Source organism: Halomonas sp. (assembly GCF_034520545.1).
In the GTDB taxonomy this organism is placed as follows: Bacteria; Pseudomonadota; Gammaproteobacteria; order Pseudomonadales; family Halomonadaceae; genus Halomonas.
The window spans coordinates 56,227-113,653 of sequence record NZ_JAXHNN010000016.1; the positions used below are offsets into that span (position 1 = coordinate 56,227).

The following is a 57,427-nucleotide window of genomic DNA, read 5'->3' on the forward strand; positions in this document are numbered from 1 at the left end:
CGCCAGGATGCGACGGTCGATGGCATCCAGCCGATAGCTTGGCATGAACCTTCACCTCTTCATCTTTCATTGGTATCTTCTGCCAACTGTAGCCGTTTTTCTGGCCGACTTCGCAAGGACCTGCCGGCGTCCCCGGGGCTAGACTGGCAGCGTTCCAGACGGATGTGTCACGACGGCGGGAGGCGAGCCCATGGAGCTGTGGCTGTTCATCGGTGCCCTGGCGGCGATCTACCTGCTGCCCGGCCCCGACATGATCCTGGTGCTGCAGACCGGCAGCCAGCAGGGGCACTCCCGGGCGTTGGCCACCGCGGCCGGCCTTGCCGTGGCGCGCGGCCTCCACGTGGCCCTGGCGGCCCTGGGGCTGGCCACGCTGTTCGCCACCGCGCCCTGGACCTTCGATGCGGTCCGCTATGCGGGGGGCGCCTACCTGGCCTGGATCGGCCTGCAGCTGCTGCGCTCCCCGGGCGCCACGGCCGAGATCGACGCGAGTCGGGTGGGCATCCTCGCCGCCGGTCACCGGCGCGCCTGGCGCCGTGGCCTGCTCACCAACCTGCTCAACCCCAAGTCGCTGCTGTTCTGCTCGGTGCTGCTGCCGCAGTTCGTGGATCCCGGCGAGGGACCCGTGCTGCTGCAGTTCGCCCTGCTGGGCGGCCTGCTGGTGGGCATCGGCCTGCTGTTCGATGCCGGCTACGCCACCCTGGGGGCTGCGCTGCAGCGCTGGTTTGCCGGCAGCCCCCTGAGGGCGCGTCTCCAGCGCTGGACCTTCGGCTCGCTGATGATCGGCTTCGCCCTGCGCCTGGCCGCCTGAGGGGCCGGCGGCCTTGTCCTGCGTCAAGACGCCACCGTTGTGTTCCGGCGACCCATCCCCACCCTGTGCCATAGTGCAACTATGCACATCGACGCATGTATATCGACAAGAGGACAGCCCGATGCAGGAACGTGAGGTCGATATCGCCATCATCGGCGCCGGCAGCGCCGGCCTGAGTGCCTGGCACGCCGCCCGTAAACACAGCGACAGCGTGCTGCTGATCGAGGGCGGGGCCTATGGCACTACCTGTGCCCGGGTCGGCTGCATGCCCTCGAAGCTGCTGATCGCCGCCGCCGAATCCGCCCACCACGCCCGCGATGCCGGCGGCTTCGGTGTAAAAACCGGCCCGGTCGAGGTGGATGGCCGCGCCGTCATGGAGCGCGTCCGGCGCGAACGCGATGGCTTCGTGGGGAGAGTGTTGAAGACGGTGGAGCGCCTGGGCGAGGCCAACCGCCTCGAGGGCCACGCGCGCTTCGACGACCCGCGCACCCTGATCGTCGGCGATCATACCCGGGTGACGGCACGTAACATCGTCATCGCCACCGGCTCGCGGGGCACCTGGCCGGGCTTCTTCGAGACGGCCGGCGACCGGCTGGTGGTCAACGACGATGTCTTCGAGTGGGACGACCTGCCCGAGTCGGTCGCCGTGTTCGGCCCCGGCGTGATCGGCCTGGAACTCGGCCAGGCGCTGCATCGGCTGGGCGTGCGCCTGCGGGTCTTCGGCGTGGGCGGCGCGCTAGGGCCCTTTCAGGACGAGGCCGTGAGGGACTACGCCGACCGCACCTTCAACGAGGCGTTCTACGTCGACCCCGATGCCAAGGTGGAGAGCATCGAGCGCGACGGCGACGCCGTGGTGATCACCTTCCTCGAGCGCGATACCGGCAAGCGCCTCACCGAGCGCTTCGACTACCTGCTCGCGGCCACCGGCCGGCGCCCCAACCTCGACCGGCTCGACCTGGAGAAGGCCGGCCTGGATGTCGACGACAAGGGCGTGCCCCACTACAACCGCTTCACCCTGCAGTGCCGCAATGCCGACGACAGCCCCAGCCACATCTTCATCGCCGGCGATGCCAACCAGGAGCTGCCGCTGCTGCACGTGGCCAATACCGAGGGACGCATCGCCGGCGACAACGCCGGGCGCTACCCGGAGCTTCGCGCCGGCACCCGCAACGTGCCACTGGCCGTGGTCTTCACCGACCCGCAGATGGCCACCATCGGCGCCAGCCGCGCCGACCTGGAAGCCCAGTACGGTGGCTGCGACTGCATCGCCACCGGCGAGGCCTCCTTCGAGGACCAGGGGCGCGCCGTGGTGATGCGCCAGAATCGCGGCCTGATGCGCCTCTACGCCGAGCACGGCTCGGGCCAGTTCCTGGGCGCCGAGCTGTTCGGTCCGCGGGTGGAGCACATGGCGCACCTGCTGGCCTGGATGCTGGAGCAGAAGCTCAGCGTCAGCCGTATTCTCGAGATGCCCTTCTACCACCCGGTGCTCGAGGAGGGCCTGCGCGGCGCCCTGCGCGACCTCAATGCCAACCTGCAGCAGGGCCCGGCCATCACCGAGCGTTGCATGGAGTGCGGGCCCGGAGACTGAGCATGAGGCGTCATCCCATCACGGTCCTTCTCACTTCGGGCCTTCTCGCCTCGGCTCTGCTTGCCGTTGCCCTGCTGTCGGCGTCACCCGCCGCCGCGGCATCCACCGAGGCCCCGGCGCCGCGCCCCACCATCGGCCTCGCGCTGGGCTCGGGCGGCGCCAACGGCCTGGCACACATCGCCATCCTTAAGGTCTTTGATGACCTCGGGATCGTGCCCGACCGTATCGTCGGATCCAGCATCGGCGCGGTCATCGGCGGGCTATATGCCGCAGGACTCTCGGCAGGGGAGATCCGGGACATCTTCGACGACGTGGCGGGCTCGCCACTGGATGCCCTCTCGGGGCTGGCCGAGTCGGAGGTGGAGCTGTCGGCACTGGTGCCGTTCGGGAGCGACGATGCCGGGCTCCTCGACTCGGCCGGCTTCCTGCACTTCCTGGCCAGCCATACCGAGGTTCGCACCTTCGACGCGCTGCGCATCCCGCTCGAGGTGGTAGCCACCGACTACTGGTCGGGAGAGAGCGTGACCCTCGACGAGGGCCCGCTGTTCCCGGCCATCGAGGCCAGCATGGCGGTACCGGGGCTCTTCATGCCCGTCCATCGCGGCGAGCAGCTGCTGATCGATGGCGGCATCTCCAACCCCCTGCCCTTCGACCTGCTGCGTGGTGATGTCGACCTGATCATCGCGGTGGACGTCTCGGGCAGTCGCCAACTTGAAGATGGCCAGGAGATCGGCGTGACCGACATGCTTTTCAACAGTTTCAAGATCATGCAACAGGCAATCATTCGACTGTCGCTGCAGCAACGTCCACCGGACCTCTACTTACGCCCGGAAACCCAAGGGGTGCGCCTGCTGCACTTCAACCGCATCGACGAGATCCTGCACCAGACCGAGCCCACCGCCGAGAGGCTGCGTGATCTTCTCGAGGACACGGTGGCACCGCGGGCCGCCCCCTCTCCCTGACGGCACACGGCCCACCTTCCCCGACAGCTACACTGTGCTCAGTTTGGCCAGGAGCGCATCATGCACCCATCTATTCCTTCCCTGTCACGCCGCCGGCTGCTAGGCGGCCTGCTCGCCTCGGCGGCTGTCGTGGCGCTACCCTCTCTCGGCGCCTCGGCGCGGGCGGCCGAGCCACTGACCCGCGCGTTGCCCGGCACCGGCGAGACATTACCCCGGGTCGGCCTGGGCAGTTGGATCACCTTCAACGTCGGCGATGACCCGTTACTGCTCGAGGAGTGCACCGCGGTCATGGCGGCCTTCTTTGCTGAAGGCGGCCGACTGATCGACTCCTCGCCGATGTATGGCTCGTCACAGGCAACGATCGGCCACGCCCTGAAGCGCCTCGAGGCTGTCGACCGCGTCTATGCCGCCGACAAGGTCTGGACCTCGAACCCCGCAGAAGGACCGGCACAGATCGAGGCCTCCCGCCAGGAGTGGGGCGTTCCGCGCTTCGACATGCTGCAGGTCCACAACCTGCTGGGCTGGGAGGGCCACCTCGAGACACTGATGGCGATGAAGGAGGCCGGCGACGTGCGCCACCTGGGCATCACCACCTCACACGGACGACGCCATGAGGAGGTCGAGCGCATCATGCGCCGCGCCCCCTTGGACAGCGTCCAGCTCACCTACAACATCGTCGATCGCGAGGCCGAGAGTCGCCTGCTGCCCCTCGCCCGGGAGCGCGGCATCGGCGTGATTGCCAACCGCCCCTTCCAACAGAAGCGCCTGATCCGTCGCCTGGAAGGCAAACCGCTGCCGCCCTGGGCCGCCGAGATCGGCGCCACTACCTGGGCGCAGTTCATCCTCAAGTTCATCATCTCCCACCCGGCGATCACCTGCGCCATCCCCGCCACCACCCGCGTCGAGCATGTCCGCGAGAACCTCGCCGCCGCCCGCGAGCCACTGCCCGACGACACCATGCGCCGCCGCATGGCCGACCACGTGCGAGGGCTGTAGAACATGGGCAGCGCATGGTGGAGCTATCGCCCTGAGGACCTGCTGATGTTCTCGCCGCGGGTCTATGCGCGGCTGTTCGAGCTGCACAACCAGGCGCTGTGGCCCGCCCAGCTGCTCGCCCTGGCGCTGGGTGGCATGGCACTGGTCGTCCTGCTCCGCCCCGATCCGCGGGCAACACGCCTGGTCGTCGCCATGCTGGCCGTGGCCTGGGTCTTCGTGGCCTGGGCCTTCCTGTGGCAACGCTATGCCCCTATTCACTTGGGCATCGCCTATATCGTTCCGCTTTTCGGCCTCCAGGCGCTACTGCTGATCGTCCTTGGCAACCTCCGTGGCGGGCTGTGCCTGCCAGGTCACTGGAGCATGCGGCGGTGTATCGGCATAGGGCTGTTCGTTTATGCCCTGGCCCTACATCCGCTCGTTGCCGTGGCGACAGGTCGAGGCCTGGCGGGCGCCGAGGTCATCGGCCTCACCCCCGACCCGCTGGCCATGGCCACCCTGGGCGTGGTGGCCATGGCCGAGCCCGCCCGCCGCGTCTGGCCGTTGCTGGTCATTCCCGCGCTCTGGTGCCTGCTGAGCTGGCTGACCCTCGATACCCTCGGCGAGCGGAGTGCCTGGCTGCCCCTGCTGGCCGTCGTCGCGGCCCTGGTAGCGAGATTCTGGCCGACGCGCACAGCCTTGCGTTGACTCGCCGCTCAAGGGCAAGGCGATAGCCTGGTAAGCTGAATCTACAAGCCCCCGTTTCACTCCTCCGATCAGGATACCCCTCTCATGTCCCGATCCCGTCCGTTTATCGTCAGTCTGCTGTTGCTGGTGTCGCTTGCCCTCCTCCAGGGCTGTGAGCCGTCCGAGCCTCCTGTCCCAAAGGTTGCCCAGGTCGAGCCGCCCAAGCCGGGCGAGACGCTGAAGGTGGCCACCCGCAACGCGGCCACCACCTACTACCTGGACCGGGAAGAGACCCCGGCCGGGCCTGAACACGACCTGGTAGAGAGCTTCGCCGAAGCCAATGGCTGGGAAGTGGAATGGATACTGCAGGACTCCATCGCCGAGGTGCTGCAGGCCCTGGAGGCTGGCGATGTCCACCTGGCCGCCGCCGGGCTGACCCATCTTCCCTCCAGGGACGAGCGCTTCAGCCGCGGCCCCGGCCATACCGACATCGTCGAGCAACTGGTCTGTCATCGCGACATGCGTCCCCTGCCCCGGCAGATCGAGGAGATTGCGGACGTCGAGATCCGGGTCACCGCAGGTTCCAGCTATTCGGAGAGACTCCTGTCACTGGTCAACGACCATACCGGCATTCGTTTCGAGGAGGATCCGCGCACTACCGAGATCCTCCTCGCCAGGGTGGCCGAAAGGACACTGGAGTGCACCGTGGCCGATTCCAATATCGTCCAGGTGGTGCGCCGACATTTTCCCCACCTGGAAGTCGCCATGAACCTGACCAGCGGCGCCAGGCTGGGCTGGTATCTGGCCAAGGGGCATGACGAACTCGCGGCGCGCGCTCATGACTGGATGGAAGGCCCCCAGGGCGAGGAGACCCTCGATACGGTGGAGCACCGCTACTATGACTATATCGACGACTTCGACTTCGTCGACCTGCGAGCCCTCAACGAGCGGATCGACGAACGCCTGCCCGATTATCTCGATCTCTTCCTCCAGGCCGAAGAAGAGACCGGCATGTCCGCCGACCTGCTCGCGGCACTCTCCTACCAGGAGTCGCACTGGGACCCTCGGGCCGTCTCGCCTACCGGGGTACGCGGCATCATGATGCTCACCCAGAACACGGCAAAGTCCCTGGGGGTCGACAACCGCCTGGATCCTGCCTCCGCCATCGACGGTGGCGCGCGGTATCTGGCCGACCGTCATGAACGGCTGCCCGAGGAGATTCCCGAGCCGGATCGCACCTACCTGGCCCTGGCCAGCTACAACATCGGGCGCGGTCACGTGCTAGATGCCCGTGAACTCGCCCGGGAGCTGGGCAAGAACCCCGACTCCTGGGCAGACATGGAAGAGGTGCTCCCGCTCAAGGCCGACAAGCGTTATTACCCTCAGACCCGTTACGGCTATGCACGGGGCTACGAGCCGGTGCACTACGTCCAGCGGATACGTAACTATCAGGACGTGATCGGTGCCGCAGTGGAAGTATTGTCGCCCGACGGAGAATGAGCGCAGCGGCCTCGCCGCCCTCTCCTCCGCAAGGGTCGTCAGATTGTGAGGCCGGCTCCGGCGGCCAGCATAGCGACGCCCGGTTATGGAACGGCTGACCGAGGTGTTGAGCGAGGTCAAGCTTAGCTAACCCGCTGATTTTCAGTCGTCGATAGTGATCGAGGAAGGCTCAGCAGACGTCTCGCAAAAAAATTCTTGCTGCGCTGCAACAAAAGCGCCTATGGTGGTAGTGCAATCCCCCTGAGGAGGGCAACCGCAATGACTACCCCACAAGCGCAGTGCCAACCGTTCGATTCCTACGTGCTGCAGTGCTGGGCACACCAGGCTCAGTTGCAACGAGCCGCCTCCGAGGCCTTCGCCGCCTACCTTGACTGAAGAATCTCACTGACGTGCCGGATGCACTGGCCCGATGGTCGAAAGCCTGTATGATGATTGTGCAACATCTTCAGATACGGAGCAGAAAAGACGATCGATCATTCTTTCAAGCCAGCACGGAGGTTCTCATGAAGGTCTATAAACCGGAATGGCAGTGCACGTTTAGCGTAAACGAGGGCGTGGAAGAATCGGCCAGCTGGAAGGCGCGAATCGCCTGGTACTTACGGGAATTCGCCGACAAGCTGGACGTTGGTGGAAGAACGATCAAGATTGACTGCAACGTCACCCCCGAAGTGAGCCGTGAGGACGTCGACACCTGCCTGGAGAAGGGCTTTGCCCTGACCCAGAGCCTGCTCACCCAGCTCGCCCATCAGGCCGCCTGCGAAGACGTCATGCGTGATGCCAAGGCAGAGCTGTTCGAGGAAGCGCCTCAGCGTTGAGGCCGTGACCGTACCTGCAAGTGCAGTCACCACACCCCATTCGGCCCCGAGCCGAATGGGGTGTTTTCGTTTCTACCGTTTCATAGATCTGCCGCCCAGCTGGTCCGCGCGAGTTCGATGACCCGCGCCACCTCCCCTTCCGGAATCGCCTGGGTATCGCCGAGCTCCAGCGGATCGTAGTGGAATACATAGGCTCGCGAGGCGAATTCAGCGAAAGGCAGGGAGGCCTCTCCATGGCGCTCGCCGTTGCCCTGGGTCGCACAGTGAATCCCCTGGCCCCAATCCTGACCGCTGTCGTTGTTGGGGTTGAAGAAATAGACGCGCATCTCGCCGTCCGAATCCAGCGCCACCCGCAGGATGGTGATCGCATGCCGACCCACCAGGCGTGCGGCACTGTCGGTGACGGCGATCCCCGCCGGCTGCGGGTGTATCACCGGCAGGTTGCCGTTGTAGTAGGGGTGATAGCAGGCGTAGAAGTCACGAAGGAAGCCCGCGTGATCCTCGATCTTGCCCGTCTGCACATCGACCACCACACGAAATTCGTGACCCACCCACCAGCCATAGAATTCGGGATTGATCCAGCGGTGCAGGTCGTCATCACGCTCGCCGCACAAGCGGCCCATCTCCATGTAGATGCGGTCGAGATGCGGCACCAGCAGCAGTGACACAGGGTCCACGTCCAGCGGCGGCTCCTTGGCGAGACCCGCCTCCAGCCCTCGGGACGAGACACTCTCGCCTTCGAACCGCTGGAGGATCTCGTCGTCGCGAGCGGCCCAGGCAACGAGCTGCAGGAGGTAATCGGCGTCATTGTCGGCCCACATGGAAATCCCGATCACCGACTGGCAGGTGGGGTTGTTGCCCTGCCCCACGCCCAGTGGCTGCCCCAGCAGGCTCAGTACCCCCGCTAGCAGGAAGACCCGGGGAGGCTGGGCATCGCCGAAGACGGCGGCCAGCTTGGTCGAAGTCTCGACGGAGAGCTTCAGCGTGATCTGGCGCCACAACCCCGAGGCGACGGGGTGCGAGAAGAGGGCACCGCGTTCGAGCAGCATGGCCAGGCCATAGACCGACTGGCTGGTTTCCGGAAACACCGCCTCGTCGATCAGGGCATGCACCAACTGGCTGTAGCACTGCAGCACATCGATGCCGGTCATGCTCAGCCCCAGGGCGGCGGGGATGAGGTCATCACGCCGACGGCGCAGATGGCGCAGGAAGAGGGGATGGTAGGGCGACACCAGGCCGGTCTCGTGCATCGCCCGAGCGAAATCCGCCGCCTCCTCGGCCAGGGTGGCGTCGTCCATGGTACCCAGGCGCCGGTCATAGACCGCCAGCCCGGGATCCTCGCGACACCCCTTGGTGGGGCCGAACAGGGCAGTTACCAGGCGCGCCGCACTGTGCATGCCGTCGGTATCGATCTCGGGGTCGAACAGGCAGCGGGCGATCTGGCTGATCATCTCCTTGATGCTGTCCGTCTGGACCGGGCGCTGGGCCAGCAGGCGCTGGACCTCGCCCACCAGGCTCTCGAGAATGCTCTCGTAGCCCATTCGATCCAGCAGATACTGGTAGAGGGCTTGGACGATGGCGCCCAGGTCCTCGGGACGTTCGCGGTCGGCTTCGGTCATCTGGCCGGAGAGCAGGTCCAGGTTCAACGCCATCACCTGGGTGAGGAAATTCATCGCCTGCTCGGCGGCGATACCGGGGTGGAAGTAATCGCCCACCGCCACGGCAAGCAGGCGGATCTCGCTCAAGGCCTCGATGACGGTATAGCCCGGATCGCCCTGCCTAAGTGTGCGGACGGCCAGGGCGGGCTGAAGGATGGCGGGTTGTCCCCAATCGCTGTTGACAAAGACCCCCGAAGTCTCGATCGCGACCACCCGGGTATAGAGGGCGTCCAGTCCCCCCGGGGTGGCCATCAGCTTCCTGGCTGCTTCAAGCACCTCGGCCCTGGATGGCCGGGACTCCTGCTGGCGGGCCAGCACGAAACGCGCCAGTGCCGCATCGAACTGCTCGGCCAGAGGACGGATATCCTCGGCGGGGTTATAGATATTCATGACGCCATGGTTCCTTGACTCTCGACTCATCGGTTCGGCCCGTTTCGGCGCCTCTTGCCTGCTAGATACGCTCTTCCATTCGACTGGAGAAGGCGTAGCCAAGCACACGGATAGCTGATGATACCCCGGCCAGGCCTGACAACACGCAACAGATGAAGATGATCGAACATTCCGGCCCTGCGCAGGAGCGCAGGCTGTCATGAAGGTATACAAACCTGAATGGCAGTGCACCTTTTAGCGTAAGCCCGCGACCTCGGTCAGGAATGCCTCGATACCTGCCAGGTAGACCGTCTCGCTCTCCAGGAAGCCGGTATTGTGACTGCCGCCAATCATCAGCAACCTCTTGGGCTCGGGTGCCGCCTCATGGACCGCCTCGCCCTCGGCGAAAGGGATGATATCGTCATCCCGGCTGTGGATGACCAGTACCGGCGCCTCGCTCTGTGCAACGTAGGCGGCGGTGTCGTAATTGAAGCGCGACAGCCAGCGGGCCGGCAGGATGGGATAGAGCCGCTGGGCCAGATCGGGAACAGAGCGGAACGGCGACTCCAGGATCAGCGCCGCGGGGCGTGCCTCGCCCTTGAGCTCGCGCGCCAGATTCGCCGCTACGGCCGCTCCCAGCGAACGACCGAACACCACGATCTCATCAGGCGCGAGGCCAGCCGTCTCGCGCAACCAGCGCCAACCGGACCGGGCATCGAGCGCCGTGCCAGCCTCGGAGGGGCTACCCTCGCTTTTCCCATAGCCTCGGTAGTCGAGGATCAGCACCGAGAGCCCCAGGCGGTGGAACTGTTCGATCGAGTCCAGACGGTGGGAGATGTTGCCGGCATTGCCATGCAGGAACAGCAAGCTGCCCCGTGTCGCCTGAGCCGGCACCCACCAGGCATCCAGGTGCAGGTCATCGCTGGTTCGCAGGGTAACCGGCTCATATTCCAGGCCGCGATCCTGGGGAGTCACAAGATACTCGTCACCGCCTACATGCGGCTGATAGAGCAACTGGCCCTGAAAGGCGCAGGCCACCATCACCAGCAAGGCGTAGGCCAGCAGCAGCCAAAGGAGCAGACGCAACAGGGGATGGAGATCACTCATCGGCATTCTCGAGATCCGAGGTTCATCCACTACCCTGGTCCAACCACGGCCACCGTGAGTATCGAAGGAACATCAACTATTGATTCAAAAAAGGCTCATGCGTTTCATCACGCCGTCGCGCTTGATCAGCCAGTGATAGAGGGCACCGGCAATATGCAGCAGCACCAGCCCCAGGATCGTCCATCCCAGGCGGCCATGCCATAGGAACAACTGCTCCGAGAGCGCCTCGTTCTCGCCGATCAGCCCCGGCAGATTCCAGTGAAGGAACTGCACTGGAAAGCCGCCGCTAGCAGTGGCCGTCCAGCCGAGCATCGGCATGACCAGCAGTGCGAGATAGAGCAGGTGGTGGACGCTTGTGCTCACTATCCGCTGGAACGGATGCAGCGGTGGCTCATGGAGCGGCACCACGAAGAGCAGCCGAGTGATCACCCGCGCTATCATCAGGCAGAGTATCAGCACCCCGAAGGACTTGTGCGCGGTATAGAGCAGGTCGGTCAAGGCGTCACCGAGCCTCTCAACGGCGCTCTCGTAGCCGAGGAAGCCCAGGGTGAGGCCGCTGGCCAGCGAAAACAGCAGCACCAACGCGACCAGCCAGTGCAGCACGCGGTGGGGATAGGCATAACGATCAGGATCATCCATGGCGCTCTCACATCCGGAAATGACGAGTCATTGCTTCATCCTAGATGATCCCGGCGTTGACGGGGTGTCGGTGCTCTCACTGCCGGACCATCGTTAGCGCCTTAGCGCTCTGCTCTTGCTGGCCATCCTTGCCGTACCGGCGACTCGGTGGGCTCTCCGCCCCGTTACCATTGGCCAGTGCGCTGCCCCCTGCGCTGGCAACCTGTCGGATTTACTACGGATCTGTTGCAAAACCCGCGCTTTCAGCCAATTTCATTCGATCTGATTCGTCAACTAGCGCGCTATTCGCCTCATCAGATCGATAACCTTGTCTCGAAATCCGTCTATTCCGCAACGACCGGTCAAGCCCGACAGGCTGCTAGAATGGACGGATTTCGCGTCACCTTAAGGAACGACAGCATGCAATCACGCTACTTCATCATCAACGACTTCCCCCAAGGCACGCCCGAACGCGAGCTGTTCGAGCTGCACGAAGCCGAGCTTTCTAACCTCGCCGAGGGCGAAGTACGAATCCGCAACACCTGGCTGTCGGTGGATCCCTATATGCGCGGCCGGATGAGCGGCGTGAAGACCTACATCGACCCCTTCGTCATCGGCGAGCCGCTGGAAGGCGCCGCGGTGGGCGAGGTGATCGAATCGCGGGACTCCCGCCTGGCCGTAGGCGACAAGGTCCGACATATGGCCGGCTGGCGGGACATCGCCCAGCTGCCGGGCGACCAGGTCGAAGCGCTGCCGAGCATCGAAGTACCGGAGCAGGCCTACCTCGGCGTGCTCGGCATGCCGGGCATGACCGCCTGGACGGGCCTGAACCGGATCGCCGAGATGCGCGACGGCGACAACGTGCTGGTCAGCGCCGCCAGCGGCGCGGTAGGTTCGCTGGCCGTGCAGCTGGCCAAGGCCAAGGGCGGCACCGTGGTGGGCATCGCCGGGGCGTCCGAGAAACTCGAGTGGCTGGAATCCCATGGCATCAAGGCGGTGAGCTACCGCGACAGAGATGCCCAGCAGCTAACCGAAGCGCTCGAGGCAGCCTGCCCGGAGGGCTTCGACGTCTACTACGAGAACGTCGGTAGCGTCTGCCTGGAAGCGGCCCTCAACACCCTGCGTACTGGAGGGCGCATCGCCGTGTGCGGCATGATCGCCCGCTACAACGCTGAGGGGCCGGCACCGGGGCCGAGCAACCTGGCCATGCTGCTGATCAAGCGCCTGCGCATGCAGGGCTTCATCATCTTCGATCACTGGGCCGACTATCCGCGCTTCCTGGAAGAGGTCGGGCCGCAGGTCGCCAAGGGCGAGATCGACTACGCGGAGACCGTCGAGGAAGGCCTCGAGCGCACGCCAGACGCCTTCCTGGCCCTCTTCGAGGGCGCCAATACCGGCAAGATGCTGGTGCGGCTCTGAACGACATCTGGCTGATGGGTCAGCGCTGACCCATCAGCGCTCCGCCGAGTCATCCCGCTCGTCTTTCTCGGATACCCCGGACACCTCGGATACCGACGAAGTGACCGTGCTGATCAGTTGAGGCACGAAGCGTTCCGAGAAGCCCGCCACGAACGACCAGAACAGCAGCTTGGCCAGATCCGGTCCTGTGCTCGGGTAGGTTTCTTGGAAGATGTGCAGCATGAAATCCTCGCCCTCCTCGACATCGTCCTGGGTAGGGAACGAGAAAGCGGGAAAGAGATCCCCCGAGACGATGCCGGAGAGGAACACCAGGTAGAGCACCAGGGCGAACACCCCGCCGAAGATGGGCACCAGCAGGATCTGGAACCAGGAGGCATTCAACAAGGCGAGCTCTTCGTCCGCGACCTTGTTCAAGCGTTGCTGAATGCTGACGAATCCCCCGATGATGCCGCACAGGGGCACCGCCCAGGTCACCAGAAACCGCTGGTCGAAGAAGAAGGTCAGCGCGAAGATCCCTCCCAGCACGGCAACGGCCAACGTTGTCATGACGATCAGGCGCTTGGTGATGGCATGGATATGCCGGATGCGCTGCATGATGAGGCCTCCGAACCGCGCTCCCTCCCTTGACGATAGTCGACATGCCCAGGCTCCACCATGCGGAGGGGTACCCATTCGCTACCCTCACGAACCGCTCGCGGCGGGTGACAGAGTTTCCGTGATGCGAGGGATCCGTGGGCTGGCACCACTTCCTTACAACAGGGTGTGACCGGACCCCTTCTCTCAGCCGCGCGGGTCCAGCACGCCCGCATACCGAACTCCGCTCAGCAGGGCCATCTCGCGCTGCCAGGTGGCCAGGTCCTCGCGGTTGAACTTGTCCAGACGGTCGTGACCACAGGCCCGCGCCATGACCTGCATCAGCGAGACAGAGGCCTCGAGGAAGCTCTGCAGCTGCTGCGCGGATTTGTCGACGTTCAGCCGCTGGCGCAGGTCTTCCCGCTGGGTGGCGACGCCGGCAGGGCAATTGTTGGTGTTGCAGATCCGAGCGGCCACGCAGCCGATCGACTGGATGGCGCTGTTGGCGATGGCGATGCCGTCCGCCCCCAGGGCCATGGCCTTGACGAAATCACTCGGCACACGCAGCCCGCCGGTGACGATCAAGGTGACCCGGCCACTGGCCCCCTGCTCATCCAGATGGCGACGGGCGCGAGCCAGGGCCGGAATGGTGGGCACGCTGATATGATCGCGGAAGAATTCCGGGGCCGCCCCGGTGGCCCCACCACGGCCGTCGAGGATGAAGTAGTCGGCACCGGCATCGAGGGCGAACTGGATATCCCGCTCGATGTGATTGGCGCTGAGCTTGAAACCCACCGGGATGCCGCCGGTCACCTCGCGCACCCGGTCGGCGAAGTGCCGGAAGTCCTGCACCGAGTGCAGGTCCTCGAAGGTGGGAGGCGAGGTTGCGGGTTCACCTTCCGGGATGCCGCGCACCTGGGATATCTTGCCGGTGTTCTTGTTGCCCGGCAGATGGCCGCCGGTGCCGGTCTTGGCGCCCTGTCCGCCCTTGAAGTGGAAGGCCTGGACCTTCTGGAGCAGCTCTTCCCGGTAGCCGAACTGGGCGCTGGCCAACTCGTAGAAGTAGCGGGAATTTTCCTGCTGCTCCTCCGGCAGCATGCCGCCTTCCCCGGAGCAGATCCCGGTACCGGCCAGCTCGGCGCCGCGGGCCAGGGCGATCTTGGCCTCCTCGGAGAGCGCACCGAAACTCATGTCCGAGACGAACAGCGGCATGCTCAGGGTCAGGGGTTTCCTGGCCTCGGGGCCGATGACCAGCTCGGTGGCGACCTCGGCATCCTCCATCAAGGGCTGGGTCGCCAGTTGGGCGGTCATGATCTGCAGATCGTCCCAGTGCGGCAGGGTGTGGCGCGGCACCCCCATGGCGGTGATCGGCCCATGAGGCCCCATGTTCCTCAAGCCTTCGCGGGCCAGCTTATGGATGAAGGCCACCGTGGGTTCCTCCCGGGTAGCTTCGGCCTCCGGGGCCTTGTCGGAGGCATCCTTGGCTTCCGGGCCCTCGTCAGCCGCGTCTTTCGCCTCGGCGGGCGCCTCCTTGCCTACCTGGTCATCGTCGAACATCTGGTGGGTACCGTCGCAGAAGGGCGCATCGGCGGTGTGCTTGCACTGGCAGAGCACGGCCTCACCGTCCTGTTCAGCCACAAAGCTCTTGGGTGTAATGCCAGTGCCGGCGTGGGAGCCATCGCAGAATGGCTGGTCGGCGGAGCGCCCGCACATGCAGAAGGCGTATTCCTCGCCCTTGGTCAGGGTCACCTTGGTGGGCTTGTTGTCGGCGATAACGGGCTGGCTCATGGGGACTCGCTCCTGGTCAGTTTGGCGCCGGCAACCCCGGCGCAACGGTGTGCCATGGGCCTCCTTTCGCCACTTGGCGGCGCGAGACCCTCAACCCTGCTGACACATCTCACGAATTCCATGTTGACACAGCGGGCGCCGTGGCGCCCTCGCGGGCCATCAACCTTACGACTGTAGCCATGATGCGGCGAGGAAGATGACGACCAAAGTCGGGTTACCAAAGTCTGCAATTGAAGACGGCTGATGTAAGGGCCGTTAGATGGTAAAATTACACCTCTGTAACAAAGAGAATCCGCACTGGATTGACCAGAGACGGCGGATACTGCGGCAACCTCCAAGATCCTGCCTCTCATGACCTCCTTCCATAACGTTCCCCAGTCGGCTATCCGCAGCCACATGCCCCTTCTCGATCGGCTCCAGACCCCGGTCTGGATCTTCGATATCGAGCTGGGGCGAATTCACTATGCCAACGCTGCCGCCTTGAGACTCTGGGAGGCCGAAACGCCGCAGGAACTCTACGCCCGAGACTTCTTATCGACGATGAGCCAGGCGACACGGCGGCGCCTGACGGATTATCTCCCGCGCCTGGCAAAGGGGGAGATCATCGATGAACACTGGAGTTTCTACCCCGGCGACCAGGCCATCTCGTTGCACTGTCGCTGCAGCCATTACGCCATGAATGATGGACGCACCGGCATGCTGGTAGAGGGGCTCGAAAGCGAGTTATCCCTGGATACGCCCAGCTTGCGCGCCCTGGAGGCCCTGAGGCACACCCCCATGATGGTCTCGGTGTTCGACGGGCTAGGCCGCCTGCTGGTGCGCAATCCAGCCGCCCTCGAGGCACGTCGAGACCTTCTCACCTTCGAGGCTTGCTTCACGGATCACGACTTCGCCGGGCAGATCCTCCAGCAGCTGAAGAGCGAGCCGAGATGCTCGCTGGATACGATCATGCGGGTCAGCGACAGCGAGCGCTGGCACCATGTCGACCTGTGCCGTGCCACCGACCCCAAGACGGGCCTGCCGATGATCGTGATGGGCGAGTTCGACATCACGCCACGCAAGACGCTGGAGATCGAGCAACTCGTCTCCAAGCGTCAGCTGGAAGTGGTCATCGAGGGCCTCGATGCGGGCCTGCTTCTCGAGGACGAGAATCGCCAGGTCATCATGGTCAACCAGGCCTTCTGCGACCTGTTCGGCCTCGAAGTGCCTCCCGAGCAGCTCGTGGGCATGGACTGCCGGGAGGCCGCCCAGTCCACCAAGGGCCATTTCGCTGAGCCGGAAGGTTTCGTGACGCGAATCGATGAGCTCCTCGCGACAAGGCGCAAGCAGACCCACGACCTACTGGCCATGGCGGATGGCCGCTTCCTGGAGCGCTCCTACACGCCCCTGTTCGTTGCCGAGGAATACCATGGCCACCTCTGGATATACCGCGACATCACCCGACAGAGACGGCAGGAGGCCGACTGGGTCCGCAAGGCCAGCACCGACCCCTTGACCGGGCTGGCCAATCGGCGCTCCTTCGAGGAGTCCGCCAAGAGAGTCGCCAGCGCGGTAAAGGAGGAGGGACTTCAGGCTGCCCTATTGATGATCGATATCGATCGCTTCAAGGCCATCAACGATACCCTGGGTCACGCCGAGGGCGATAAGGGCCTGCGGCTGCTGGCAGACACCCTGCGAGACAACCTGCGCGACAGCGACCTACCCTGTCGCACCGGCGGGGAAGAATTCATGGTGATCATGCCCGGCATGAACCACGAAGAAGCCCAGGCCATCGCCTGGCGCCTGCTTCGACAGATCGCCGAGGCCACCATCGAGGCAGAGGAGCTGCCCTTTCACTTCACGGTGAGCATCGGCGTCACCGGCTTCAATCCGCTCGATGCAAGCATCGAGACCGTCACCCAGCGGGCCGACGCCGCCATGTACCAGGCCAAGCACGAAGGCAGAAACCGCGTGGCGGTGCGCTGATAACGACTTTCAGGCAAGTTCTCAATCATTGATGATAGCGATAGTTCGGATTAATTGGGGGTTGTTCTTGGCGGATGGTAATTTGCTAAACCGTTCCTCCAAGAGGTTCCTTCGCGCCGATGAAAAATCCTGAGCAGGCACGCCTTTTCGCACTTCAGCAACTCAATCTCCTCGACACTTCGCCTAGCGATAGCTTCGATCGCATCACCCGCATGGCCAGCCAGCTGTTCGACCTGCCGGTCGCCGCGGTTTCGCTGACCGACGCCAATCGCCAGTGGTTCAAGTCGAGAGTGGGGGTCGATCACTGTGAGATACCCCGGGAGAAGGCGCCCTGTGCCGCTGTTTCCGAAGGTTCGAAGGTGGTGATCATTCCCGACATGCTGGCCTCGAACTGGTACCGGGACAGCCACCTGGCCAACACGGGCATCCGTTTCTATGCCGGTGCGCCGCTGACGACTCGAGAAGGCCAAACCCTGGGCGCCATGTGTGTCCTGGGGACAGAGCCGCGCGAGGTCACCGAGCAGGAGAAGGAGACACTCGTCGATCTCGCCGCCATGGTCATGTCGCAGATCGAACTGCAGCATGCCTTCGGAAGGGTCGATTCTCTGACCGGTCTGGCGAATCGCGGCCAGTTCGAAGAGGACCTCCAGGACCTGGCCCTCGATGCCCCCGGCGAGCGACGAGTCGCCCTCTATACCGAGATAGTCGAAGCGAGTCAGCTGAGCGACCTGCATCGCAACATGGGACCCGCCTTCCTGGACGAGCTGATCCGGGTATCCGCGCAGTGTCTTCAGGAAGCCACCGGCGGCGAATCGAAGCTCTATCATCTTGGCGGCTGTCAATTCGTCCACCTGGTATCGGTCGAAAACGACGCCGGCTTGGTCGAACATGCCTTGCGCCTGCGTGAGGACCTGATGGCACTCGAGTCGGCCCGTGAGGTGCCAGTGCTGGTGCGACCCGTCGTGGGCATTGCCCCCTTCCGGCTGGGGGAAATGACGGCCTCCGACATCCTGCGTAGTGCCCATGCGGCAAGCCTCGACGCACGTCAAATGAACAAGGGGGCAGGCAGCTATTCCACAGCGCTGGACGAGCGTTTCCAGCGTCGCATCATGCTGCTCTCCGATGTGGAACGGGCCCTCGAGAGCGACAACGAGTTCTATCTGGTCTTCCAGCCCCGCGTATCCGTAGCAACCGGAATCTGTCAGGGGGCCGAGGCCCTGCTGCGCTGGAAGCATCCGGTTCTGGGCGAGGTCTCACCGGCGGAATTCATTCCGCTGATCGAAAACACCCCCATGGCTCGCTCGTTGACGGCCTGGGTGGTCCATCGTGCGATCCAGCAGGCGGCCCTCTGGCACCGGCAGGGCAGAAAACTACGGATATCGATCAATGTGTCGGCGACCAATCTTGAGGAAGCCGATTTCGCCCAACGCGTGCTCGCCGAGCTCCGCCGGGCAAGCTTACCTACCGACGCCATCGAACTGGAGGTAACCGAGAGCGCCTTGTTAGGCAAGGGTCAGGCAGCGGTTTCCCAGCTCAATGCCCTGATCGAAGCGGGTATCCTGATCGCCATCGACGATTTCGGCACCGGCTACAGCAGCCTCTCCTACCTGCACGAGCTTCCGGCGAATATCGTCAAGATTGATCGGGGCTTCATCACCCACCTGGGCGAGGACGCGCGTACCCAGACATTGGTTGCATCGATGATCAGCATGGCCCATGACCTGGGTTACAGCGTCGTTGCCGAGGGCGTGGAAAGCGAAGCCGCCCTCGCCTACCTGGGCCAACTGGGCTGCAACGAAGTGCAGGGCTATCTGCTCGCTAAACCGCTCCTGCCCGACGCCTTCGAAACCTGGATTGGCAGTGTGGGCGTGGCAAAAGTCGGCTGATCATTTCCCTCCCCGTTTGTCGAGCGTTCGATCTGGCCGCAACGCAACGGGGCGTAACGTCCCCGTAGCAAATATCGGCGCCCAGGACGCGCTATATCAGGCGTGGCCCTTTTCACCCGTAACCTTGTCCTCGGTACGCAGCTCGAAGTCGCTGGCGTCATGGCGCTCATGGAGCTGCATCTCAGGCTCGCCGAAGGTGCGGTTGACCATGCGCCCGCGCTGCACAGCGTCACGACCATCGATCTCGCGGGCCCAGCGCTGCACGTTCTTGTACTCCTGCACCTGAAGGAACTCACCGGCGTCGTAGAGCCGTTCCAGGGCCAACTGGCCGTACCACGGCCAGGTGGCGATATCGGCGATGGTGTAGGTATCGCCCGCCAGATAGCGCGTCTCGGCCAGGCGGCGATCGAGCACATCGAGTTGGCGCTTGGCCTCCATGGCGTAGCGGTCGATGGGGTACTCCAGCTTCTCCGGCGCGTAGGCGTAGAAGTGGCCGAAGCCGCCGCCCAGGAAGGGTGCGCTGCCCATCTGCCAGAACAGCCAGTTCAGTGTCTCGGTGCGCCCGGCCGGATCATCCGGCAGGAACTCGTCGAATTTCTCCGCCAGGTAGAGCAGGATCGCGCCCGACTCGAAGACCCGGATCGCCTCGGGTGTGCTGCGATCGACCATCGCCGGAATCTTAGAGTTGGGGTTGATCTCGACGAAGCCACTCCCGAACTGGTCACCTTCGCCGATGCGGATCAGCCAGGCATCGTACTCGGCGCCCTCGTGGCCACGGGCCAGCAGCTCCTCGAACATCACCGTGGCCTTCACGCCGTTGGGCGTACCCATGGAGTAGAGCTGGAAGGGATGCTTGCCAACCGGCAATTCCTTTTCGTGGGTGGGGCCGGCGATCGGGCGGTTGATGCTGGAGAAGGTGCCGCCGCTGGCCTTCTCCCAGGTCCACACTCTCGGCGGAACGTACGCGTTATCCTGGCTCATGAAATCTCCTGAATGGCGGGTGAAGGGATGATCGCCCGCTGCGACGGGCGCAGCGGGCGAAGAACCGATACCTCCGACGATAACCCTTCAAGCCTTCATCCGCGAGTTCGCCGGCTATAACTCCCGTAAACGCGGCCTAGGCTCTCAGACCGGGCCGCAGCAGGCCTTGAACTTGCGCCCGCTGCCACAGGGGCAGGGAACGTTGCGGCCGGGCTTGAGGCGCTGGATGACGGGATCGCCGTCGAGATAGAACCACTGCCCATCCTCGCGCACGAAGCGCGAGTGCTCCTCCAGCACCGCCCAGCGCCGGCCCTCGCGAAAGGTCGCGCGAAAATGCACCCGGCCTCGATCACCTTCCTCCCCGCTCTCGAGCACTTCGAGACGCTTCCAGGTGGTTGCGGGGTCCGCCTCCAGCGTCGCCGGGCGGGTGCTCGGATGCCAGGTGGCCAGCAGATAGTCGGGAAGGTCGAGCACGAAGGCGCTGTAGCGCGAGCGCATCAGCGCCTCGGGGCTCGGCGCCGGCTCGCCGGCGTGATGACGGCCGCAACACTGGGTCAGTGGCAGGCCACTGCCGCAGGGGCAGGCCTTACGGTCGTGTGTCATGGGTAAACCTTCACTTCGGTAACGACGAGCGGCATGGTACATCACGTCACCGTTTGTCCTGTTACCCTCCGGGATGTTGCCAGTTCTGCAGGAGTGCGGCCGAGTTGGGCGAGGCCTTGACGAGGGCCTGACCGCCGTTAGCGTCTCACTCGCTGCGTTCCGTGCCGATCAGGCACCGCGCTTTTCGCAACCAATTCAATGCCATGCTCAGCCAAGCCAGGTATTCCCTTCATCATTGATGGGAAAATAAGGATTATGCGCCACCTCCCGGAGATAGCCGCCGGGATCAGAAAATTAGCCAGAGTAGCCGTCCCACTCCGCTGTGCGGGCCGGCTTGATGATCCGCCCGCCGGCACTCGGCTGAAATGCCGTTCAATCTGATCCTAGAAACTAGGCGTTGATGGTTGCCAGGGGCAAGGCAGACCGGGCCCGCTTCACGGAATCCCCCCTATCTATTTCTCAGCTTTACAGCGAATTACCGATCGGTAACTTTACAAACGACTCGGGCTGAATACGCAATAAAATTACCGTTCGGTAATTAATTCATTGCGGATCGCCAATTCCGCACCTAGGATTACCAAACGGTACTTACTGTGAGGTTTGCAATGCCGACACACGACAGCCCTATTCTGGCCCACTCTGCCGTTCCCATTCGCCACAGCGAAGACCTCGGCAAGCTGGTGCGCCAGCTGCGCGCCGAGCAGGATCTGTTACAGACCGACCTCGCCGGGCTAGCCGGCACCGGAAATCGCTTCATTGTCGATCTGGAGCGGGGCAAGCCGACCCTGCAACTGCAGAAGGTGCTGGACGTTCTGGATCTGATGGGGCTCGAAGTCGTCGTGCGGCGCAAGGGTGGCAGACGCCATGGCGAGTGACGATACCCTGGAGGTCTACCATGGCGATCACTACGTTGGTCGCCTATACGACGCCCACCCGCTGCGCTTCGAGTATGCGCCAGCGTGGGTGGAACACCCCGATGCGGTTAGCCTCTCACCCTTACTCCCCTTCGAGCAGCAGGTTCACGTTGGCGATGAGGTACTGGCCTACTTCGAGAACCTGCTACCGGAAGGCGACCTGCGTCATCACCTGGAGCTTCGCCACCACACCACAACCGTTTTCGGGCTGCTGAAGGCCATCGGCGGTGATACGGCCAGTGGCTTCACCCTGCTGCCACCGGGGGAGTCACTGGCTCCGCCGACCTATCGGTCCATCAGTTGGGAAGCCCTGGCGACACACCTGCGAAACAGGGAGCGGGGCCCCCTGCTCTCCGAGGAAGCCCGCATCTCGCTGGCCGGTGCTCAGGACAAGTTGCTGTTGATGGTGCAGGAGGACGGAAGCCCCGCCATACCGGAAGGCTCGGCGCCTTCCAGCCATATTCTCAAGCCGGACATTCAAGGCCTGAGAGGAGTATGGGCCACCGCCATCAACGAGACCTTCTGCATGCGGCTCGCCGCCGAACTCGGACTCGAGGTCGCCGAAGCCCACTACCAGCCGGATACCCTTGCCTGTCTGGTACGCCGCTATGACCGCGTTGCCGACGAATACGGAAGGCTGCGACGCCTGCACCAGCTCGACTTCTGTCAGCTCGCCGGTACTCCCTCGCAAATCAAGTATGAAAGCGATGGTGGCCCCGGCCTGGCACGCTGTCGCGAACTCTTGCAACTTGCCGGCGCGCCAGCCAAGGACTTACGGCGACTCATCGGCTGGCTCTTCTTTAATCTATTGATCGGCAATCACGACAGCCACGCCAAGAACCTGGCCATCCTCTACACCGACGACGGCCCCCGGTTGGCACCGTTCTACGACCTGATGAGCACGACGCTCTACAGCGGGCTTTCGCGGCACTTCGCGTTTCGCATCGCCGGCGAGAATCGCCCCGGCAGCATCGAGCGTTCACACCTCGAAGCGCTGGCCCGCTGGATGCGGTTCCAGCCAGGCTACTTCCTGCGCCAGGGGGTCGAACTCGCTGAATGCATGCCGGCAGCTATCGACAGCACCCTCGCCTCTCTGGGTACCGAGGCCCACCAGGGCACGGAGCAGACGCTGTTGGAGAGGCTGCAACAACGACTGCTGAGCAACTGCAGAAAGATGCCTGAGCGGTGGACGGCGAGTAGATGAGGGGCTGTCCCTCATCCCCCGCTCGGAACGCTCAGCCAAGCCAGGTGTTTCCCTCGGCATCGATAGGAAAACCGGGGTTATGGGCCACTTCCCAGAGGTGACCATCCGGGTCGGCGAAATAACCGGAATACCCGCCCCACTCCGCCCTGCTGGCGGGCTTCACGATCCGACCGCCGGCGCGCTCCGCCTCGCTTAGCACCGCGTCGACCTCGGTTTCGCTCGACACATTGGGCGCCAGGGTAATGCCGGCGAAGCTGCTTCTCGCCTCCGTCACGCTTGCAGCACCGAAACCGGTCCAGCCCGAACCAGTCCTTCTCAGGCACGCAGCTCCATTGCGACCTTCCTGGATCTAGAAAATTTAGTAAATTTATTTTGAAATTTACTAAATGTCAATCTAGACTAAAATCCGTACCTATCTTATTGATCGGCAGAAAGGATGATAGCGATGGATAGTGAAGCACTCGTAAAACTTGCCTTGGGCAACTTGAAATGTAGCCAGAAAGACCTGGCCTCTCGCCTCGACATATCGCCGGCCCAAATCACGAAATGGAAAAAGGGCGAACACATGTCCCTAACAATGCAGGATAGACTTAAGAAACTTGCAGATATCGATGAATTAGACCCAGCTTTCGTTCTCTGGTCTGGCTCAAAAGAAAACAGCTTGAAATGGAAAAAACTCATCCATTATCTGGCAGAGCTAGCTCACGAGGGAGCGGAGACAGGTTATTACACCCGCCCTCTGGAAGACGAAGAGGAAACTCTTTGCTGGAGCACATTCCACACACTACAACAAATGGGAGTCTCGATACCTAAAATCTTTCCCAAAGAGCTTGATATTGATTACAACAACCTGGAAGACGAAGAACTTCAAGCACTTCTCGAGACCCCTTACTCGTCACTCATTTATGGTATCTACACGTCACTCAACAGCGTTTACGGCTTTTACGCCGCATACATTAATGACTTGATCTATGATGATCATCTTGACTTATTCGACCCAACAGGATGTGAAATAGAAGCATGCTTGCTTTCCCTTGCCGCCTGCAAGATCGAAGTCGACGATGGTATTGCACCAAACTTCAAAAATTTCAGGCATCAGATTTTATCTGACTACGGAAAGTGGATAAATATCGTTAAAGAAAAAGCCTTCCGAGCTGGTGTGCCGCTGAAAGCCGAGCTTCTCGAGATGGTCTACAAATCTACTGATGAGCTAGATCATGAGGCCGAAGCAGAGAGCCTTGGAGTCAATTCTTCGCGGCTTCACCCCGACATATACATGAATGAACTATTGGTAGGAATGAGAGTCATCCATCAGGTCCTGCCAGCCATAATGAAAAAACTTGAAATAGATAAAGAGTTTGAGTTAGATCCATCAGACTTCAGAGTCAGGTAGAAAAAACAATCAAGCAGCACCACCCGCCCAAATAAGTCTGCCCATGAAGGGCAGGCTTATTCAACAGAAACTTATCGTTCAAAGAGCAAGGCAGTTATTGAGATCACCTAGCCTCACTCCCACTCGATCGTCGCTGGCGGCTTGCTGCTCACATCGTAGGTCACGCGGGAGACGCCGGTGATCTCGTTGATGATGCGGTTGGAGACCTTCTCCAGCAGCTCATAGGGCAGGTGGGCCCAGCGGGCGGTCATGAAGTCGATGGTCTCCACCGCGCGCAGGGCGATGACCCACTCGTAGCGGCGGGCGTCGCCGACCACGCCGACCGAGCGCACCGGCAGGAAGACGGCGAAGGCCTGGCTGGTCTTGTGGTACCAGTCCGCCTTGTGCAGCTCCTCGATGAAGATGGCGTCGGCCTCGCGCAGGATGTCGGCGTACTCCTTCTTCACCTCGCCGAGGATGCGCACGCCCAGTCCCGGCCCCGGGAAGGGGTGGCGGTAGACCATGTCGTAGGGCAGGCCAAGCTCGACACCGAGCTTGCGTACCTCGTCCTTGAACAGCTCACGCAGCGGCTCGACGAGCTTGAGCTTCATGGTCTCGGGCAGGCCGCCGACGTTGTGGTGTGACTTGATCACGTGAGCCTTGCCGGTCTTGCTGGCGGCGGACTCGATCACGTCCGGGTAGATGGTGCCCTGAGCGAGGAAGTCCACGCCTTCGATCTTGCTCGCCTCGTCATCGAACACCTCGATGAAGGTGTTGCCGATGATCTTGCGCTTGGCCTCGGGGTCGGCCGCATCCTGGAGCCGAGAGAGGAACAGCTCCTCGGCATCCACGCGGATCACCTTCACGCCCATGTGGCGGGCGAAGGTCTCCATCACCTGCTCGCCCTCGGCCTTGCGCAAGAGGCCGTTGTCGACGAAGACGCAGGTCAGCTGGTCGCCGATCGCCTTGTGCAAGAGCGCCGCTACCACCGAGGAGTCCACGCCGCCGGAGAGGCCGAGCAGCACGTGGCGCTCGCCCACCTGCTCGCGCACCCGCTCGATCTGGTCCTCGATGATCTGGGCCGGTGTCCAGAGGCGCTCGGCGCCACAGATCTCCAGCACGAAATGCTCGAGAATGCGCAGGCCCTGCAGGGTGTGGGTCACCTCGGGGTGGAACTGCACGCCAAAGAAGCGTTTTTCCTCCCAGGCCATGGCGGCGATGGGGCAGCTCGGGGTGGAGGCGGTGACGGTAAACTCGGCCGGCACGCGGGCGACCTTGTCGCCATGGCTCATCCACACATCGAGCAGGTTCCGGCCAGTTTCGTGGTCGATATGGTCCGAGATGTTGCGGAACAGCGCAGTCTCCTCATCGATGCGGATCTGGGCGTAGCCGAACTCGTGAACGTGGGAGCCTTCGACGGCGCCGCCAAGCTGCTCGGCCATGGTCTGCATGCCGTAGCAGATGCCCAGCACCGGCAGACCCAGTTCGAACACGCACTGTGGGGCGCGGGGCGAATCCAGCTCGGTGACGGATTCCGGGCCGCCGGCGAGGATGATGCCGTTGGGCGCGTACTCGCGAATCTCGGCCTCGGTGATGTCGAAGGCGCGAACCTCGGAGTAGACGCCGATCTCGCGCACCCGGCGGGCGATCAGCTGGGTGTACTGGGAGCCGAAGTCGAGGATCAGGATCTTGTGGGCGTGAATGTCGGTCATCTGGCCTTTCCTTTGAGAGGCGAACGGCCCGGAAACACGAAAGCTGGAAGCGGCGCGGCCACTTCCAGCTTCAAGCTTCCGGCGTCAAGCTGGGGTCAACCCGCGCGGTAGTTGGGGGCTTCCTTGGTGATCTGCACGTCGTGCACGTGGGACTCGTTGAAGCCGGCCCCGGTGATCTGCACGAACTGCGGCTTGGTGCGCATCTCCTGGATGTCGCGGCAGCCGGTGTAGCCCATGGAGGCGCGCAGGCCGCCCATCAGCTGGTGGACGATGGCGCTCATCATGCCCTTGTAGGGCACCCGGCCTTCGATGCCTTCCGGCACCAGCTTCTCGGCACCCTCGCTCTTGTCCTGGAAGTAGCGGTCGGCGCTGCCCTGCTTCTGGGACATGGCGCCCATGGAACCCATCCCGCGGTAGGCCTTGTAGGTGCGGCCCTGGTAGAGCTCGATCTCGCCCGGCGCCTCCTCGGTGCCGGCCAGCAGGCCACCGACCATCACGGTGCTGGCACCTGCGGCGATGGCCTTGGCCAGATCGCCGGAGAAGCGCACGCCGCCATCGGCGATCAGCGGGATGTCGTAGGGCACCAGCGCCGCGGCCACGTTGGAAACGGCGGTGATCTGCGGCACGCCCACGCCGGCAACAATGCGGGTGGTGCAGATGGAGCCGGGGCCGATGCCCACCTTGACGGCGTCGGCACCGGCCTCGGCCAGCGCCTTGGCCGCTTCCGCCGTGGCGATGTTGCCGCCGATCACCTGGATCTGCGGGAAGTGCTCCTTCACCCAGCGCACCCGGTCGATCACGCCCTGGGAGTGGCCGTGGGCGGTATCGACCACCACCGCGTCGACGCCGGCCTCGGCCAGGGCGGCGATGCGGTCGGGGGTCTCGGGGCCGGTGCCCACGGCGGCGCCGACCAGCAGGCGACCGTCGGCATCCTTGGCGGCATAGGGGAAGGTGCGGGCCTTCTCGATGTCCTGGAAGGTGACCAGGCCACGCAGGCGGAAGGCATCATCCACCACCAGCATCTTCTCGATGCGGTGCTCCTGCATCTTGCCCTTGATGACGGAGAGATCGGTGCCCACCGGCACGGTGACGAGCTTCTCGCCGGGGGTCATGATGTCGGCCACGCTGTCGCCGTGGTTGGGCTGGAAGCGCATGTCGCGCTGGGTCACCAGGCCCACCAGCGTCTCGCCCTCTACCACCGGGAAGCCGGAGAAGCCGTGCTCCTCGGCCATCGCCAGCAGGTCCGCCAGCTTGGCCTTGGGCCCCACGGTGACGGGATCCTTGACGATCACGCTCTCGTGCTTCTTGACCTTGCGCACCTCGGCCGCCTGGTGGGCAATGGTCATGCTCTTGTGGATGATGCCGATGCCGCCTTCCTGGGCCATGGCGATGGCCAGTCGCGCCTCGGTGACGGTGTCCATGGCCGCGGAGAGCAGCGGGATGTTCAGGAAGAGGTCGCGGGTCACGCGGGTCCTGAGGCTGACGTCGTTGGGCAGGACATCGGAATACCCTGGCAGGAGTAATACGTCATCAAACGTCAGGGCTTCTTGGGCCATACGTAGCATATGCGGCAACACCCAGTGAACTGGTGGAAGGGAGTAAAATTAATCCCCCATTATAGCGACCCTGCCCGGGGGCCGGCAATGCGAGTCACAGGCATCGGGTTCCCGCAGCCCCCGGGCGCTGCCACCGGGACCGCGGCACATGCTAGGATATTGGCCTCCACTCCCAGCGATGACCGCACCATGCTCCGCCCCGAGGACGCCCCGCTTTCCGTCAGCGAGCTCAACCGCCACGCCCGCCAGGCGCTGGAGCAGGATGTCGGCGAGGTGTGGGTGGAGGGCGAGCTCTCCGGGGTGTCGCGGCCGGGCTCGGGGCACATCTACTTCACCCTCAAGGACGACCGGGCCCAGCTGCGCTGCGCGCTGTTCCGCACCCGGGCGCGCTTCATGGCCGCCCCCATGCGCGACGGCGACCGGGTCAAGGTGCGCGGCCAGGTGTCGCTGTTCGAGCCCCGCGGCGACTACCAGCTGATCGTCGAGGCGGTGCAGGCGGCGGGCGAAGGCGAGCTGCTGGCGGCCTTCGAGCGGCTGAAGGCCCGGCTAGCCGACGAGGGTGTGTTCGCCAATGCGCGCGCCCTGCCCTATCCGCCGCGCCACCTGCTGGTGCTCTCGTCCCCCACCGGGGCGGCAATCCGCGATGTGCTGGCGGTGCTCGCGGCGCGCTGGCCGCTGGTGCAGGTAACGCTGATCCCGGTGCCGGTGCAGGGTCGCGAGGCCGCCCCGGCGCTGATCTCGGCCCTGGGCCTGCTCAACCGCCAGCAGGCGCTGGACCCGGCCCACGACGCCATCCTGATCACCCGTGGCGGTGGCAGCCTGGAGGATCTCTGGGCCTTCAACAACGAGCATCTGGCCCGGGCGATCTTCCACTCGCCCCTGCCGGTAATTTCGGCGGTGGGCCACGAGGTGGATGTCACCCTGGCCGACTTCGCCGCCGACCTGCGCGCCCCAACGCCTTCCGCCGCCGCCGAGCAACTGGTGCCCGACCGCCGCGAGCGGCTCCACCGCCTCGAGCGGTTGGCCGAGCGGCTCTCCAGGGCCCTGCGCGCGCGCCTGGAGACCGAGGCCCAGCGGCTGGACCACCTACGAGCCCGGTTGCGCCATCCCGGCGAAGTGTTGGCCGCGCGCCGCCGGCAGCTGACCGAGCTGGAAGGACGCCTGCGGCGGGCCATGGGGGCCAGGCTCGCCGGCGAACGTCGTCATGAGCAACACCTGCGCCAGCGCCTCGCCCTGCGCTCGCCGGGCTGGCTGGTGGAACAGGCCGATCAACGGCTCACGCGAGCACGCGGACGGCTCCACCAGGCCATGCCGCGAGAGCTAGCCCACCATCACGAGCGGCTGGGGGGGCTGGTGCGCGAGCTTCAGGCCGTGAGCCCGCTGGCGGTGCTGGGGCGAGGCTATGCCATTCTCGAGGACGAACAGGGTCAGGTCGTCCGGCGGGCAAGCGACGTTGCGCCCGGCCAGGCGCTCGAGGCGCGCCTGGGCGAAGGGCGGCTCGTCCTGCGGGTACGCGACAGCAATGGCGAGTGAGACCGACATGGGTGCGACAGTCCGCCCCTTGGCGACCTTCGCCGCTGGTTGATATGGTGTAGACGTATAACGTTAGGCTATGAAGAAATAAGAACGCGCTACCGGGCCGTTGTCCAGAGCGCCGCCAGGCCCGACAATGTCGGTACGCTCAAGAAAGAAAGCTTTCACTGCCTGCATGTCATAACGCGTGCCGGCAGCTTCAACCACACGAACGATAGGGAGTTGCACCATGTCACTACGCATCAATGATGTCGTACCCGATTTCGAGGCCGAAACCAGCCAGGGTCCGATCCGCTTCCACGAGTGGATCGGCGACAGCTGGGCCATCCTCTTCTCGCACCCCAAGGACTTCACCCCGGTCTGCACCACCGAGTTCGGCGCCGTCGCCAAGCTCAGCGAGGAGTGGAAAAAGCGCGACACCAAGGTGATCGGCGTTTCGGTGGACGGTGTCGAGGACCACAAGAAGTGGATCAATGACATCTCCAGCTTCGCCAGCTGCGAAGTCGGCTTCCCGATCATCGCCGACGAGGACCTCAAGGTTGCCAAGCAGTTCGACATGCTGCCGGCCGATGCCTACCTGCCGGACGGCCGCACTCCGGCCGATAGCGCCACCGTGCGTTCGGTGTTCATCATCGGTCCGGACAAGCAGCTCAAGCTCTCCATGACCTACCCGATGAACGTGGGCCGTAACTTCGCCGAGGTGCTGCGCGCCCTGGACGCCCTGCAGACCGCCAATGGCAAGGGCGTGGCCACGCCGGCCGACTGGAACGTCGGTGAGGACGTGATCATCCCGCCGACGGTCTCCAACGAGGACGCCAAGGCGAAGTTCGGCGAATACGAGACCATCTTCCCCTACCTGCGCCGGACCAAGCTGCCCAAGTAAGCTGGCGGCTCAGCTCACGCCACCTAGACCCCCTGCTCCGGCAGGGGGTCTTGCCTGGTACCTCGCAATCGTGCCCCCGGTGAGGAGGGCTTAGTGGTGCTCAGCCTGGCGGGCGGCCGGCTTGAAGGCGCCGGGCTCGAGTTCATGGCGGGCCAGCAGCTTGTAGAAGTCGGTGCGGTTGCGCCCGGCGATGCGCGCCGCCTGGGTGACGTTGCCCTCGGTGATCTTGAGCACCTTGACCAGGTAGCGGCGCTCGAAGCCGGCCCGGGCGTCGTTGAAGGTCGGCAGGGCGCTATCCTCGGCAGTCAGCGCCTGGGCCACCAGCCCTTCGGGAATCATCGGCGAGGTGGTCAGGGCTACACACTGCTCCACCACGTTGACCAGCTGTCGCACGTTGCCGGGCCAGGCCGAGGTGGCCAGCAGGTTGAGCGCCTCCGGCGAGAAGCCCTTGACGAAGGGCTTGTGCCGGGCAGCAGCCTGGGCCACCAGGTGCTTGGCCAGCAGCGGTACGTCCTCGGCGCGCTCCCTGAGCGCCGGCAGCCGAAGGTTCACCACGTTGAGGCGGTAGTAGAGATCCTCGCGGAACTCCCCCTCGTGCATGGCGCGGTCCAGGTCGCGATGCGTCGCCGAGATGATGCGCACGTCGATGGGGATCGAGGTGGTGGAACCGAGCGGGCGAATCTGGCGCTCCTGCAGGGCGCGAAGCAGCTTGACCTGCAGTGTCAGCGGCATGTCGCCGATCTCGTCGAGAAACAGGCTGCCACCGTCGGCCGCCTGGAAGAGGCCGCGGTGCTCGCTCACTGCCCCGGTGAAGGCACCCCGAGCGTGGCCGAACAGCTCGCTCTCCAGCAGCTGCTCGGGCAGCGCGCCGCAGTTGATCGCCACGAAGGGCTTGTCGGCCCGCGGGCTGGCCTTGTGGATGGCGCCGGCCAGCAGCTCCTTGCCAGAACCCGAGGCGCCGGTGATCAGCACGCTGACATCCGCGGCAGCCACCATGCGGGCCTGCTCGAGGATGCGCTCCATCTCCGGGCTGCGGGTGATGATCGCTTCCCGCCAGTGGTCGTTGCCCTGCAGGCCGGAGCCGGAGGTCTGGGCCAGGGCATCGTCGATAGCGGCGAAGAGCTCGTCGCGATCCACCGGCTTGGTGAGGAAGCCGAACACCCCCTGGCGGGTGGCGCTAACGGCATCGGGAATCGAACCGTGGGCGGTGAGGATGATCACCGGCAGGCCCGGTACCCGGCGCTGGAGTTCCTGGAACAGCGCCAGTCCGTCCATCTCGTCCATACGCAGATCCGACAGCACCAGGTCGGGACGAGCGACTTCCAGCCGCTTGAGGGCCTCGCGGCCGCTCTCGGCAGTGGTGACACGATAGCCCCGGCTCTCGAGCCGCATGCCCAGCAGTTTCAACAGGCTGACGTCGTCATCCACCAGCAGGATGTGTGCGCCGTGCTCACCGGCGTTGGGCAGGCGTCCAGTCCGCTTCATGTCGTCTCTCCCGATTCATTCATTCTGCTGTCGCAGGTTGATGCTCTGTTCGATAGCGGTGAGCTGCTCGAGCTTCTCGGCCAGGGCCTCGAGTTCCTCGGTGAGGGCCGCATTCTCCTCCACCGCGGCCTGGTGCTCGCCCCGGCTCTCGGCCAGTTGACCGGCCAGGCGGCGACGCCCCTCCAGCTCGTTGAGCCAGTAACGCAGCAGCGGCTGCAGGTCTGACGGTGCAGCGTGCAGATCGGCCTTGTAGAGCTCCGAGGCACGGTTCCACTGCCGCCGATCGCCCCAGGCGAGCAGCATGGCACGCGCCAGGCGCCGCTCGGCACTCTCACCGCCGAGGCGTGTCAAGGTGGCCTCTCGCCACACCCGGTCGCCGCGCTGGGAAGCCAGGCCGAAGGCCACCCAGTCGTGAAGCAGGCAAGGCGCATTGTCGAAATCCGGTAGCTCGGCATGGCACAACGCCGATCCATTGGAGGGGCTCTGTGGGGATGACGGCCCAGAGGGCAACTGCAGCTGCTCGGGCAGATACTGACAGCCGGCCAGCAAGGCCGTGGCCAGGCAAAGGAGCCAGGGGCGCGCAGTCATGGGGTATCATTCCTTGAGTGGTCGCCCGCCATGGCGAGCATCGGATGTTTGTGGTCCTGCTCGGTTGCTGGAACCCGCCGCGGCAGGGTCAGGCGAAAGCACACTGCCAGCCGGGCATCGTCGACGAGCTCCAGGCTGCCGCGCTGGAGCCGGGCACAGTCGGCGGCTACCGAGAGGCCGATGCCGGAGCCCTTGAGCGGCCCCTTGCGGCGAACGCTGCCCTGGAAGAAGGCTTCGAAGAGCCGCTCGCGATCCTCCTCGTCGATCGGCGCGCCACTGTTGGCGACCTCGATCACCAGCCGGTCACGCAGCGGCCGGGCACGGATCTCCAGCACGCCACCGTCTTCGCCATAGGCGATGGCATTGGAGATCAGGTTGTCGAGGATCCGAACCGTGGCGGTGCGATCGAGCTCCCAGGCCAGGGGGCCATCGAAGCAGTTGACCCGCATCTCCTTGCTGTCGAGGGCCAGGCGATGCTTGGCCAAAACTTCCTTGACCATGGTGGCGACATCCTGCTGCTCGATATCCAACTGGCGGTCATGCTGAAACAGATTGTAGTCAAGCAGCTGCTCGATCAGCCGCTGCAAGTCGCGGCCGCTGGCATCGATCAGCTCGAGAATCTCGCGCTGGCGCGGCGTGACCTCGCCGGCCACGCCGTCGGCGAGCAGCGACGAGCCCTCGCGTACGCTGGCCAGCGGTGTCTTGAGCTCGTGGGACATATGGCGCAGAAACTGTTGTTTCTGGGCCTCCAGCTCCTCGAGCCGCGAGGCTAACCAGTCCAGCCGCTCATCAAGGGCGACCAGCTCCGCCGGGCCCTTGAGGGGCCGTGGCTTCTGTCTCGTATCGCCCCCCACGCTGCCGATGCCCAGGATGCGACGCTCGAGCTGGCGAATGGGGTGGATGATCAGGCGAGTGAACAACAGCATCAACACCAGGCTCGCCGAGACCAGCGCCGCGGTCTGCCACCACAGGCGGACCTGCACGGCCTCGGCTCGAGCACGGATCCCCTCGATGCGCGCGTCGATACGCCGGTTGGTGGCGCGGCGCATCGCCTCGGTATGCTGAGCGAAGGGAAGGAAGTCGGCGAGCCGCGCGGTGAACGCCTCGAGAGGCAGCTCGGGCAGTTCGGCGAGGCGGTCGAGCCGCTCCTCCAACGCCGCCACATCGGGATCATCGGGCAGCAGCTGACGCTGCTGAGCCAGTAACTCACGGAACTCCTCGAGACGGTCGTCGAATATCTCCAGCAGACTCTCCTGCTCGACCACGGCATACTGGCGGGCAGCGCGCTCCATCTCCAGCGCCAGGGCACCCAGCGAACGGGCACGCCGGGTCTCTTCCACCGCCTGGCGGGCACTGACATCGGCCAGGCGTGACAGCTCGGAGATGGCCTGGCCGGCCTGGATCATCAGCACGGCCAGCGGCAACATCACTACCAGGAAGGCCAGCAGCACCAGCTGCAACAGCGAGCGCGGCCGCCAGCGACGCGTAACGGCTGAGGTCATGAACAGCGTTCTTTGCTGAAGACTAACGGGAAACACCATCATCCAATCCCAAGGATACCAGAGTTCTTCCGAGCGCCCCGCGGCCAATCGGCGCCAACCCGCAGTAACGATCCGCAAGAGAAAAAAAGGGCCGGCAGAGCCGGCCCAATACGCAGGGAACTGAAGGGTCTGAACATTCGACCAATCGACGGCCTGGTCCGTCCATTGCCCGAATGTCCATGGGCCGGAAAGGCCCCGAAGCCATGAGGCGCCATCTGCCACCAGGGGCTGGTCATCCTCATGCGAGTGGCGAACCAACGCGTGGCACGCCGCCCTGCTCCGCTCCTGGCACCACCGCCGCGACCGGGGCCGACGACGATGCTGCGCAATTCGATCCCCCTACCGGGGGAGAGGCATCCCTGCCAGGGGCATCCTTGCCCTCTCGATACCGATCCTTGCCTGACGGCGGTACCGTCTCATCGCAACCTCAAAGTACACATCGCTTGGAGCAGACACTGGTCGACTCGGGGAGCGGGAACACAGGGCAGTGATGGCCCGACTCCCTTCGGCGACCGGGAAACGGTTCGAGCCGTATGAACCGTTTCCCCTTGCTCATTCTGACTGTTGCCAACGGCGTGCCAGAAATCGCATTAAACAATTAAAATCAGAAGTTTATGACAATAATAAAGCAGCGTGGGCCGGAGGAAGCCAGCTAAAGGGTGACGAGGGAGAGCATGAGGGTGATTTTTCGTCGCTATCTGGAGACGCTTTCCGGGAATTTCTGAAGGATCTCTTTATTTTCACATGGTTAAATAGTCTCCGGATGGCGACGCCAGTAATCTCGTCGACGCATCCCGACGACAGCGCGCCCTTCAGGCCATGGGCTTGACCAGCACCTTGGACTTGCGCGCGTGGCTGTAGGTGTCGCGACGCAGGGGCGGCAAAGTCTCGATATCGGCCAGGCGAAAGCCGTGCTCGAAGAACCAGTGGGTCGTATGGGTGGTCAGGGCGAACAGGGCCGTGAGCTCCAGACGGCGGGCTCGGCGCTCGATTTCGGCGAGCAGCAGCTCCCCGCGGGCTCCTCCACGGTAGTCGTCATGGACTGCGACGCAGGCCAGCTCTCCCATCGTGGCTTCACCGAAGGTATGCAGGGCGGCACAGCCGATGATCATGCCGTCACGCTCGATCACCAGGTAGTCGTCGATCTCGTACTCCAGCCGTTCCCGGGAGCGTGGCACCAGCATGCCGCGCTGCTCCAACGGCTCGAGAAGTTCGATCAGGCCGCCGATATCGCCGAGCTCCGCCGCTCGCAGCTGTTCGTAGCGATGCTCGGTAATCATGGTGCCCACCCCGTCGCGGGTGAACAGCTCGCCGAGCAGGGCGTCATGGTCGTGCCAGGAGAGCAGGTGGGTGCGGGCCACGCCATACCGTGCGGCGACACAGGCCGCGCCGATGTGCCGGGCGAGTTCGCTGGAGGGATCAACCTGCTGAAGCAGCGGCTCGGCCTCGCTGGGGGTCAGCTGTCGCTGCAGCTGGCCGCTGCGGTCGAACAGCCCGCTGGCCTCACCGAGCAGGATCAGCTTGTCGGCGCCGAGCGCCGTGGCGGCGTGACGAGCGACCTCGGCGGCGTCCAGGTCGAAGACCTCGCCAGTGCTGGAGAAGCCCAGCGGCGGCAGAACCACCAGCGAACCGCGCTCGAGCAGACCTACGATGGCTTCTGACCGCACCCGACGCACCTCGCCACTGTGGTCGAAGTCGACGCCTTCGCGCACGCCCAGCGGCTTGGCCATCACCAGGTTGCCGGAGACCACCGTCATCTCGATGCCGTGCAGCGGCGTGTTGGGGAGCCCCGGGGAGAGCCGTGCCTCCAGCCATAGCCGCTGCTCGGCGGCGATACGCTCGACCCAGGACATGATCGACTCGTTGGCCACCCAGCGCCCCTGATGATGACTGGGCACGATACCCGCCTCGTCCAGCGCCTGCTGCACCTGAGGCCGGATACCGAACACCACCACCAGCCGCACGCCCAGGGTGTGCAGTAGCGCCAGATCCTGGATCAGCTGCTCCCCTCGCCCGCTGGCCATGGCCTCGCCCTCGATCAGGATGACGAAGGTGCGGCCGCGATGGGCATTGATGTAAGGGGAGGAATTGCGAAACCAGTCCACGAAGGGGAAACGATTATCCAAGGCCGCACTCCGGCAGCAGGTGAACGAAGGGGAGTCGGCTTCACTATATCAGAGCGACAAAAACGGCGGCACCAGTCAGTTGCAAGCTACAGCATGGAATCAGCCGCGGAACAAGAAACCCCGAGGGCCTCGGCCTTCGGGGTTCCTTGTAGCTCGGCGCTTGTCGCTTGGCGCTTAACCAAACATGCCCTTGAAGGTGAAGAAAAACAGAATCGCGAGGCCGGCGCCGGCCGGCAGGGTGATCAGCCACGACATGATGATGGTGCCGATGACCCGGAGGTTGAGCGCCGCCATACCGCGGGCCAGGCCCACGCCCAGCACAGCCCCCACCAGGGTATGGGTGGTGGAGATCGGCAGGCCGGTACCCGAGGCCAGCACAACGGTGGTGGCAGCGGACAGGGTCGCGGCGAAGCCACGGCTCGGGGTGAGCTCGGTGATGCCGGTGCCCACGGTGGCGATCACCTTGTGGCCGTAGGTGACCAGGCCGACGACGATGCCACTGCCACCCAGCACCAGCACCCACCACGGCACCAGGGCCGCGCCTTCCACATCACCGCCACTCTGGACCACGCTGATCACCGCCGCCAGGGGCCCCACGGCGTTGGCCACGTCGTTGGAGCCGTGGGCGAAGGCCATGGCGCAGGCAGTAAAGATCATCAGCACGCCGAAGACCTGCTCGACGCTGCCGAAGCCGAACTGGTCGGTCTTGCGCTTGACCCGGCTGACCTGGCGCTCGCGCAGGACGCCCAGGATCAAACAGAGGGCACCGAAGATCACGGCCACCACGAAGCTGGCACCGAAGCCGAGATCCAGGCCGACGTGTTTGAGCCCCTTGGTCAGGGTCACCATGGCGACGATGAAGCCGACCAGGAAGACATAGATGGGCACGTAGCGCTTGGCCGCGGCGAAGGGGTCGCGAGCCTCGAAGATCAGGTGCTGCACCGACTTGAAGATCATGAAGGCGATGGAGCCGGCAAGCAGCGGCGAGACGAGCCAGCTGGCGGCGATCTTGCCCACCGCCCCCCAATCCACCGCGCCCGCGCCCAGGCCGGCCGCAGCGAAGCCGACGATGGCGCCGACGATGGAGTGGGTGGTGGAAACCGGCCAGCCCTTGGCTGAGGCGATCAGCAGCCAGGTACCGGCAGCGAGCAGCGCTGCCAGCATGCCGTAGACCAGCAACTGAGGATCATCCTGCAACAGCTCGGGGTCGATGATGCCCTTGCGGATGGTGTCGGTTACCTCGCCGCCGGCCAGCCAGGCGCCGAGGAACTCGAAGATCACGGCGATGATGATCGCCTGCTTGATGGTGATGGCCCGGGAGCCCACCGAGGTGCCCATGGCGTTGGCCACATCGTTGGCCCCGACGCCCCAGGCCATGAAGAAGCCGAAGAGACAGGCGAGAATGATGAAGATCTCACCGTGTTGCGCGATGATCGACATAGGGAGGGTTCCCTTGTTGCGGTCTGATGAAGGAGGTCAACACGACACGGCCCCGGGATCACCGGGGCCGTTGGTTTCAGTTGGCCGTCATGATCTGCAGGCGGCTGCCGACGCGCTCGGCGCGGTCGGAGAGCTCGCCCACCCAGTCGATGATCTTGTAGAGGAACATCACATCGACGGGGGGCAGGCGATCCTCAAGCTCGAAGAGCTGTCGGCGAATGGTCACCTGCTGGCCGTCGGCCTGCTGCTCGAGTACATGCAGCTCGCGAATCATTTTCTGCATCACGTCGGAAACGTTGCGACCGAAACCGGACTCCAGCAAGTCCTTCAGCTCCTCCAGGGCATGGCGCGCCTGAGCTACGCAGGCCACCGCGGTGCGCATGTAGTCGCGCATCGGCTGAGCCAGTTCCTGGGGCACCTGCATCCGCCGGCCGAGCATGATGCCGGTGATGTCGCGGACCTTGTTGGCGATCTTGTCCTGGACGCTGATCAGGTCGAGCAGGTCGGAGCGCGACACCGGCAGGAACATGGTGTTGGGCAGATTGAGACGCAGATCGGTCTTGAGTTCGTCGGCCTCGTGCTCGAGACGCGTGATGGTATCGCGATGCTGGGCGGCGGTGTCCCAATCGCCGACGAGGGAGGCCTCGAAGAAGGGCAGCAGCTCGTCGGCGCACTCGTTGGCCTTGACGATGTGGGCCAGCAGCGGATGGAATGGCGAGCGACCGAACATCGCGGAGAAGGGATTGGATGTCACCATGGGGCATCTGTGAACCTGGAAAATGGCGGCGTCAGTATAGTGACTGACACCACCACCGTCATGAAAAAATCATCCAATATTCATCAAACCGAGGTAGCGCCCCGATGGCGAACGAGATCGAGCTCAAACTGGCCCTGGGGGCCGAGGCGCCCGAAGCGCTGCGCAGCCACCCCCGCTTGGCCGGCCTGGCCCCGACACTCACGCGCTTGGGCAATACCTACTACGACACCCCCGAAGGCGACCTGGAGCGGGCGCGCATGGCGCTGCGCCTACGCCGAGCCGGCGACCGCCTGCTGCAGACCCTCAAGACCCGCGGCCAGGGGGGCGGCGGTCTTTCGACCCGCGGTGAGTGGGAGTGGGAGGTGCCGGGCCCGGGGCTCGATCTCTCGGGGCTGGCCACCCTGCCGCCCATGGCCGAACGCGACCCGGTCCTGCTCGAGCGACTGGAGCCGCGCTTCGCCACCGATTTCGTGCGCGAGGCTTGGTGGCTGGAGGAGGAGGGCATGACCCTCGAGGTTGCGCTGGACCTAGGCGAAATCCGCGCGGGCGGGAATGCAGTGCCCATCCGCGAACTGGAGTTGGAGCTCAAGGCAGGCGAGCCCGTCGCGCTATGGTCGCTGGCCGAAGAGTTGGCCGATACGATTCCCATGCGCCCCTCGGACACCAGCAAGGCGGCCCGCGGCGGGGCGCTGCTCGGCGGTAGCTGGACGATGCCCGAGGGCAGCGGCCCCGCGGCCTGGCTGCATCACGCCAGCATGGCGCTGGATGCCCTGGCCGATACCGGTCAGGGCGCCTGGCGGGACGAGGCGCGCCGGGCATTCCAACGCCTGGCTGAAACGGGCGATGATGCCCTCGACGATGAGGCACTGCACGACGACGCCCGAGCCCTCGCCGAGGCGCTGGGCACCGAGAACTGGCTGACCCCGGCCTTCGGCCGCCGGATGCTGCGACTGGCCCGGCGGATGCCCGGCGGCGTCGACCTGGCCTGACAGGCCTCGGCCACCACAAGGACGACCCCTGTGAACCACACTCACAAGCCCGCCAGCGAAGGCCTGCGCACCCGGCTCTTTCAGATCATCTTCGAATCAGATACTCCGATGGCCAAGGGCTTCGATATCGCCCTGATCATCGCCATACTCGGCAGTGTGCTGGTGATCATGCTCGACAGCGTGCCCGCCTACCATGCCGAATACGGCAGCATTTTCTACTGGATGGAGTGGGGTTTCACCCTCACCTTCACTGTCGAACTGATCGTACGCCTCTACTGCCTGGAAAAGCCTCTGATCTACCTGCGCAGTTTCTACGGCATCGTCGATCTGCTGGCGATCCTGCCGACCTGGCTGGCACTGGTGCTTCCCGGCAGCCAGTCGCTGGTCGTGATTCGTCTGCTGCGCACCCTGCGCATCTTTCGCATACTGCGCCTCATGCAATTCGTCGGGGAATCACGACTTCTGGTGGACGCCCTCAAGCGCAGTAGCCACCAGATATTCCTGTTCCTGTTCACCGTCTGCATGCTGGTGACCATCTTCGCCGCGTTCGTCTACTTGATCGAGCCTGAGGAAGCCGGCTTTACCAGCATCCCCACAGCGATCTACTGGGCCATCGTCACCCTCACCACCGTGGGCTACGGCGATATCGTGCCGGTGACCCCGCTGGGCCAGGCGATCTCGGTGATGGTGATGCTGATCGGCTACTCGATCATTGCGGTGCCTACCGGGGTCTTTTCCGCCGAGGTGATCCGCTCGATTCGCGCCGATCGCTACTCCGACGAGGCCTGCCCGGGCTGCGGCCACGACCGCCATGAACAACGCGCCAAATACTGCCTGCTGTGCGGTACCTGGCTGGATGAAGAGACCCCCGACCCTCGCCTGAGCGAAAAGGAGCAGGAGGCCTGGTGGCGCGAGCATGGTGGCGATGAGAAAGACAATGAGAACAATACGCCGCCGACCCGCTGAGCCGACGGCGAACAGGAGGGAATCAGACCTGGAAGGGCGAGACGTCGCCGCGGCCCTCGCGGAGGATCTTCGGCGGCAGATCACGTAGATCGATCACGCTGGTGGCGTCGAGATGGCAGGCGCCGCCATCGATCACCAGATCGAGGTGCGCGCCGAAGCGCTCGCGAATCTCCTCGGCATCGGTCATCGGCAGCTCCTCCCCGACCGGGATCAGGGTGACACTCATCAGCGGCTCGCCCAGGTTGGCGAGTAGTGCCCTGGTGATGGCATGGTCCGGCACGCGCACGCCGATGGAGCGACGCTTGGGATGAAGCAGCAGCCGCGGTACTTCGGTAGTGGCATCCAGGATGAACGTATAGGCCCCCGGCGTGTGGGCCTTGAGCAGGCGGAAAACGTCGTTGTCCACCTTGGCATAAGTGCCGATCTCGGAGAGATCGGAGCAGACCAGGGTAAAATTGTGCTTGTCGTCCAGTGAGCGCAGCCACTTGATCTTCTCGATGGCCTTCTTGTCGCCCAGGTGACAGCCCAGCGCATAACCGGAATCCGTCGGGTAGGCGACCACGCCGCCATCGCGGATGATCTGGGTCGCCTGGTCGATGAGACGCTTCTGGGGGTTGTCCGGGTGGATCTGGAAGAACTGGCTCATGCAAGCTCCCTGTTGAGTGGCAAGTAGAGGTATCTGTCACTATAGCGCGTCGCGATACAGTGTCCCGACCTCAAGCGGCGTTCGCGGCAGCGATGCCGGCAAGGCGCGGGTGGGTCCACACCGGCGGCGTGGCGGTACGCGGCACCGGACTCATGCTGCCCGGCGCCAGATGGCCGCCGGGGAAGTGGAAATCGCTGCCCACCGAGCCATAGAGGTCACGCTCCTGCAGTTGGCGCGCCAGATCGCGGGTCACGTCGGGATTCTGGAAGCCGCTGACCAGCTCGGCGGCCTGGCCACCGGCGGCGGCGAAATCGTCCAGCAGCAGGCCGCGCTTGCGCCGGGTCAGGCCGTGGCGCAGCGGATGGGCCAGCACCGCGACCCCGCCGGCATCGAGGATCCAGGCCACTACCGCGGAAAGGAAAGGCCAGTGGGCCTTGATGTCACCTACCTTGCCGTTGCCCAGGTGCTTCTTGAAGGCGGTGCCGATATCGGGCACCAGCCCCGCCGCGACCAGCGCCCGTGCGAAGTCCGGGCGGCCCAGCGGTCGCGCTGATCCGGCCTGCTCTCGGGCCCGTGCCAGGGCGTCGCTGAGGCCGACCTTCTCGAGCCGCTCGGCGATGCGCCACGAGCGCTGCTCGCGCGCCTCGGCCTGGGCCGCCAGGCCCGGCACCAGCGCGCCACGAGGGCCATCGGGCAGCAACCCCACCACATGGATGTTGATGCCGCGCCATTGAGTGGAAAGCTCGGTAGCGGGGATCAGCTGGATTCCCTCACGGCTCGCGGCTGCCTGCGCCTCGGCGATGCCGTGCATGGTGTCGTGGTCGGTGAGCGCCATGTGGCTCAACCCCCGAGAACGGCACAGCGCCACCACCTCGGCCGGCGGCAGGGCGCCGTCGGAGGCAGTGGAGTGCATGTGCAGGTCGATGGTGAGGGGGTCGCCCTCGAAGCGCACGGGGAGTGCTGACATAGGCATGACGCAGGCAAGTGACTTTGTCAGAATATCCTTCCATGGTGCTTGCCCGACCGGTGACGGTCAATGACAAGCATCAGTCGCACTCGCGGCGCGAGCCGCCCATCACCGAGGAAGACCCCACATGCTCTACGCCATCATCAGTGAAGATGTAGACAACAGCCTGGAGCGGCGACTGGTCGCTCGTCCCGACCATCTGGCCCGCCTCGAGGCACTGCGCGACGAGGGCCGCCTGGTGTTGGCCGGCCCTCATCCCGCCATCGACAGCAATGACCCGGGCGATGCCGGTTTCTCCGGCAGCCTAGTAGTCGCTGAGTTCGAGGACCTGGAAAGTGCCCAGGCCTGGGCCGATGCCGATCCCTTCATGATCTCCGGCGTCTATGCCAAGGTGACGGTGAAGCCCTTCAAGAGGGTTCTCCCCTAACCCACAGCGGTTTTCCCACAGCTGCTGTGGACAAGTCTGTTGAAACGCGGCGGACGCCTTCCGCCAGGACGGTCAGCAGGCCGCCGTAACCAGATCGATCAATTTCTGACCAGTCCGCCCCATCGCCCGGAGCCCCGCCTTGACCGCTGCCCCCGATGCCCTGCCTCCGCTCTCCGGCCTGGAGAGCGCCCGCCTGGAGTGGCGCCGGGAGGAAGGCGGCGAGGAGGCACCCCACTCCACGGCCTTCGACGATGTCTACTTCTCGCGCCATGACGGCAGGGCCGAGTCCGAGCATGTCTTCCTCGCCGCCAACCGGCTGCCCGAGCGATTCGCCGGATGGCAGGCGTCGCGCCCCTTCGTGATCGGCGAAACCGGGTTCGGCACAGGGCTCAACATGCTCTGTGCCTGGGCCTGCTTCGAGGCTCATGCCCCGCCGGCCGCCCGACTCCACCTGGTCTCCACCGAGAAGTTCCCGCTGCAGCGCGACGACCTGGCCCGGGCGCTGTCTGCCTGGCCGGACCTGGCCGACCGGGCCGCGCGTCTTGTCGCTCAATGGCCCGAGGCGGTGACCGGCGTGCATCGATTGTGGCTCGACGCTCGCGTCACCCTGGACCTGCATCTCGGCGACGCCGCCGAGCGCCTGGCACTGCTCGACGGTCGTGTGGACGCCTGGTTCCTCGATGGCTTCGCCCCCGCGAAGAACCCCGAGATGTGGCAGCCCGAACTGTTCGAGGCGATGGCGGTTCGCTCGCGCCCCGGAGCGACCCTGGCCACCTTCACCTGCGCCGGGGTGGTCAAGCGTGGACTCGCCGCCGCCGGCTTTCGATGGCGCAAGGTGCCGGGCGTCGGGCGCAAGCGCGAGATGCTGGCCGGCGAGATCCCCGAGCCAGCCACGGATCGCCGCCGCGAGAGCACTCCCTGGTTTTCGCCCCCGACCCCGAGGCCAGCACGGCATGTGGCGGTGATCGGCGCCGGTCTCGCCGGTGCCACCACCGCCGCCGCCCTGGCACGACGCGGCGTGAGAGTCACCCTGATCGACCGCGAGGGGCCCGGCAGCGGCGGGTCCGGCAACACCCAGGGCGCGCTCTACGTCAAGCTCGCCGCCGACACCAACCCCCAGAGCCGGGTCTACCTCGCCGGCCTGCTGCATAGCCGACGCTGGCTCGAGGCCCTCGATCCACGACACGAACTGTGGCGACCCTGCGGTGTACTGCAGTTGGCCATGAGCGAGAAGGAGCAGGCCCGCCAGGCACGCTTCCTGGCCCATCACCCCCTGCCGGGAAGCGTGGTAAGGGGCATGACAGCGGACGAGGCCGCCCGGCTGGCCGGTACGCCAATCGACCACGACGGGCTGGAATACCCACAGGCGGGCTGGGTGCGACCGGCCGCCCTCTGCACCCGGCTCGCCGACACGTCAGGGGTGAGTTTTCGTCAAGCGGAAGTGATGAACATGACACCGGAAGAGGACGGCTGGTCGCTGGCGCTGGCCGAGGGCGGTCGCCTGTCGGCCGATCAGGTTGTTGTGGCCAATGCGACGCTGGCCAACCGCTTCGCGCAGACGGAGCGGCTCCCCCTGCAGCCGGTGCGCGGCCAGATCAGCCGTCTCGCCTTGCCCCAGGGCGCGCCCGAGCTCGAGCGGGTCATCTGCGCGGGCGGCTATGTGTCACCGGCGCTGGACGGCGTGCTCACCTTCGGCGCCAGCTTCGTGCCTCGCGACACGGACACCGAAATTCGCGACGCCGACCACGCGGCTAACCTGGCGGAACTCGAGGCTACCCTGCCCGCCTTCGTGGCCGCCCTGCGGAAGGCGGGAGCCCGGCTCGAGCCGGATCACCTGGAAGGACGAGCCGCGCTACGCGCCGCCAGCCCCGACAAGTCGCCCTATGCCGGCCCGGTACCCGATGCCGAGGCCTGGCAGCGCGACTATGCGGAACTGGCCAAGGACGCCACCCGCATACCCGACACGCCCGGCCGCCACCACGGGGGGCTATGGATCAGCACCGCCCACGGCTCGCGTGGCCTGGCCAGCGCGCCGCTCTGCGCGGAGCTCATCGCCTCCATGATCTGCGACGAACCGCTCCCCCTGGAGGAGCCGCTGGTGGACCACCTGCACCCGGGCCGAAGAATTATCCGCGACCTGATACAAGGGAAGCATAAATCAGCAACAGCGAGAGGCGACGGGAACAGCTCGTAGAGGGGGTCTTACGCCAGGGGTGAGGAGCACTGCTCCGAACGGGCTGGCCATGGATGGCCAGCACCGGACCTGCAAGCGGAGCGGGATGCGAGAGCGCAGCAGGGCGCCGGTCGCGCCCAGGGACGGGTTCACAGCGCCCCCTCGCAGGGCTGTTGCCGAATCAGCCTCGAGCGTTAGCCAGGTTCTACCCCTCTTCCTCGTCATCGGCTAGGTCACGGCCGAAGGCGCGCCACTGGGCCAGGGTCATCACCTCGGTGCTCTCGGTCTGCAGATCATGGGCGATCAGCAACTCGCCGCGCTCAAGCTGGGTCTTCAACTGGGCGACCCAGCCACGCATGCCATCAGAGGTATCGGTGGTGTCGTAGCCCTGGCGAGTGACGAAGGCCTCCAGCAGGGCATCCAGGGTCTCGCCCGGCAGCATCCGGTGAGGCACCTCGATAAAGCGATCGCCATTCATGAATCCGTCTCTCCCTTTTCCCACTTGCCCAGCCGCTCGAGCAAGGTCGCCTCGTCGATCACCTCGACCCCCATCTGCTCGGCCTTCTCCAGCTTGCTGCCGGCGGCCTCGCCGGCCACCACGCAGGCGGTCTTGCGGGAGACGCTGCCGGCGACCTTGGCCCCCAGGGCCTGGAGTCGCGCCTTGCCCTCGTCGCGGGTCATGCTCTCCAGGGTGCCGGTGAGTACCCAGCTCTGGCCAGCCAGCGGCTGAGGGCGCTCGCTGACCTCCTCCTCGGCCCAGCTAAGCCCGCAGGCGATCAGGTCGTCGATGGTCTCGCGGTTGTGGGGCTGGCGAAAGAAGGTATGCACGTGGGCGGCAACGATGGGCCCCACGTCTTCTACGGCCTCCAGCGTCTGGATATCAGCCTCCATCAGCGCCTCCAGGCGACCAAAATGGCGCGCCAGATTGGCGGCCGTGGCCTCCCCCACCTCACGGATGCCCAGGGCGAAGATGAAGCGTGCCAGGGTGGTCTGCTTGGCCTTGTCCAACGCCGCCACCAAGTTCTCGGAGGACTTCTTGCCCATACGCGGCAGCTCGGCGAGTCGATCGACTTCCAGGCGGAAGAGGTCCGCCGGAGTACGGACCCAGTCTCGCTCGACCAACTGGTCGATCAGCTTCTCGCCCAGGCCATCGATATCCAGCGCCCGCCGCGAAGAGAGATGCTTCAGGGCCTCCTTGCGCTGGGCGGGACAATAGAGCCCCCCGGAGCAGCGCGCCACCACCTCGCCCTCCAGGTGCTCGATATCCGAGCCACAGGCTGGGCAGTGCTCGGGAAACTCGATCGCGCGTGCATCGGCAGGGCGATACTCATCCAGCACTCTGATCACCTGGGGAATGACGTCGCCGGCCCGACGAATCGCCACGGTATCACCGATCATCACGCCGAGTCGTTGGATCTCGTCGGCGTTATGCAGGGTGGCATTGGCGACGGTGACACCGGCCACCGAGACCGGCTCGAGCCGGGCCACCGGGGTGATCGTCCCGGTGCGGCCGACCTGGAATTCCACATCGTTGAGCCGGGTGGTCTCCTCCTGGGCGGGAAACTTGAAGGCAATGGCCCAACGCGGAGCGCGTGCCACGAAGCCGAGTTCGCGCTGCAGGCGCAGATTGTCGATCTTGATCACTACGCCGTCGATGTCATAGCCCAGAGCATCGCGCTTCTCGCCGAGCCGCCGGCAGTAGTCGATGACTCCCTCGGCCCCCTCGACCACCGCCAACTCCCGGCTGGTGCGAAAACCGTAGTTCCCGAGCCGGGCCATCAGCTGGCTGTGGCTGGCGTCGCCCTGCTCCGGCTCGATGCGCGCCACCTGGTAGGCGCTGAACTCCAGCGGGCGCGTCGCGGTGATCTGGGGATCGAGCTGACGCAGGCTGCCGGCGGCGGCGTTGCGCGGGTTGGCAAACACCTTGCCTTCAGACTCGCGCGCCCGCTCGTTCAAGGCCTCGAAGCCCTGATGGCTCATGATCACCTCGCCGCGCACCTCCAGCAGATCGGGAAAGTCGTTGCCGCGCAGCTTCAGCGGGATGGAGCGCAGGGTACGCAGGTTGGAGGTGATGCCTTCGCCGGTGCGGCCGTCGCCGCGAGTGGCGCCACTGACCAGCATGCCCTGCTCGAAGACCAGCGATACGGCGGCGCCATCGAGTTTGGGCTCGCAGCAGAAAGCCAGCGGCTCACCATGCGCCTCCAGGCGGTCGGCGACACGCCTGACGAAGGCCTTGATCTCCTCCTCGCTGAAGGCGTTGTCCAGGGACAGCATGGGTACCGCATGCTCGACCTCGGGAAAGCCGGCATCCGGCGCGGCCCCTACCCGCTGAGTCGGGGAGTCGGGGGTCACCAGATCGGGATAGGCGTCCTCGAGCTCCTGCAGGCGGCGAAGGCGGCGATCATAGTCGGCGTCGGTGAGCCGAGGCTCATCGAGGACATAGTAACGGTAGTTGGCATCGTCGAGCTCGGCACGCAGGTGCGTCACCTCGTCGAGGATCTTCGGATCGGGCTGGGTCATCGAATCGGTATACTCGGTCCATGGCGAAAGCTCGATGTCTGCTTGATTGCCTAGCTTATCCAAGCAACAACCCCCGTGGAGCTGGCTCACGGGGGTTGTCGTCAAGCTTACGGCTTCAAGCTCGCAGCTTACCGCTTATGATCAATTCACCTGATAGCGGTTGAGGCGATTGCGGCGCTCGAACTCCTGGACGCGCTGGCGGGCGAATTCCACGGTCTGGGCGGTCATCACGCTCTGGTTCTCGTCCTTCAGCTCGCCGCCGAGGTGGCGAACGATAACCATGGCGGTCTCGACCATCGCCTCGAAGGCGGCAGAGGTATCACTGGCGCCGGGCAGCGGCATCAACAGGGTGATGCCCTCGGTCTGGAAGTCGTCCATGGCCTCGATGGGAAAGGTTCCGGGCTTGACCACGTTAACCATGGAAAACTGCAGACGGCTTTCGGGGTCTTCGGTCTCGAAGCGATGGAAAATGCCCATGTCGCGTCCGTAACGCAGGCCGCAGGCCAGCATCAGATCGAGCAGTGCCGTTCCGGAAAAACCCTCCTCGTCACGAGCCAACACGCTGATGACGATGATCTCGTCCGCCTGGCTCAGGGTCTCGCGGGCATGCTTGGCACTGACATCATGGCGCAGGGCCCTCTCCAGCACAGGATGGGTGCGCACAACATCGTCACGCGAGGGCATAACGTCCATCGAAGCATCGTCCATCGCGGACTCGTCGGCCGCATCCACCTCCTCTGACACCCGCTCCCTTGATGCCACCGCCTCAGCTTCGCGGCGACGTTCTTCAGCCTCCCGGAGGACGGCCTTCTCGTCCTCGGCCTGCTGGCGACGCGCCGTCTCGCGGGCGGCCTTCTCGGCACGTTCCTGCTCGCGGCGAGTCTTCTCGCTGCGCTTGTGCTCACGCCGCTCGGTTAGGGACTTCTGCAGCGAGGCCCCGAAGCGCTGCATGGAGGAGCCTACTCGCTTCGAGCCACTCTTCAGGGAGTCACCCATGCCTTCCAGGTCTACCAGGCGGTAGTGCTCCTCGTCGGCGTAGGTATCGTGATCCTCGGGATCGGCCGCCAGCGGCTGGGCATTCTGCGGCGCGGCACCAGCATCCGTAGCCGATGCGTCGAGACCTTCCAGGCTGGAGAGACCGGGCTCGCGGCGATCGTCGGTATCGATCTGCGCTCCGATCGGACCTTGCTCCGCCGCCGAATCTCGGGAGGCGGGAGCGTGACCAGTGCGTTGGGGCTCGGGGGTAGCTTCGCGGTGCGCCTTGACCTCCGACTCGGCATTCACTGGCCGGACGGTCTCCCGCGCCGCGGCGGAGCGAGCGACGCTCGGCCGTTCACCGTCACTGCCCGACTGCCGATTGCCGACAGCCGGCTCCGAGTCTTCGGCATTACGTCGAAACTCCGCCAGCACCCGCGAGGGGCCAGGATGTTCCTGACGCTGCAACTTGGGCTTGGGTTGAACCCCCCGGTCTTCCGCCGGCCTGACGACCCGCGCCCCTCCGTTGGGCAACTCCCAGTTGATTTCAGCCGCGCGAACCGCCTCTTCGGGGTCCTCGACCGGTCCCGGGGTGTCGTACCCGGCCTGGTCGAGGCGCGGAACACGGCGCTGGCGCTGCAGACGACGCACGCCGTCGATGACGATCAGCGTCACCAGCGCCAGCCCTAGTATGATCAGCCACTCTCTTAGTTCCATGGGTCGTCATGCCTTTTGCTAAGGCGCCATGCCTGATGGTTGTCCGTCAACAGCATAGCGCGATTGCCAAAAAAAGGGCCACTTTTTTATTTGTCAAGTTCGGCATTTTACTGCCGCAACCCGACCGGGCCCTTCGCAATCGCCCTTCAGGTTCCCCGTGCTTCCGTGCAATGCAGTATTCATTATCACCCTTGTTAACCCGTTTTCCGTTTACGTTCAAGCCCGTCAAGCCTCGGCCAGGGCCGCAGCCTCCTCGACACCGACCGACACCAGGCGAGACACCCCGGGTTCCTGCATGGTCACACCCATCAAACGTTCCGACGCCTCCATGGCGATCTTGTTGTGGGTGATATAGATGAACTGAACGGTCTCGGACATCTCCTTCACAAGCTTCGCATAGCGCCCCACATTGGCATCATCCAGCGGGGCATCGACCTCGTCGAGCATGCAGAAGGGAGCCGGATTGAGCTGGAAGATGGCAAATACCATCGACAAGGCGGTGAGGGCCTTTTCTCCACCGGAGAGCAGGTGAATGGTGCTGTTCTTCTTGCCGGGAGGGCGCGCCATGATGGCCACCCCGGTTTCCAATAAATCCTCGCCGGTGAGGGTCAACCACGCGGTTCCTCCGCCGAATATCCGCGGAAAAAGTGCCTGCAGACCAGCATTGACACGTTCGAAGGTGTCGCGGAATCGTGTCCGGGTTTCCTGATCGATACGCCGGATGGCCCGGTCCAGGGTCTCCAGCGCCTCGCTGAGCTCGGCGTGCTGGGCCTCGAGGTAGTCGCGCCGCTCGGCCTGCTGGTCATACTCCTCGATGGCCGCCAGATTGATGGCCCCCAGCCGGCGAATCCGCTCACCGACCTCCTCCAGACGGGTCTGCCAGGCGGACTCGGTGGCATTGGGATCGAGGGAATCCGCCAGGCTCGCGGCATCGTGGTTCAGCTCGGCGAGCTGCTCGTCATGGGCCTCGGCCTTCAGGGACAGGGCCTGGACCTGCATGCGCGACTCCTGGAGGCGCTCTCGAATGCCCTCCAGGCTACGCTCGTGGCCCTGGCGGGCCTGCTCGTCCTCGCGCAGCCGCTCGACCAGTTCCGCGGCACGGTCGCGGGTCTCGTTGAGTACCCGCTCCTCGCGTTCGCGCCGATCCAGCAGCTCATCGAGCTGTTCACGACGCTCCTCGTCGGGTTCATGGAGCCCTTCACGCGCCTCCTCGAGTTCGGCACAGCGCAGTACCAGGCGCTCTCGCGCCTCACCGGTACGACCCAACTGTTCAGCCAGACCGCTGCGTTCGGTAGCGGTACGCTCCTGCTCCAGGGCCAGGCGCTGGGCCTGCTCGACCAGGGGGCGCTGCCGCGCTCGCAGGGCAGCCAGTGTCTCGCGGGCCTCGCGACGCTCCCGCTCGAGACGCTCGCGGGTCTCGGCCCCCTCCTCGAGCCGAGCCATCGCCGCCTGCCACTGCTCGCGTGACTCCTCGAGGGCCAGCAGCGCCTCCTCGCGGGATTCGGCCAGACCTTCGAGCTCCTCGGCGAGTTCGGCTGCGCGACCCTCCAGGTGTTCGAGGCGGCTGGCCAGCCCGCTCTCCTGCACGGCCAACTGCTGGCGCTGCTGGTCGAGCTCGCGCTCCTCGAGTCGCGCCTGCTCCAGGGCCGACTCGGCCTGCTCGACGCGCGCCGCGGCCTCCTCGAGATGATGCTCCTGGTCGGCGAGACGGGCCTCCACGCCGGCCAGTTCATCGCGCACCTCCGCTTCGCGGCGACGGCTGACCAGCAGGGCATCCGGGCCGGTGCCAACACCACGATGGCGCACCCAGCCGGCTCCCAACCAGAGGCCATCGGGGGTGATCAGGCTCTCGCCGGACCCCAGATGCTCGCGGGCCGACCAGGCCGCCTCGCGATCATCGACGCAGCGAATACTGGCCAGCCACTGGCCGGCCGCCCCGGCACCGCGGACCTTGGCTGACAGGCTGTCGGCCGGGGCAGACAACTCGTCGGCCACGAGCAGGCGGAGTTCGGCGGCCGGTGGCGAGGCCAGGGCCTCTCGGGCGCTGGGCAGTGGCGCCAGTCGGGCCCGCAGCCAGGGCGCTAGCACCCAGGAGACCACCTCCTCCCAGCCTGGCTCCACCTCAAGGGCCTCGCCGAGACGAGGATGATCACCCAGGCCGTGCTCGGCCAGGTGCGCATCCAGCGCCTCGTCGTGATCGGCCAGGGCCGCCTCGATCAATGCTTCCAGCGAGGCAAGTTCACCCTGCAAGGTGCTGCGCCGCTGGCGGTCGGCCTCGCGCCCCGCCTCGGCCTCACGCACTTGCTCCCGGGCGCCGTCGCGGCTGGCCTGATGTTCGACGCGACGCGCTTCGATCTCGACGAGACGTTCCTCGAGCTCGGCATGACGTTCGGCCATTTCACGACGCTGTTCGCCCAGGCCGGCGATATCGGGCAGATCCTCGTGCTGCTGGCGGCGGCGACGCCCGTCGGTAGCCAATTGCTCGAGTCGAGTCTCCAGGTCGCGCAACCTGTCCTGGGCGCGCTCTGCCTCACGGCTCTGTTCCTGCCAGCGCTCGCCGAAGCTCTCCCAGGCGGCATCGGCCTCCTCGACACGAGGCTCGGCCTCTTCCAGAGCGGCCTCCAACTCGGCAAGCTGTTCTGCCACTTCCTCCTGCTCCGGCCCCAGAGTCTCGAGGCGCTCATCGAGGCGGGCAAGACGGTCGTCGTCGTCTTCGCCGCGGCGGGCGAGTTCGGCGAGTTCGCGTTTTGCGGCCTCGAGGTCGCGGGCCAGTTGCTGGTCCCGGGAACGGGTGTGTTCCAGGTCCTGCTCCAGGCGAGCGATGGCGGTAGTGGTCTCGAAGAAGCTCGCTTGACGGCCGTCGAGCTCTGAGGCCAAGCGGTCATGCTCGGCACGCGCCTCCTCCAGGCGACTCTCTGACTGGCGCAGGCCCAGCACCTCGCGCTCCACGGCGGTCTCGAGCTCGCGGACGCGACTCTCCTCCTCGGTCTGGCTCGCCCGCAGGGCACGACCGCGCAGCAGCGCCAGCTCGCCCTTGAGGCGATGCTCCTCCTGCTTGAGCGTCTGGTAGCGACGCGCCGCTTCGGCCTGGCGCTTGAGGCGCTCGAGCTGCTTGTCGAGCTCCTCGCGGATGTCCTCGAGGCGCTCCAGGTTCTCCTGGGTGCGCCGCATGCGGTTCTCGGTCTCGCGGCGTCGTTCCTTGTACTTGGAGATACCGGCGGCCTCCTCGAGGGTCGAGCGCAGCTCCTCGGGGCGCGCCTCGATCAGCCGCGAGATCATGCCCTGACCGATGATGGCGTAGGAACGCGGGCCCAGACCGGTACCCAGGAAGAGGTCGGCGATGTCGCGGCGACGGCACTTCTGGCCGTTGAAGAAGTAGCTGGACTGGGCGTCCCGGGTGACCTGTCGCTTGACGGCAATCTCGGCATACTGGGCGTAGGCGCCGCCCATGGCGCCATCACGATTGTCGAAATGCAGCTCGATGGAGGCCAGTCCCACCGGCTTACGACCGGTGGAGCCGTTGAAGATGACGTCGGTCATCGACTCGCCGCGCAGGGTCTTGGCCGACGACTCACCCATGACCCAGCGCACCGCGTCAATGATGTTGGACTTGCCGCAGCCGTTGGGCCCCACGATGGCGGTCATGTTGCCGTCGAAAGGCACGCTGACAGGGTCGACGAAGGACTTGAACCCAACCAGACGGATCGACGTGAGGCGCATCGGGTTACTCGACGACCCGGTCGATCACCACCTCGACGGGCTCGCCATCGATGTCGCCCACCGTCGCCCCCTCGAGGGTGCCGAACAGGTCGCCGGGCTGGGGCGCAGCCTGGCCACTCTCCGAGACACGCACCATCAGCCGCGCACGATCCACCTGGGATATCCGTGCCTGAGGGGACATGGAACGCGAGTCGTCGAGCACCACGGTGGTCGGCAGCTCGCTCAGGCGAGCCTGGGCCACGGCCAGCGGCGGCAGCTCCCCCTCGAGGTCCCGGGCCACCACGAAGACGGTGGCATCTGCATCGAGCCGACCGGCGAGATCGCCATCCAGGCGAACCCTGACGGCGATGCCCGGCCCCTCGGCGATGTCCGGCTCGGCCTCACCCGGGTCGAGCCCCAGACGCTGCTGGGCAACGCGGATGCCCTGGCGCAGGGCATCGGCGGTGTTCGGATCGTCCATGCCGGCGATGGCTCGGCGCCAGCGATCGATGGCAACCTCGTAGTCGCCGTTATCGAAGGCATTGATACCCAGCATGCCGAGCACCGTGGGTTGGCTGGAATCCATCGCCAGCACCTCGTCGACCAGCGACTGGACCTCGTCGGTCATCTCGCGACCGGCGGCGAAGTAGCGGATCTGGGCCAGCTCGGCCAGCAGCCAGGGCTGGCGCCCCTCGAGCTCGATCAACCGTTCCAGGGCGCTGGTGGCCTCGGCGACCCGGCCACTGTCACGGTAGAGTGGGAAAAGCGCTCGCCAGACGTTGGGATTGTCGGGCTGGCGGTCAGCCTGATCCTCCAGTCGCTCCACCAGAACCGGCAGCGACGCCTCGGGATCGTTCATCACCTGCTGCTGGACCATATAGAGGGTGAGGTCCCCCTCGGCCCCCTCCTGAAGATACCAGACAATGCTGGCCAGCACGACGACCACCATCACCACCGGCACCGCCAGCTTGCCGGATGCGGCCGACTTCAGCGGCCCACGCTCAAGGTGCTCGGTATCCTCGAGCAGGCTGCGTTCGAGTTCGAGGCGATCCTCCTCGAAGCGTGCCGAATCGATGTCACCACGCTCCCTGGCGGCCTCCAGCGAGGCAAGCCGGCGGCGGTAGATGGCGAGGTTCTGTTCGGTCGTACGGTCGTTGGCCTCGAAGTCGCGCTGGGCGGCACGCACGGAGTCGGCGCGCCGCAGGGGGGCCACCAGCAGCCACAGGGCCGGCAGCAGCAGGACGGCAAGAGCGATCCAGAGCAGGGTCATTCTGTTTTCTCGCGTTTGATCAGTTCATCCAGACGCGCCCGCTCCTCGGTGCTCAGGTCGCGAGCCGAGGTACGCCGACGAGCACGCACCATGAGGACCACCACCAGGGCACCCAGCAGCACCAGGCCGACAGGGAGCCCCCACAGCAATAGGGTGCGTCCCTCGAGGCGCGGGTTGTAAAGCACATAGTCACCGAAGCGGCTGACCATGAAGTCGAGGATCTCCTTGTCGGAACGGCCATCCTGCAACTGGGTATAGACGCGTTCGCGCATATCGCCGGCGATGGGCGACTCGGAGTCGTCGATAGCCTGATTCTCGCACTTGGGGCAGCGCAGGGTCGCAGTGAGATCTCGGTAACGCTGCTCGGTCACCGGGTCATCGAACTTGCGCACCTCCACCGCCGCCTGGCCCAGAACGGGCCACAGCAGGAAGACGAATAGCAGCAGTCGGGTGATCAGCGCCATTTTTCCACCTCCGGGAGTATCGTCTCGCGTACATCCTCCGGCCGGATATAGCCGGTGTGGTGATAGCGAATGATGCCGTCGCGATCGACCAGAAAGGTCTCCGGGGCACCGTAGACGCCCAGATCGAAGCCCAGGCTGCCCTCGGGGTCGAAGATGTTGACCTCGAAGGGGTCTCCGAATTCGGCGAGAAACTCGCGCCCCTTCTCGCGGGTGTCCTTGTAGTCGACCCCCACCAGACGCACACCGCCGTCGGCAAGGTCGAGTAATTGGGGCATCTCCTGCTTACAGGTCGGGCACCATTCGCCCCAGACGTTAACCAGGGTGACTTCTCCCTCGAACAGCGAGGCATCCACCGTCCTTTCGGGGTCCTCGAGGGTGGTCAGCTCGAAGGCTGGGAACTCACGAGCCATCAGCGCCGAGTCGCGGTCGAAGGGGTTGATCGACAATCCCATGTAGAGGAAGGCACCGAGCACCAGGAAACCGACCAGCGGCAGCAGCAGCAGCAGGCGACGCTTCATATGGTGGCCTCCCGAGGCCTGGCGACCAGGGCACGCTCGGGGTCACGGGCCGTCACCACGCGACGGTAGCGCCGATCGGCCACGGCCAGCACGCCACCGGCGGCCATCAGCAGAGCACCCAGCCACAGCCAGCGTACGAAGGGCTTGTGCTGGAAGCGCATGGCCCAGCTGCCGTCCTCCAGGTCCTCGCCCATGGCCACGTAGAGATCACGGAACAGGCCGGGGTGCAGCGCGACCTGGGTCATCGGCATGCCGCGGGCGAGGTAAAGGCGCTTCTCGGGAGTCATGGTGAAAGTGCGCTGGCTGTCGCCGCGGCGCACCTCGATCTCGGCCGTATCCGCCAGGTAGTTCGGCCCGCGACGGCTGGCGAGTTCGGTCATGGTGAAGGTGTAGCCGGCCACCTCGGCGCTGTCGCCCACGCCCATGCGCACGTTGCGCTCGATGGCGTAGTTGGAGACGACGGTGACACCGATGATGGTCACCGCGATACCCAGGTGGCCGAGGATCATGCCCCAGTACGCCAGCGAGAGGCGTTTGATGCCGGCCAGGCGACCGGCGGAGTGACGGGACTTGGCCCAGAGGTCACGCGCCATGGGCAGCACGATCCACAGCGCCACCAGCACCCCCAGGCTCACCTTGAGGTTCCACTCCCCGCGATAGAGTAGCGGTGCAATGACACCGATCACCAGGGCCAGCAGGCCGGCGAGCCAGCTGCGCTGGAAGAGGTCGCGGGCCGAAGTATGCTTCCAGCGCGACAGCGGACCCAGCCCCATGAACAGGCACAGCACCACGGTCAGCGGCACGAAGAGTGCATTGAAATAGGGCGGGCCCACGCTGATCTTGCCCAGGTTCAGGGCATCGAGCAGCAATGGATAGACCGTGCCCAGCAGCACCGTGACCGTGATGATTATCAACAAGATGTTGTTGATCAACAGCAGGGCGTCACGCGACAGCCAGCTGAAGCTCACCTGGTGTCTGACCCGCGGCGCGCGCAGCGCGAACAGCAGCAGCGAAAGCCCCACGGTGATGCCCAACAGCACCAGGATGAAGAGCCCGCGGGAGGGATCATTGGCGAAGGCATGCACCGAGGTGAGCACGCCCGAGCGCACCAGGAAGGTGCCCATCAGCGACAGCGAGAAGGTGGAGATCGCCAGCAGCACTGTCCAGCTCTTGAAGGCGCCACGTTTCTCGGTCACCGCCAGGGAGTGGATCAACGCCGTGCCAGCTAGCCAGGGCAGCAGCGAGGCGTTCTCGACCGGGTCCCAGAACCACCAGCCTCCCCAGCCCAGCTCGTAGTAGGCCCACCAGCTGCCCAGGGCGATGCCCACGGTGAGAAAGGCCCAGGCGATGTTGGTCCAGGGCCGCGCCCAGCGGGTCCAGGCCGCATCCAGGCGCCCGCCCAGCAGCGCGGCGATGGCGAAGGCGAAGACCACCGAGAAGCCCACATAGCCCATGTAGAGCATCGGCGGGTGGACGATCAGGCCGAAGTCCTGCAGCAGCGGATTGAGGTCGGCACCGTCCTGGGGAACATTAGGCAGCAAGCGTTCGAAGGGATTGGAGGTAACCAGCACGAAGGCCAGGAAGCCGACGCTGACCAGCCCCATCACGCCCATCACTCGGGCCAGCATGTCACGCGGCAACTCCCGCGAGAAGCGGCTCACCGCAAAGCTCCAGGCGGCCAGGATCAGGCTCCACAACAGCACCGAACCCTCATGGTTGCCCCACACGGCGCTGGCCTTGTAGTACCAGGGCAGCATCGAGTTGGAGTTGTTGGCCACGTTGGCCACGCTGAAGTCATCGAGCAGGTAGCTGGCGGTCAGGCAGGCGTAGGCGATGGCCAGGAAGAGGAACTGGCCGGTGGCCATTGGGCGCGCGTAGGCCATCCACAGCGGGCGGCGTGTGGCCGCCCCGGCGAGTGGCATCACCCCCTGGACCAGTGCCATCAGCAGGGCAATGATCAGGGCGTAGTGGCCGATCTCGGGGATCATCAGGGTCTGCATGGGCACTCCGCTCAGTTGGTTCGGCCGTCGCCGCTGTATTCCGCCTTGGCGTCCATCTTCTTGCCCACCTCGGCGGCCTTGGCCTGGTAGTCCTCCGGTGCGTAGCCTGCCTCCTCCAGGGCCTGGGCCACCTCGGGGGGCATGTAGTTCTCGTCATGACGCGCCAGCACCTGGTCGGCACGCAGCCAGCCTGCCTGCTGGAGCTCGCCGACCACCACCACGCCCTGCCCCTCGCGGAACAGGTCGGGCAGGATGCCGCTGTAGCGGACCTCGAGCTCGTCGACATAGTCGGTGACGGTGAACGATACCTCGAGGCTCTCCTTGTCGCGATCCACCGAGCCCGCCTTGACCATGCCGCCGGCGCGGATCTGGCGCTCCAGCGGAGCATCTCCGGCGGCGATCTGCACCGGACTGAAGAACAGGTTGATGTTGCTGCGCAGGGCGTAAAGGGTCAGGCCCACGGCGATGGCCGCCAGCGAGACCAGCCCCAGGATCACGAACAGTTTCTGCTTGCGTTTAGCTCTCACGGGCGTGGCCCTCTTGATGTGAAACCGGAGTCGTCGCAGCTCCCGATGCGCCCTGATGCTGCTCGCGACGCACGCGTCGGCGAAGGTCGCGCAGCAGCGCTCGGCGCTCGAAACGGGCATGGAGCACCACGCCCAGCAACAGCAGCGCAGTGACGCCCCAGGACGCCCAGACGTAGGCACCATGGCCGCCCATGGTCAGGAAGGCCGACAGGGAATCGAACGCCATCAGTTCACCTCCCCGGCCAGCTTACGCACCCACTGCTTGCTCGATTCACGACGCAGAATCTCGCTGCGGGTGCGCATCAGGGTCAGCGCGATGAAGAAAGAGTAGAAACCCAGCACCATGATCAGCAGTGGCGCCCACATCTCCATGGGCATGGCCGGACGCGAGGTGACGCTGAAGGTGGCCGGCTGGTGGAGGGTGTACCACCAGTCCACCGAGTACTTGATGATGGGGATGTTGATCACGCCGACCATGGCCAGCACCGAGGCGGCCCGAGAGGCGCTGTCACGGCTGGAGAAGGCGCCACGCAGAGCGATGACACCGAAGTAGAGGAAAAGCAGGATGAGCATCGAGGTGAGACGGGCATCCCACATCCACCAGGTGCCCCAGGTGGGAACACCCCATACCGCGCCGGAGAACAGTGCCACGAAGGTCATGGCGGCGCCCAGCGGGGCCATCATCGCCGCGGCCATGTCGGCGACCTTGATCTTCCAGACCATGAAGATGAAGCCGGCCACCGCCATGCTGACGAAGATTGACTGGGCCAGGAAAGCCGCCGGCACGTGCACGTAGATGATGCGGAAGCTGTTGCCCTGCTGGTAGTCCGCGGGGGCGAAGGCCAGCCCCCAGGCGCTGCCGACCAGGATCAGCACCGCCGCCGCCACCCAGAACCAGGGCTGCAGCCGCGCGCTGATGGCGTAGAACCACTTGGGTGACCCGAGCTTGTGTATGAAGGCCCACATGCCGATTGTCGTCCTCAACCGTTGATACTGATGCGCAGTGACGCCGCGATCGCCCAGGGGGCGAGGCTCAGCGCCACTGCAAGGAGCGCACCCAGGATGGCAAGGTGCGCCGAAACGCCATCGCCGTGGATGGCTGCCTGTACGGCCCCGGCACCGAAGATCAGCACCGGGATATAAAGCGGCAACACCAGCA

General features: G+C 65.0%; 50 protein-coding genes (2 of these 50 running past the window's edge). 19 read left to right on the plus strand and 31 right to left on the minus strand.

Going from position 1 to position 57,427, the window contains the following annotated elements:
- Positions 1-45 carry the 5' portion of an Lrp/AsnC family transcriptional regulator gene (locus U5L98_RS17410; RefSeq protein WP_322559518.1) on the minus strand. It extends 432 nt beyond the left edge of the window, so the window shows 45 of its 477 coding nt (coding positions 1-45); its start codon is at positions 43-45; its stop codon lies beyond the left edge, outside the window.
- Positions 46-190: 145 nt separating this feature from the next.
- Between U5L98_RS17410 and U5L98_RS17415 the strand changes: the two genes are divergently transcribed.
- From U5L98_RS17415 to U5L98_RS17445, 7 genes are all read left to right on the plus strand, one after another.
- The gene (locus tag U5L98_RS17415) at positions 191-808 is read left to right on the plus strand and encodes a LysE family translocator (protein ID WP_322559519.1); all 618 of its coding nucleotides are present in this window, start codon (positions 191-193) and stop codon (positions 806-808) included.
- Between the two features lie 121 nt (positions 809-929).
- Positions 930-2,396, plus strand: coding sequence for a dihydrolipoyl dehydrogenase (locus U5L98_RS17420; RefSeq protein ID WP_322559520.1), 1,467 nt, complete (start codon positions 930-932; stop codon positions 2,394-2,396).
- Between the two features lie 2 nt (positions 2,397-2,398).
- Positions 2,399-3,358, plus strand: a complete 960-nt coding sequence (locus U5L98_RS17425) for a patatin-like phospholipase family protein (protein ID WP_322559521.1) — start codon at positions 2,399-2,401, stop codon at positions 3,356-3,358.
- A 60-nt stretch (positions 3,359-3,418) separates the two neighbouring features.
- Positions 3,419-4,354 (plus strand): aldo/keto reductase, encoded by a 936-nt coding sequence (locus tag U5L98_RS17430; RefSeq protein ID WP_322559522.1) that lies wholly within the window; start codon positions 3,419-3,421, stop codon positions 4,352-4,354.
- Positions 4,355-4,357: 3 nt separating this feature from the next.
- The gene (locus U5L98_RS17435; RefSeq protein ID WP_322559523.1) at positions 4,358-5,038 is read left to right on the plus strand and encodes a DUF6064 family protein; all 681 of its coding nucleotides are present in this window, start codon (positions 4,358-4,360) and stop codon (positions 5,036-5,038) included.
- Positions 5,039-5,122: 84 nt separating this feature from the next.
- Positions 5,123-6,517, plus strand: coding sequence for a membrane-bound lytic murein transglycosylase MltF (gene mltF / locus U5L98_RS17440; RefSeq protein WP_322559524.1), 1,395 nt, complete (start codon positions 5,123-5,125; stop codon positions 6,515-6,517).
- Between the two features lie 503 nt (positions 6,518-7,020).
- Positions 7,021-7,332 (plus strand): hypothetical protein, encoded by a 312-nt coding sequence (locus U5L98_RS17445; RefSeq protein WP_322559525.1) that lies wholly within the window; start codon positions 7,021-7,023, stop codon positions 7,330-7,332.
- An 80-nt stretch (positions 7,333-7,412) separates the two neighbouring features.
- Here U5L98_RS17445 and U5L98_RS17450 read toward each other — a convergent pair whose 3' ends face one another.
- From U5L98_RS17450 to U5L98_RS17460, 3 genes are all read right to left on the minus strand, one after another.
- Complete coding sequence (locus U5L98_RS17450) at positions 7,413-9,380, minus strand: hypothetical protein (protein WP_322559526.1); 1,968 nt, start codon at positions 9,378-9,380, stop codon at positions 7,413-7,415.
- Between the two features lie 234 nt (positions 9,381-9,614).
- Positions 9,615-10,466, minus strand: coding sequence for an alpha/beta hydrolase (locus U5L98_RS17455; protein ID WP_322559527.1), 852 nt, complete (start codon positions 10,464-10,466; stop codon positions 9,615-9,617).
- An 84-nt stretch (positions 10,467-10,550) separates the two neighbouring features.
- Positions 10,551-11,105 (minus strand): cytochrome b, encoded by a 555-nt coding sequence (locus U5L98_RS17460; protein WP_322559528.1) that lies wholly within the window; start codon positions 11,103-11,105, stop codon positions 10,551-10,553.
- Positions 11,106-11,504: 399 nt separating this feature from the next.
- On the opposite strand from U5L98_RS17460, the gene U5L98_RS17465 reads away from it, so the two are divergent.
- Positions 11,505-12,503, plus strand: coding sequence for an NADP-dependent oxidoreductase (locus U5L98_RS17465; RefSeq protein ID WP_322559529.1), 999 nt, complete (start codon positions 11,505-11,507; stop codon positions 12,501-12,503).
- A gap of 33 nt (positions 12,504-12,536) precedes the next feature.
- Here U5L98_RS17465 and U5L98_RS17470 read toward each other — a convergent pair whose 3' ends face one another.
- On the minus strand, positions 12,537-13,097 hold the full coding sequence (locus U5L98_RS17470; RefSeq protein ID WP_322559530.1) for a hypothetical protein: 561 nt from the start codon (positions 13,095-13,097) through the stop codon (positions 12,537-12,539).
- Positions 13,098-13,283: 186 nt separating this feature from the next.
- Positions 13,284-14,864 (minus strand): glutamate synthase-related protein, encoded by a 1,581-nt coding sequence (locus tag U5L98_RS17475; RefSeq protein WP_322559531.1) that lies wholly within the window; start codon positions 14,862-14,864, stop codon positions 13,284-13,286.
- 351 nt (positions 14,865-15,215) lie between these two features.
- Between U5L98_RS17475 and U5L98_RS17480 the strand changes: the two genes are divergently transcribed.
- A complete protein-coding gene (locus tag U5L98_RS17480) occupies positions 15,216-16,829 on the plus strand; it encodes a diguanylate cyclase (protein ID WP_322559532.1) in 1,614 nt (537 codons plus the stop codon).
- 119 nt (positions 16,830-16,948) lie between these two features.
- The gene (locus tag U5L98_RS17485; RefSeq protein WP_322559533.1) at positions 16,949-18,715 is read left to right on the plus strand and encodes a sensor domain-containing phosphodiesterase; all 1,767 of its coding nucleotides are present in this window, start codon (positions 16,949-16,951) and stop codon (positions 18,713-18,715) included.
- A gap of 96 nt (positions 18,716-18,811) precedes the next feature.
- On the opposite strand, the gene yghU is transcribed toward U5L98_RS17485, so the two are convergent.
- Together yghU and U5L98_RS17495 are read right to left on the minus strand one after the other, a co-directional pair.
- Positions 18,812-19,696, minus strand: coding sequence for a glutathione-dependent disulfide-bond oxidoreductase (yghU, locus tag U5L98_RS17490; RefSeq protein WP_322559534.1), 885 nt, complete (start codon positions 19,694-19,696; stop codon positions 18,812-18,814).
- A 144-nt stretch (positions 19,697-19,840) separates the two neighbouring features.
- Positions 19,841-20,299, minus strand: a complete 459-nt coding sequence (locus U5L98_RS17495; RefSeq protein WP_322559535.1) for a YchJ family protein — start codon at positions 20,297-20,299, stop codon at positions 19,841-19,843.
- Positions 20,300-20,904: 605 nt separating this feature from the next.
- On the opposite strand from U5L98_RS17495, the gene U5L98_RS17500 reads away from it, so the two are divergent.
- Complete coding sequence (locus U5L98_RS17500) at positions 20,905-21,174, plus strand: helix-turn-helix transcriptional regulator (RefSeq protein ID WP_322559536.1); 270 nt, start codon at positions 20,905-20,907, stop codon at positions 21,172-21,174.
- Positions 21,164-22,417, plus strand: coding sequence for a type II toxin-antitoxin system HipA family toxin (locus tag U5L98_RS17505; RefSeq protein WP_322559537.1), 1,254 nt, complete (start codon positions 21,164-21,166; stop codon positions 22,415-22,417). Before U5L98_RS17500 ends, U5L98_RS17505 begins: the two co-directional genes overlap by 11 nt.
- Positions 22,418-22,448: 31 nt before the next feature.
- On the opposite strand, the gene U5L98_RS17510 is transcribed toward U5L98_RS17505, so the two are convergent.
- On the minus strand, positions 22,449-22,691 hold the full coding sequence (locus tag U5L98_RS17510) for a VOC family protein (RefSeq protein ID WP_322559538.1): 243 nt from the start codon (positions 22,689-22,691) through the stop codon (positions 22,449-22,451).
- 171 nt (positions 22,692-22,862) lie between these two features.
- Between U5L98_RS17510 and U5L98_RS17515 the strand changes: the two genes are divergently transcribed.
- Entirely contained in the window at positions 22,863-23,810 is a 948-nt protein-coding gene (locus tag U5L98_RS17515; protein WP_322559539.1) for a helix-turn-helix transcriptional regulator, read from the plus strand.
- Between the two features lie 113 nt (positions 23,811-23,923).
- Here the strand turns inward: U5L98_RS17515 and guaA are convergent, their stop codons facing one another.
- Positions 23,924-25,501: a glutamine-hydrolyzing GMP synthase gene (guaA, locus tag U5L98_RS17520; protein WP_322559540.1), complete on the minus strand. Its 1,578-nt coding sequence runs from the start codon at positions 25,499-25,501 to the stop codon at positions 23,924-23,926.
- Positions 25,502-25,596: 95 nt separating this feature from the next.
- The gene (gene guaB / locus U5L98_RS17525) at positions 25,597-27,066 is read right to left on the minus strand and encodes an IMP dehydrogenase (protein ID WP_322559541.1); all 1,470 of its coding nucleotides are present in this window, start codon (positions 27,064-27,066) and stop codon (positions 25,597-25,599) included.
- 180 nt (positions 27,067-27,246) lie between these two features.
- Between guaB and xseA the strand changes: the two genes are divergently transcribed.
- Positions 27,247-28,590, plus strand: coding sequence for an exodeoxyribonuclease VII large subunit (gene xseA, locus U5L98_RS17530; RefSeq protein WP_322559542.1), 1,344 nt, complete (start codon positions 27,247-27,249; stop codon positions 28,588-28,590).
- Positions 28,591-28,819: 229 nt separating this feature from the next.
- Positions 28,820-29,473: a peroxiredoxin gene (locus U5L98_RS17535; RefSeq protein ID WP_322559543.1), complete on the plus strand. Its 654-nt coding sequence runs from the start codon at positions 28,820-28,822 to the stop codon at positions 29,471-29,473.
- 90 nt (positions 29,474-29,563) lie between these two features.
- On the opposite strand, the gene glrR is transcribed toward U5L98_RS17535, so the two are convergent.
- From glrR to U5L98_RS17565, 6 genes are all read right to left on the minus strand, one after another.
- Positions 29,564-30,958 carry a two-component system response regulator GlrR gene (glrR, locus tag U5L98_RS17540; RefSeq protein ID WP_322559544.1) on the minus strand — a complete coding sequence of 465 codons (1,395 nt, stop codon included), beginning with the start codon at positions 30,956-30,958 and terminating at the stop codon, positions 29,564-29,566.
- A 15-nt stretch (positions 30,959-30,973) separates the two neighbouring features.
- Positions 30,974-31,546, minus strand: coding sequence for a hypothetical protein (locus U5L98_RS17545; RefSeq protein ID WP_322559545.1), 573 nt, complete (start codon positions 31,544-31,546; stop codon positions 30,974-30,976).
- Positions 31,543-33,048 carry an ATP-binding protein gene (locus U5L98_RS17550; protein ID WP_322559546.1) on the minus strand — a complete coding sequence of 502 codons (1,506 nt, stop codon included), beginning with the start codon at positions 33,046-33,048 and terminating at the stop codon, positions 31,543-31,545. Before U5L98_RS17550 ends, U5L98_RS17545 begins: the two co-directional genes overlap by 4 nt.
- An 851-nt stretch (positions 33,049-33,899) precedes the next feature.
- Positions 33,900-35,213 (minus strand): amino-acid N-acetyltransferase, encoded by a 1,314-nt coding sequence (argA, locus tag U5L98_RS17555; RefSeq protein ID WP_322559547.1) that lies wholly within the window; start codon positions 35,211-35,213, stop codon positions 33,900-33,902.
- Between the two features lie 174 nt (positions 35,214-35,387).
- Positions 35,388-36,653: an inorganic phosphate transporter gene (locus U5L98_RS17560; protein WP_322559548.1), complete on the minus strand. Its 1,266-nt coding sequence runs from the start codon at positions 36,651-36,653 to the stop codon at positions 35,388-35,390.
- 76 nt (positions 36,654-36,729) lie between these two features.
- Entirely contained in the window at positions 36,730-37,410 is a 681-nt protein-coding gene (locus U5L98_RS17565; protein ID WP_322559549.1) for a TIGR00153 family protein, read from the minus strand.
- Between the two features lie 104 nt (positions 37,411-37,514).
- On the opposite strand from U5L98_RS17565, the gene U5L98_RS17570 reads away from it, so the two are divergent.
- Both U5L98_RS17570 and U5L98_RS17575 read left to right on the plus strand, forming a co-directional pair.
- Positions 37,515-38,399, plus strand: coding sequence for a CYTH domain-containing protein (locus U5L98_RS17570; RefSeq protein WP_322559550.1), 885 nt, complete (start codon positions 37,515-37,517; stop codon positions 38,397-38,399).
- A gap of 30 nt (positions 38,400-38,429) precedes the next feature.
- The gene (locus U5L98_RS17575) at positions 38,430-39,365 is read left to right on the plus strand and encodes an ion transporter (RefSeq protein WP_322559551.1); all 936 of its coding nucleotides are present in this window, start codon (positions 38,430-38,432) and stop codon (positions 39,363-39,365) included.
- 22 nt (positions 39,366-39,387) lie between these two features.
- Here U5L98_RS17575 and U5L98_RS17580 read toward each other — a convergent pair whose 3' ends face one another.
- Both U5L98_RS17580 and U5L98_RS17585 read right to left on the minus strand, forming a co-directional pair.
- Complete coding sequence (locus tag U5L98_RS17580) at positions 39,388-40,011, minus strand: L-threonylcarbamoyladenylate synthase (RefSeq protein WP_322559552.1); 624 nt, start codon at positions 40,009-40,011, stop codon at positions 39,388-39,390.
- A gap of 70 nt (positions 40,012-40,081) precedes the next feature.
- Entirely contained in the window at positions 40,082-40,984 is a 903-nt protein-coding gene (locus U5L98_RS17585) for a PHP domain-containing protein (RefSeq protein ID WP_322559553.1), read from the minus strand.
- Between the two features lie 121 nt (positions 40,985-41,105).
- Between U5L98_RS17585 and U5L98_RS17590 the strand changes: the two genes are divergently transcribed.
- Complete coding sequence (locus U5L98_RS17590; protein ID WP_322559554.1) at positions 41,106-41,405, plus strand: YciI family protein; 300 nt, start codon at positions 41,106-41,108, stop codon at positions 41,403-41,405.
- 139 nt (positions 41,406-41,544) lie between these two features.
- A complete protein-coding gene (mnmC, locus tag U5L98_RS17595) occupies positions 41,545-43,599 on the plus strand; it encodes a bifunctional tRNA (5-methylaminomethyl-2-thiouridine)(34)-methyltransferase MnmD/FAD-dependent 5-carboxymethylaminomethyl-2-thiouridine(34) oxidoreductase MnmC (protein WP_322559555.1) in 2,055 nt (684 codons plus the stop codon).
- Between the two features lie 184 nt (positions 43,600-43,783).
- Here the strand turns inward: mnmC and U5L98_RS17600 are convergent, their stop codons facing one another.
- The 12 genes from U5L98_RS17600 to ccmB all read right to left on the minus strand — a co-directional run.
- Positions 43,784-44,056 carry a YheU family protein gene (locus tag U5L98_RS17600; RefSeq protein ID WP_322559556.1) on the minus strand — a complete coding sequence of 91 codons (273 nt, stop codon included), beginning with the start codon at positions 44,054-44,056 and terminating at the stop codon, positions 43,784-43,786.
- On the minus strand, positions 44,053-46,098 hold the full coding sequence (ligA, locus tag U5L98_RS17605; RefSeq protein ID WP_322559557.1) for an NAD-dependent DNA ligase LigA: 2,046 nt from the start codon (positions 46,096-46,098) through the stop codon (positions 44,053-44,055). Before ligA ends, U5L98_RS17600 begins: the two co-directional genes overlap by 4 nt.
- A 141-nt stretch (positions 46,099-46,239) precedes the next feature.
- Positions 46,240-47,790, minus strand: coding sequence for a cell division protein ZipA (gene zipA, locus U5L98_RS17610; RefSeq protein WP_322559558.1), 1,551 nt, complete (start codon positions 47,788-47,790; stop codon positions 46,240-46,242).
- Between the two features lie 225 nt (positions 47,791-48,015).
- Positions 48,016-51,510: a chromosome segregation protein SMC gene (smc, locus tag U5L98_RS17615; RefSeq protein WP_322559559.1), complete on the minus strand. Its 3,495-nt coding sequence runs from the start codon at positions 51,508-51,510 to the stop codon at positions 48,016-48,018.
- Between the two features lie 4 nt (positions 51,511-51,514).
- On the minus strand, positions 51,515-52,759 hold the full coding sequence (ccmI, locus tag U5L98_RS17620; protein WP_322559560.1) for a c-type cytochrome biogenesis protein CcmI: 1,245 nt from the start codon (positions 52,757-52,759) through the stop codon (positions 51,515-51,517).
- Positions 52,756-53,223, minus strand: coding sequence for a cytochrome c-type biogenesis protein (locus U5L98_RS17625; RefSeq protein WP_322559561.1), 468 nt, complete (start codon positions 53,221-53,223; stop codon positions 52,756-52,758). The genes ccmI and U5L98_RS17625 overlap by 4 nt, the downstream gene beginning before the upstream one ends.
- A complete protein-coding gene (locus tag U5L98_RS17630; RefSeq protein ID WP_322559562.1) occupies positions 53,214-53,741 on the minus strand; it encodes a DsbE family thiol:disulfide interchange protein in 528 nt (175 codons plus the stop codon). The genes U5L98_RS17625 and U5L98_RS17630 overlap by 10 nt, the downstream gene beginning before the upstream one ends.
- Positions 53,738-55,729 carry a heme lyase CcmF/NrfE family subunit gene (locus tag U5L98_RS17635; protein WP_416208279.1) on the minus strand — a complete coding sequence of 664 codons (1,992 nt, stop codon included), beginning with the start codon at positions 55,727-55,729 and terminating at the stop codon, positions 53,738-53,740. Before U5L98_RS17635 ends, U5L98_RS17630 begins: the two co-directional genes overlap by 4 nt.
- A gap of 23 nt (positions 55,730-55,752) precedes the next feature.
- Positions 55,753-56,268: a cytochrome c maturation protein CcmE gene (gene ccmE / locus U5L98_RS17640; RefSeq protein WP_322559564.1), complete on the minus strand. Its 516-nt coding sequence runs from the start codon at positions 56,266-56,268 to the stop codon at positions 55,753-55,755.
- Positions 56,258-56,494 carry a heme exporter protein CcmD gene (ccmD, locus tag U5L98_RS17645; RefSeq protein ID WP_322559565.1) on the minus strand — a complete coding sequence of 79 codons (237 nt, stop codon included), beginning with the start codon at positions 56,492-56,494 and terminating at the stop codon, positions 56,258-56,260. Before ccmD ends, ccmE begins: the two co-directional genes overlap by 11 nt.
- Entirely contained in the window at positions 56,494-57,234 is a 741-nt protein-coding gene (locus U5L98_RS17650; protein ID WP_322559566.1) for a heme ABC transporter permease, read from the minus strand. Before U5L98_RS17650 ends, ccmD begins: the two co-directional genes overlap by 1 nt.
- Positions 57,235-57,248: 14 nt before the next feature.
- Positions 57,249-57,427 carry the final stretch of a heme exporter protein CcmB gene (ccmB, locus tag U5L98_RS17655; protein ID WP_416208276.1) on the minus strand. 565 nt of this gene lie beyond the right edge of the window, so the window shows 179 of its 744 coding nt (coding positions 566-744); its start codon lies beyond the right edge, outside the window — the gene reads right to left on this strand; its stop codon occupies positions 57,249-57,251.

Coding starts and splice junctions, on each gene's coding strand:
- U5L98_RS17415 (WP_322559519.1), top strand. CDS start 191: ATGGAGCTGTGGCTGTTCATCGGTGCCCTGGCGGCGATCTACCTGCTG.
- U5L98_RS17420 (WP_322559520.1), top strand. CDS start 930: ATGCAGGAACGTGAGGTCGATATCGCCATCATCGGCGCCGGCAGCGCC.
- U5L98_RS17425 (WP_322559521.1), top strand. CDS start 2,399: ATGAGGCGTCATCCCATCACGGTCCTTCTCACTTCGGGCCTTCTCGCC.
- U5L98_RS17430 (WP_322559522.1), top strand. CDS start 3,419: ATGCACCCATCTATTCCTTCCCTGTCACGCCGCCGGCTGCTAGGCGGC.
- U5L98_RS17435 (WP_322559523.1), top strand. CDS start 4,358: ATGGGCAGCGCATGGTGGAGCTATCGCCCTGAGGACCTGCTGATGTTC.
- mltF (WP_322559524.1), top strand. CDS start 5,123: ATGTCCCGATCCCGTCCGTTTATCGTCAGTCTGCTGTTGCTGGTGTCG.
- U5L98_RS17445 (WP_322559525.1), top strand. CDS start 7,021: ATGAAGGTCTATAAACCGGAATGGCAGTGCACGTTTAGCGTAAACGAG.
- U5L98_RS17450 (WP_322559526.1), bottom strand. CDS start 9,380: ATGAATATCTATAACCCCGCCGAGGATATCCGTCCTCTGGCCGAGCAG.
- U5L98_RS17455 (WP_322559527.1), bottom strand. CDS start 10,466: ATGAGTGATCTCCATCCCCTGTTGCGTCTGCTCCTTTGGCTGCTGCTG.
- U5L98_RS17460 (WP_322559528.1), bottom strand. CDS start 11,105: ATGGATGATCCTGATCGTTATGCCTATCCCCACCGCGTGCTGCACTGG.
- U5L98_RS17465 (WP_322559529.1), top strand. CDS start 11,505: ATGCAATCACGCTACTTCATCATCAACGACTTCCCCCAAGGCACGCCC.
- U5L98_RS17470 (WP_322559530.1), bottom strand. CDS start 13,097: ATGCAGCGCATCCGGCATATCCATGCCATCACCAAGCGCCTGATCGTC.
- U5L98_RS17475 (WP_322559531.1), bottom strand. CDS start 14,864: ATGAGCCAGCCCGTTATCGCCGACAACAAGCCCACCAAGGTGACCCTG.
- U5L98_RS17480 (WP_322559532.1), top strand. CDS start 15,216: ATGACCTCCTTCCATAACGTTCCCCAGTCGGCTATCCGCAGCCACATG.
- U5L98_RS17485 (WP_322559533.1), top strand. CDS start 16,949: ATGAAAAATCCTGAGCAGGCACGCCTTTTCGCACTTCAGCAACTCAAT.
- yghU (WP_322559534.1), bottom strand. CDS start 19,696: ATGAGCCAGGATAACGCGTACGTTCCGCCGAGAGTGTGGACCTGGGAG.
- U5L98_RS17495 (WP_322559535.1), bottom strand. CDS start 20,299: ATGACACACGACCGTAAGGCCTGCCCCTGCGGCAGTGGCCTGCCACTG.
- U5L98_RS17500 (WP_322559536.1), top strand. CDS start 20,905: ATGCCGACACACGACAGCCCTATTCTGGCCCACTCTGCCGTTCCCATT.
- U5L98_RS17505 (WP_322559537.1), top strand. CDS start 21,164: ATGGCGAGTGACGATACCCTGGAGGTCTACCATGGCGATCACTACGTT.
- U5L98_RS17515 (WP_322559539.1), top strand. CDS start 22,863: ATGGATAGTGAAGCACTCGTAAAACTTGCCTTGGGCAACTTGAAATGT.
- guaA (WP_322559540.1), bottom strand. CDS start 25,501: ATGACCGACATTCACGCCCACAAGATCCTGATCCTCGACTTCGGCTCC.
- guaB (WP_322559541.1), bottom strand. CDS start 27,066: ATGCTACGTATGGCCCAAGAAGCCCTGACGTTTGATGACGTATTACTC.
- xseA (WP_322559542.1), top strand. CDS start 27,247: ATGCTCCGCCCCGAGGACGCCCCGCTTTCCGTCAGCGAGCTCAACCGC.
- U5L98_RS17535 (WP_322559543.1), top strand. CDS start 28,820: ATGTCACTACGCATCAATGATGTCGTACCCGATTTCGAGGCCGAAACC.
- glrR (WP_322559544.1), bottom strand. CDS start 30,958: ATGAAGCGGACTGGACGCCTGCCCAACGCCGGTGAGCACGGCGCACAC.
- U5L98_RS17545 (WP_322559545.1), bottom strand. CDS start 31,546: ATGACTGCGCGCCCCTGGCTCCTTTGCCTGGCCACGGCCTTGCTGGCC.
- U5L98_RS17550 (WP_322559546.1), bottom strand. CDS start 33,048: ATGACCTCAGCCGTTACGCGTCGCTGGCGGCCGCGCTCGCTGTTGCAG.
- U5L98_RS17560 (WP_322559548.1), bottom strand. CDS start 36,653: ATGTCGATCATCGCGCAACACGGTGAGATCTTCATCATTCTCGCCTGT.
- U5L98_RS17565 (WP_322559549.1), bottom strand. CDS start 37,410: ATGGTGACATCCAATCCCTTCTCCGCGATGTTCGGTCGCTCGCCATTC.
- U5L98_RS17570 (WP_322559550.1), top strand. CDS start 37,515: ATGGCGAACGAGATCGAGCTCAAACTGGCCCTGGGGGCCGAGGCGCCC.
- U5L98_RS17580 (WP_322559552.1), bottom strand. CDS start 40,011: ATGAGCCAGTTCTTCCAGATCCACCCGGACAACCCCCAGAAGCGTCTC.
- U5L98_RS17585 (WP_322559553.1), bottom strand. CDS start 40,984: ATGCCTATGTCAGCACTCCCCGTGCGCTTCGAGGGCGACCCCCTCACC.
- U5L98_RS17590 (WP_322559554.1), top strand. CDS start 41,106: ATGCTCTACGCCATCATCAGTGAAGATGTAGACAACAGCCTGGAGCGG.
- U5L98_RS17600 (WP_322559556.1), bottom strand. CDS start 44,056: ATGAATGGCGATCGCTTTATCGAGGTGCCTCACCGGATGCTGCCGGGC.
- ligA (WP_322559557.1), bottom strand. CDS start 46,098: ATGACCCAGCCCGATCCGAAGATCCTCGACGAGGTGACGCACCTGCGT.
- zipA (WP_322559558.1), bottom strand. CDS start 47,790: ATGGAACTAAGAGAGTGGCTGATCATACTAGGGCTGGCGCTGGTGACG.
- smc (WP_322559559.1), bottom strand. CDS start 51,510: ATGCGCCTCACGTCGATCCGTCTGGTTGGGTTCAAGTCCTTCGTCGAC.
- ccmI (WP_322559560.1), bottom strand. CDS start 52,759: ATGACCCTGCTCTGGATCGCTCTTGCCGTCCTGCTGCTGCCGGCCCTG.
- U5L98_RS17625 (WP_322559561.1), bottom strand. CDS start 53,223: ATGGCGCTGATCACCCGACTGCTGCTATTCGTCTTCCTGCTGTGGCCC.
- U5L98_RS17630 (WP_322559562.1), bottom strand. CDS start 53,741: ATGAAGCGTCGCCTGCTGCTGCTGCTGCCGCTGGTCGGTTTCCTGGTG.
- U5L98_RS17635 (WP_416208279.1), bottom strand. CDS start 55,729: ATGATCCCCGAGATCGGCCACTACGCCCTGATCATTGCCCTGCTGATG.
- ccmD (WP_322559565.1), bottom strand. CDS start 56,494: ATGGCGTTCGATTCCCTGTCGGCCTTCCTGACCATGGGCGGCCATGGT.
- U5L98_RS17650 (WP_322559566.1), bottom strand. CDS start 57,234: ATGTGGGCCTTCATACACAAGCTCGGGTCACCCAAGTGGTTCTACGCC.